Annotated in this window: 56 protein-coding genes and 1 pseudogene (1 of these 57 running past the window's edge); 31 read left to right on the forward strand and 26 right to left on the reverse strand. The window is 57.3% G+C overall.

The genetic code is table 11. The features are described from left to right. Positions 1–211: pseudogene (locus AC2FHX_RS18085) on the reverse strand (hypothetical protein); the annotation flags it as partial. 54 nt (positions 212–265) lie between these two features. Beyond that, complete coding sequence (locus tag AC2FHX_RS18090) at positions 266–979, reverse strand: uroporphyrinogen-III synthase (RefSeq protein WP_142637490.1); 714 nt, start codon at positions 977–979, stop codon at positions 266–268. A gap of 97 nt (positions 980–1,076) precedes the next feature. On the opposite strand from AC2FHX_RS18090, the gene tsaD reads away from it, so the two are divergent. The 4 genes from tsaD to AC2FHX_RS18110 are packed head-to-tail and all read left to right on the forward strand — an operon-like array spanning position 1,077 to position 3,826. After that, the gene (gene tsaD, locus AC2FHX_RS18095) at positions 1,077–2,174 is read left to right on the forward strand and encodes a tRNA (adenosine(37)-N6)-threonylcarbamoyltransferase complex transferase subunit TsaD (protein ID WP_281973368.1); all 1,098 of its coding nucleotides are present in this window, start codon (positions 1,077–1,079) and stop codon (positions 2,172–2,174) included. Continuing rightward, positions 2,171–3,133 carry an NAD(P)H-dependent glycerol-3-phosphate dehydrogenase gene (locus AC2FHX_RS18100; protein WP_496703288.1) on the forward strand — a complete coding sequence of 321 codons (963 nt, stop codon included), beginning with the start codon at positions 2,171–2,173 and terminating at the stop codon, positions 3,131–3,133. Before tsaD ends, AC2FHX_RS18100 begins: the two co-directional genes overlap by 4 nt. A gap of 1 nt (position 3,134) precedes the next feature. After that, positions 3,135–3,404 carry a YciI family protein gene (locus AC2FHX_RS18105; protein ID WP_282027485.1) on the forward strand — a complete coding sequence of 90 codons (270 nt, stop codon included), beginning with the start codon at positions 3,135–3,137 and terminating at the stop codon, positions 3,402–3,404. Next, positions 3,404–3,826 carry an EVE domain-containing protein gene (locus tag AC2FHX_RS18110; RefSeq protein WP_281995804.1) on the forward strand — a complete coding sequence of 141 codons (423 nt, stop codon included), beginning with the start codon at positions 3,404–3,406 and terminating at the stop codon, positions 3,824–3,826. Before AC2FHX_RS18105 ends, AC2FHX_RS18110 begins: the two co-directional genes overlap by 1 nt. 204 nt (positions 3,827–4,030) lie before the next feature. Here AC2FHX_RS18110 and AC2FHX_RS18115 read toward each other — a convergent pair whose 3' ends face one another. The 4 genes from AC2FHX_RS18115 to AC2FHX_RS18130 all read right to left on the reverse strand — a co-directional run bounded on the left by AC2FHX_RS18115 (position 4,031) and on the right by AC2FHX_RS18130 (position 7,215). Then, complete coding sequence (locus tag AC2FHX_RS18115) at positions 4,031–4,372, reverse strand: DUF2853 family protein (protein WP_496703286.1); 342 nt, start codon at positions 4,370–4,372, stop codon at positions 4,031–4,033. 272 nt (positions 4,373–4,644) lie between these two features. Then, on the reverse strand, positions 4,645–5,394 hold the full coding sequence (locus AC2FHX_RS18120) for an extensin-like domain-containing protein (RefSeq protein WP_496703284.1): 750 nt from the start codon (positions 5,392–5,394) through the stop codon (positions 4,645–4,647). A gap of 13 nt (positions 5,395–5,407) precedes the next feature. Beyond that, positions 5,408–6,796, reverse strand: coding sequence for an adenosylhomocysteinase (gene ahcY / locus AC2FHX_RS18125; RefSeq protein ID WP_496703297.1), 1,389 nt, complete (start codon positions 6,794–6,796; stop codon positions 5,408–5,410). A 101-nt stretch (positions 6,797–6,897) separates the two neighbouring features. Further along, a complete protein-coding gene (locus AC2FHX_RS18130) occupies positions 6,898–7,215 on the reverse strand; it encodes a hypothetical protein (protein WP_281995806.1) in 318 nt (105 codons plus the stop codon). A gap of 204 nt (positions 7,216–7,419) precedes the next feature. Here AC2FHX_RS18130 and AC2FHX_RS18135 point away from each other — a divergent pair, with 204 nt between their 5' ends. Next, entirely contained in the window at positions 7,420–8,019 is a 600-nt protein-coding gene (locus AC2FHX_RS18135; protein ID WP_271950659.1) for an HD domain-containing protein, read from the forward strand. Between the two features lie 6 nt (positions 8,020–8,025). On the opposite strand, the gene AC2FHX_RS18140 is transcribed toward AC2FHX_RS18135, so the two are convergent. From AC2FHX_RS18140 to AC2FHX_RS18150, 3 genes are all read right to left on the reverse strand, one after another. Next, positions 8,026–9,102 (reverse strand): CapA family protein, encoded by a 1,077-nt coding sequence (locus AC2FHX_RS18140; RefSeq protein WP_496703282.1) that lies wholly within the window; start codon positions 9,100–9,102, stop codon positions 8,026–8,028. Positions 9,103–9,459: 357 nt separating this feature from the next. Further along, a complete protein-coding gene (locus tag AC2FHX_RS18145) occupies positions 9,460–10,014 on the reverse strand; it encodes an ActR/PrrA/RegA family redox response regulator transcription factor (RefSeq protein ID WP_142637470.1) in 555 nt (184 codons plus the stop codon). 86 nt (positions 10,015–10,100) lie between these two features. After that, the gene (locus tag AC2FHX_RS18150; protein WP_142637468.1) at positions 10,101–10,721 is read right to left on the reverse strand and encodes an SCO family protein; all 621 of its coding nucleotides are present in this window, start codon (positions 10,719–10,721) and stop codon (positions 10,101–10,103) included. A gap of 92 nt (positions 10,722–10,813) precedes the next feature. Here AC2FHX_RS18150 and regB point away from each other — a divergent pair, with 92 nt between their 5' ends. The 8 genes from regB (at position 10,814) to trxA (ending at position 22,633) form a co-directional block, all read left to right on the forward strand. After that, positions 10,814–12,208, forward strand: coding sequence for a sensor histidine kinase RegB (regB, locus tag AC2FHX_RS18155; protein WP_142637465.1), 1,395 nt, complete (start codon positions 10,814–10,816; stop codon positions 12,206–12,208). 63 nt (positions 12,209–12,271) lie between these two features. Further along, positions 12,272–13,777 (forward strand): PAS-domain containing protein, encoded by a 1,506-nt coding sequence (locus AC2FHX_RS18160; RefSeq protein ID WP_496703280.1) that lies wholly within the window; start codon positions 12,272–12,274, stop codon positions 13,775–13,777. Positions 13,778–13,818: 41 nt separating this feature from the next. Next, positions 13,819–14,292, forward strand: a complete 474-nt coding sequence (gene tsaE, locus AC2FHX_RS18165) for a tRNA (adenosine(37)-N6)-threonylcarbamoyltransferase complex ATPase subunit type 1 TsaE (RefSeq protein WP_496703278.1) — start codon at positions 13,819–13,821, stop codon at positions 14,290–14,292. Continuing rightward, positions 14,289–15,293, forward strand: a complete 1,005-nt coding sequence (locus AC2FHX_RS18170; RefSeq protein ID WP_281973377.1) for an aminoglycoside phosphotransferase family protein — start codon at positions 14,289–14,291, stop codon at positions 15,291–15,293. The genes tsaE and AC2FHX_RS18170 overlap by 4 nt, the downstream gene beginning before the upstream one ends. Further along, a complete protein-coding gene (locus AC2FHX_RS18175; RefSeq protein ID WP_496703276.1) occupies positions 15,290–15,976 on the forward strand; it encodes a nucleotidyltransferase family protein in 687 nt (228 codons plus the stop codon). Before AC2FHX_RS18170 ends, AC2FHX_RS18175 begins: the two co-directional genes overlap by 4 nt. Then, complete coding sequence (gene addB / locus AC2FHX_RS18180; RefSeq protein WP_496703295.1) at positions 15,969–18,896, forward strand: double-strand break repair protein AddB; 2,928 nt, start codon at positions 15,969–15,971, stop codon at positions 18,894–18,896. Before AC2FHX_RS18175 ends, addB begins: the two co-directional genes overlap by 8 nt. Beyond that, positions 18,893–22,252 (forward strand): double-strand break repair helicase AddA, encoded by a 3,360-nt coding sequence (gene addA, locus AC2FHX_RS18185; RefSeq protein WP_496703274.1) that lies wholly within the window; start codon positions 18,893–18,895, stop codon positions 22,250–22,252. Before addB ends, addA begins: the two co-directional genes overlap by 4 nt. A 60-nt stretch (positions 22,253–22,312) precedes the next feature. Next, positions 22,313–22,633, forward strand: a complete 321-nt coding sequence (trxA, locus tag AC2FHX_RS18190; protein ID WP_271950641.1) for a thioredoxin — start codon at positions 22,313–22,315, stop codon at positions 22,631–22,633. A 166-nt stretch (positions 22,634–22,799) separates the two neighbouring features. On the opposite strand, the gene AC2FHX_RS18195 is transcribed toward trxA, so the two are convergent. Beyond that, on the reverse strand, positions 22,800–22,994 hold the full coding sequence (locus tag AC2FHX_RS18195; protein WP_142637449.1) for a DUF1127 domain-containing protein: 195 nt from the start codon (positions 22,992–22,994) through the stop codon (positions 22,800–22,802). Positions 22,995–23,192: 198 nt separating this feature from the next. Here AC2FHX_RS18195 and hslV point away from each other — a divergent pair, with 198 nt between their 5' ends. Then, positions 23,193–23,744: an ATP-dependent protease subunit HslV gene (gene hslV, locus AC2FHX_RS18200; protein WP_142637447.1), complete on the forward strand. Its 552-nt coding sequence runs from the start codon at positions 23,193–23,195 to the stop codon at positions 23,742–23,744. A gap of 13 nt (positions 23,745–23,757) precedes the next feature. Here hslV and AC2FHX_RS18205 read toward each other — a convergent pair whose 3' ends face one another. Next, on the reverse strand, positions 23,758–24,999 hold the full coding sequence (locus tag AC2FHX_RS18205) for an MFS transporter (protein ID WP_496703270.1): 1,242 nt from the start codon (positions 24,997–24,999) through the stop codon (positions 23,758–23,760). Between the two features lie 180 nt (positions 25,000–25,179). Between AC2FHX_RS18205 and hslU the strand changes: the two genes are divergently transcribed. From hslU to AC2FHX_RS18220, 3 genes are all read left to right on the forward strand, one after another. Beyond that, positions 25,180–26,487 (forward strand): ATP-dependent protease ATPase subunit HslU, encoded by a 1,308-nt coding sequence (hslU, locus tag AC2FHX_RS18210; protein ID WP_142637444.1) that lies wholly within the window; start codon positions 25,180–25,182, stop codon positions 26,485–26,487. Between the two features lie 97 nt (positions 26,488–26,584). Further along, complete coding sequence (locus AC2FHX_RS18215) at positions 26,585–27,679, forward strand: alpha/beta hydrolase (protein ID WP_496702921.1); 1,095 nt, start codon at positions 26,585–26,587, stop codon at positions 27,677–27,679. Next, complete coding sequence (locus AC2FHX_RS18220; protein ID WP_496703268.1) at positions 27,679–28,896, forward strand: MFS transporter; 1,218 nt, start codon at positions 27,679–27,681, stop codon at positions 28,894–28,896. Before AC2FHX_RS18215 ends, AC2FHX_RS18220 begins: the two co-directional genes overlap by 1 nt. Here the strand turns inward: AC2FHX_RS18220 and AC2FHX_RS18225 are convergent. Genes AC2FHX_RS18225 through AC2FHX_RS18235 form a run of 3 tightly spaced genes read right to left on the reverse strand, consistent with a single transcriptional unit; the run spans position 28,893 to position 31,170 of the window. Further along, positions 28,893–29,480 carry a Smr/MutS family protein gene (locus AC2FHX_RS18225; protein WP_496703266.1) on the reverse strand — a complete coding sequence of 196 codons (588 nt, stop codon included), beginning with the start codon at positions 29,478–29,480 and terminating at the stop codon, positions 28,893–28,895. The genes AC2FHX_RS18220 and AC2FHX_RS18225 overlap by 4 nt on opposite strands. After that, positions 29,480–30,514: a murein transglycosylase A gene (mltA, locus tag AC2FHX_RS18230; RefSeq protein WP_496694370.1), complete on the reverse strand. Its 1,035-nt coding sequence runs from the start codon at positions 30,512–30,514 to the stop codon at positions 29,480–29,482. The genes AC2FHX_RS18225 and mltA overlap by 1 nt, the downstream gene beginning before the upstream one ends. Further along, complete coding sequence (locus AC2FHX_RS18235; protein ID WP_142637434.1) at positions 30,511–31,170, reverse strand: Tim44/TimA family putative adaptor protein; 660 nt, start codon at positions 31,168–31,170, stop codon at positions 30,511–30,513. Before AC2FHX_RS18235 ends, mltA begins: the two co-directional genes overlap by 4 nt. A 108-nt stretch (positions 31,171–31,278) precedes the next feature. Here AC2FHX_RS18235 and AC2FHX_RS18240 point away from each other — a divergent pair, with 108 nt between their 5' ends. Then, on the forward strand, positions 31,279–31,779 hold the full coding sequence (locus AC2FHX_RS18240) for an FxsA family protein (RefSeq protein WP_142637432.1): 501 nt from the start codon (positions 31,279–31,281) through the stop codon (positions 31,777–31,779). Positions 31,780–31,833: 54 nt separating this feature from the next. After that, the gene (gene secB / locus AC2FHX_RS18245; protein WP_142637430.1) at positions 31,834–32,331 is read left to right on the forward strand and encodes a protein-export chaperone SecB; all 498 of its coding nucleotides are present in this window, start codon (positions 31,834–31,836) and stop codon (positions 32,329–32,331) included. 26 nt (positions 32,332–32,357) lie between these two features. On the opposite strand, the gene dnaQ is transcribed toward secB, so the two are convergent. The 4 genes from dnaQ to AC2FHX_RS18265 are packed head-to-tail and all read right to left on the reverse strand — an operon-like array spanning position 32,358 to position 35,092. Further along, positions 32,358–33,080 carry a DNA polymerase III subunit epsilon gene (dnaQ, locus tag AC2FHX_RS18250; protein ID WP_142637428.1) on the reverse strand — a complete coding sequence of 241 codons (723 nt, stop codon included), beginning with the start codon at positions 33,078–33,080 and terminating at the stop codon, positions 32,358–32,360. Beyond that, positions 33,073–33,666 carry a dephospho-CoA kinase gene (coaE, locus tag AC2FHX_RS18255; protein WP_496703263.1) on the reverse strand — a complete coding sequence of 198 codons (594 nt, stop codon included), beginning with the start codon at positions 33,664–33,666 and terminating at the stop codon, positions 33,073–33,075. Before coaE ends, dnaQ begins: the two co-directional genes overlap by 8 nt. Next, complete coding sequence (locus AC2FHX_RS18260) at positions 33,663–34,496, reverse strand: shikimate dehydrogenase (protein WP_496702911.1); 834 nt, start codon at positions 34,494–34,496, stop codon at positions 33,663–33,665. Before AC2FHX_RS18260 ends, coaE begins: the two co-directional genes overlap by 4 nt. Next, positions 34,493–35,092 (reverse strand): Maf family protein, encoded by a 600-nt coding sequence (locus AC2FHX_RS18265; RefSeq protein WP_496703293.1) that lies wholly within the window; start codon positions 35,090–35,092, stop codon positions 34,493–34,495. Before AC2FHX_RS18265 ends, AC2FHX_RS18260 begins: the two co-directional genes overlap by 4 nt. A 404-nt stretch (positions 35,093–35,496) precedes the next feature. On the opposite strand from AC2FHX_RS18265, the gene AC2FHX_RS18270 reads away from it, so the two are divergent. The 7 genes from AC2FHX_RS18270 to AC2FHX_RS18300 all read left to right on the forward strand — a co-directional run bounded on the left by AC2FHX_RS18270 (position 35,497) and on the right by AC2FHX_RS18300 (position 42,864). Then, positions 35,497–35,946, forward strand: a complete 450-nt coding sequence (locus AC2FHX_RS18270; RefSeq protein ID WP_496698687.1) for a CopD family protein — start codon at positions 35,497–35,499, stop codon at positions 35,944–35,946. A gap of 124 nt (positions 35,947–36,070) precedes the next feature. Next, a complete protein-coding gene (rho, locus tag AC2FHX_RS18275) occupies positions 36,071–37,342 on the forward strand; it encodes a transcription termination factor Rho (RefSeq protein WP_142637421.1) in 1,272 nt (423 codons plus the stop codon). Between the two features lie 31 nt (positions 37,343–37,373). Continuing rightward, entirely contained in the window at positions 37,374–38,660 is a 1,287-nt protein-coding gene (mnmE, locus tag AC2FHX_RS18280; protein WP_496703261.1) for a tRNA uridine-5-carboxymethylaminomethyl(34) synthesis GTPase MnmE, read from the forward strand. Positions 38,661–38,672: 12 nt separating this feature from the next. Continuing rightward, positions 38,673–40,541 carry a tRNA uridine-5-carboxymethylaminomethyl(34) synthesis enzyme MnmG gene (mnmG, locus tag AC2FHX_RS18285; RefSeq protein ID WP_496703259.1) on the forward strand — a complete coding sequence of 623 codons (1,869 nt, stop codon included), beginning with the start codon at positions 38,673–38,675 and terminating at the stop codon, positions 40,539–40,541. Continuing rightward, positions 40,538–41,152, forward strand: coding sequence for a 16S rRNA (guanine(527)-N(7))-methyltransferase RsmG (rsmG, locus tag AC2FHX_RS18290; protein ID WP_496703257.1), 615 nt, complete (start codon positions 40,538–40,540; stop codon positions 41,150–41,152). The genes mnmG and rsmG overlap by 4 nt, the downstream gene beginning before the upstream one ends. Further along, the gene (locus AC2FHX_RS18295; RefSeq protein ID WP_142637414.1) at positions 41,145–41,948 is read left to right on the forward strand and encodes a ParA family protein; all 804 of its coding nucleotides are present in this window, start codon (positions 41,145–41,147) and stop codon (positions 41,946–41,948) included. Before rsmG ends, AC2FHX_RS18295 begins: the two co-directional genes overlap by 8 nt. A gap of 19 nt (positions 41,949–41,967) precedes the next feature. Beyond that, positions 41,968–42,864, forward strand: coding sequence for a ParB/RepB/Spo0J family partition protein (locus tag AC2FHX_RS18300; protein WP_142637412.1), 897 nt, complete (start codon positions 41,968–41,970; stop codon positions 42,862–42,864). Here AC2FHX_RS18300 and AC2FHX_RS18305 read toward each other — a convergent pair. Genes AC2FHX_RS18305 through rph form a run of 4 tightly spaced genes read right to left on the reverse strand, consistent with a single transcriptional unit; the run spans position 42,854 to position 45,679 of the window. Continuing rightward, positions 42,854–43,207 (reverse strand): YbaN family protein, encoded by a 354-nt coding sequence (locus tag AC2FHX_RS18305; RefSeq protein ID WP_496703256.1) that lies wholly within the window; start codon positions 43,205–43,207, stop codon positions 42,854–42,856. The two genes, AC2FHX_RS18300 and AC2FHX_RS18305, sit on opposite strands and share 11 nt — an antisense overlap. A gap of 3 nt (positions 43,208–43,210) precedes the next feature. Further along, complete coding sequence (gene hemW / locus AC2FHX_RS18310; RefSeq protein WP_496703254.1) at positions 43,211–44,365, reverse strand: radical SAM family heme chaperone HemW; 1,155 nt, start codon at positions 44,363–44,365, stop codon at positions 43,211–43,213. Next, positions 44,355–44,969 carry an RdgB/HAM1 family non-canonical purine NTP pyrophosphatase gene (gene rdgB, locus AC2FHX_RS18315; RefSeq protein ID WP_496703252.1) on the reverse strand — a complete coding sequence of 205 codons (615 nt, stop codon included), beginning with the start codon at positions 44,967–44,969 and terminating at the stop codon, positions 44,355–44,357. The genes hemW and rdgB overlap by 11 nt, the downstream gene beginning before the upstream one ends. Beyond that, the gene (gene rph, locus AC2FHX_RS18320) at positions 44,966–45,679 is read right to left on the reverse strand and encodes a ribonuclease PH (RefSeq protein WP_496692602.1); all 714 of its coding nucleotides are present in this window, start codon (positions 45,677–45,679) and stop codon (positions 44,966–44,968) included. The genes rdgB and rph overlap by 4 nt, the downstream gene beginning before the upstream one ends. 112 nt (positions 45,680–45,791) lie before the next feature. Between rph and hrcA the strand changes: the two genes are divergently transcribed. Next, complete coding sequence (gene hrcA / locus AC2FHX_RS18325; RefSeq protein WP_496690208.1) at positions 45,792–46,856, forward strand: heat-inducible transcriptional repressor HrcA; 1,065 nt, start codon at positions 45,792–45,794, stop codon at positions 46,854–46,856. A gap of 10 nt (positions 46,857–46,866) precedes the next feature. Next, positions 46,867–47,430, forward strand: coding sequence for a nucleotide exchange factor GrpE (locus tag AC2FHX_RS18330; protein WP_142637400.1), 564 nt, complete (start codon positions 46,867–46,869; stop codon positions 47,428–47,430). Between the two features lie 32 nt (positions 47,431–47,462). Here the strand turns inward: AC2FHX_RS18330 and mutS are convergent, their stop codons facing one another. Next, positions 47,463–50,075 (reverse strand): DNA mismatch repair protein MutS, encoded by a 2,613-nt coding sequence (mutS, locus tag AC2FHX_RS18335; protein ID WP_496702998.1) that lies wholly within the window; start codon positions 50,073–50,075, stop codon positions 47,463–47,465. Between the two features lie 160 nt (positions 50,076–50,235). Between mutS and AC2FHX_RS18340 the strand changes: the two genes are divergently transcribed. Then, positions 50,236–52,491 (forward strand): NADP-dependent malic enzyme, encoded by a 2,256-nt coding sequence (locus AC2FHX_RS18340; RefSeq protein WP_496702895.1) that lies wholly within the window; start codon positions 50,236–50,238, stop codon positions 52,489–52,491. 3 nt (positions 52,492–52,494) lie between these two features. Continuing rightward, on the forward strand, positions 52,495–53,364 hold the full coding sequence (locus tag AC2FHX_RS18345; protein WP_282022151.1) for a ribokinase: 870 nt from the start codon (positions 52,495–52,497) through the stop codon (positions 53,362–53,364). Here the strand turns inward: AC2FHX_RS18345 and msrA are convergent. The 3 genes from msrA to AC2FHX_RS18360 form a co-directional block, all read right to left on the reverse strand. Then, positions 53,361–54,032, reverse strand: coding sequence for a peptide-methionine (S)-S-oxide reductase MsrA (gene msrA / locus AC2FHX_RS18350; protein ID WP_496703249.1), 672 nt, complete (start codon positions 54,030–54,032; stop codon positions 53,361–53,363). The two genes, AC2FHX_RS18345 and msrA, sit on opposite strands and share 4 nt — an antisense overlap. 96 nt (positions 54,033–54,128) lie before the next feature. Then, on the reverse strand, positions 54,129–54,410 hold the full coding sequence (locus tag AC2FHX_RS18355) for an SCP2 sterol-binding domain-containing protein (RefSeq protein ID WP_496703247.1): 282 nt from the start codon (positions 54,408–54,410) through the stop codon (positions 54,129–54,131). Positions 54,411–54,557: 147 nt separating this feature from the next. Next, complete coding sequence (locus tag AC2FHX_RS18360; protein WP_142637390.1) at positions 54,558–55,784, reverse strand: argininosuccinate synthase; 1,227 nt, start codon at positions 55,782–55,784, stop codon at positions 54,558–54,560. 141 nt (positions 55,785–55,925) lie between these two features. Here AC2FHX_RS18360 and AC2FHX_RS18365 point away from each other — a divergent pair, with 141 nt between their 5' ends. Next, positions 55,926–55,949, forward strand: partial view of a hypothetical protein gene (locus AC2FHX_RS18365; protein ID WP_496703245.1) — the 5' portion only. 738 nt of this gene lie beyond the right edge of the window; the window shows 24 of its 762 coding nt (coding positions 1–24); its start codon is at positions 55,926–55,928; its stop codon lies off the right edge, out of view.

Here is a 55,949-nt window from a genome sequence, read left to right on the forward strand (position 1 = left end):
CTTCGGCTTCGGCTTCGGCTTCGGCTTCGGCTTCGGCTTCGGCTTCGGCTTCGGCTTCGGCTTCGGCTTCGGCTTCGGCTTCGAAAGGCGTTTCGTCTACGGGGTCAGCATCGTCAACAGGTGCCTCATCCGGGGTCTGGACAATGTCCTCGACTGCGTCAGCCTTGGGGTCATCTTCCGGCTTTTGATCGGTTTTCTTCTTACCAGCCACCGCAATGTTCCCCTTTTCGAATCCAAAACAACCTGAACAACTAACCAGACTAAGTTAATCTGTGGCCTCGCCGCCCTCAACCCGCATCGCATGTTTCACAAGCTTTTTAACGGCTTTCCGCATTTTCTTCGGTGTCGGCTCTTTGGCAATCTTCAGGCGGACATAATCCAAGGAATAAAGGGGTTCAGCCGTGGCCTCGCTGATTGCAGCCAGCCAAAGTGGTGCCGAACCCACCCAGATGTCGGCAAATTGTCGCGCTGTTCTGGGTGAAAATATGGGGGCAATCACCGGTTCATTGCCCTCAGCAACGGCGCCTGCCCGATCTGTGAGCGGTAACAAGTGCTGTTTATAGACAGGTTGTTCACGCACAGCCAGACCGGATTCGGTCAACCGTTCAGCAATGTTACCCCGGCTGTGCTCCCCCCGAAGATGAAGCAGCGGGCTTTGGGGCCGGTGCTTTAGCAGGTTTGCAATCAGCTCTTCGGCGGTAGCACCCACCATCCGGGCATCCCAGCCAGCGCCTTTGGCCGTTCCGGTGGTAACAGGACCCACACAAAAGGCCGGCATCTTTCGAGATACATCTAAAGACATCGCCGCATTAACGGCGTTGGCCGAAGTAAAGATCAGCCCCTTTGCTTCATCCGCATGCACTTGCACCGCCAAAGGTTTTATTTCCAGGATCGGCGAATGGATAACCTCTACCCGGCTTCTGATGCGGGTTGGCAACTGCGCGACGAACCTTTCAGACGCAGCGCGCGGGCGGGTCATCAACAAATACAACAGTTGGCGCCTTCGGCCTTGGGATTGTTTGCATCCGCGCAGGGTGATACCCCGCTTGGCAACCAAGGTGTAACGGATCAGGCCAATGGTGCAAACACTTACTGTCCTCGGGTTGGAAAGCAGCTGTGATGACACGGCCGCCGCAGTCGTGCGCCAATCCGATGATACAGCCGCCGAGGTGCTGTCCTCGGTTGTCTATGGCCAGACCGAATTGCACAGCGCATTTGGTGGCGTGGTGCCTGAGATTGCCGCCCGCGCCCATGCGGAAAAGCTGGATACCTGTGTGATGCAGGCTTTAGAGGCCGCAGGTTTGGGCCTTGCCGACATGGACGCTATTGCCGTAACCGCCGGTCCCGGCCTGATTGGGGGAGTTATGTCAGGCGTCATGTGCGCCAAAGGGATCAGTGCCGCCACGGGCCTGCCATTGATCGGAGTCAACCATCTGGCCGGTCACGCACTGACGCCACGCCTGACGGACGGGATCGCGTTTCCCTACCTGATGCTGCTGGTCTCGGGCGGGCACTGCCAATATCTGATTGCCCATGGGCCCGAGCAGTTCACCCGTCTCGGCGGCACCATCGACGATGCCCCGGGAGAGGCCTTTGACAAGACAGCCCGCCTGCTGGGCCTACCGCAACCCGGTGGCCCCTCGGTCGAGGTCGAAGCCCGCACGGGCGATCCCAAGCGGTTCCGGTTTCCGCGGCCACTGCTGGACCGTCCGGGCTGCGATTTGTCCTTTTCCGGGCTCAAGACCGCGCTGATGCGAATGCGCGACCAGATCGTGGCTGAAAAAGGTGGCCTGACGCGACAGGACCGCGCCGATCTTTGCGCCGGGTTCCAACAGGCCATCGTGGACACTTTGGCCGAGAAAACCCGCCGCGCAATCGACCTTTACCTATTGGAAGGCCCTGCGGAGGCGGTTGTGTCTGTTGCGGGCGGCGTTGCGGCAAATACGGCCATTCGTACCGCGTTAGAGTCTATCTGCGCCGAAAAAGGTGCCAGATTTACCGCCCCTCCGTTGGCCCTGTGCACCGACAATGCCGCCATGATCGCCTATGCCGGAATTGAACGTTTCCGCACGGGTGCCCGCGATGATCTGACCCTGACCGCGCGTCCGCGTTGGCCTCTGGATCAAACTAGCCCGGCCATGTTGGGCAGCGGCAAAAAAGGAGCCAAAGCATGAGCGTGTCGGTTCTGGGGTCCGGAGCGTTTGGAACAGCTCTGGCGATTTCGCTGGCCGGAAAAGGCCCCGTCACGCTATGGGCTCGGGATCCGGATCAGGCCCAGATGATGCAGAACCATCGCGTAAACAGCGCGCGCCTGCCGAATGCACCTCTGCCCAAAGCGATTACGATTACTTCGGACGCTGATCTGGCGTCAGAAAGCGAAATCATCCTCCTGTCCGTGCCGATGCAGAAATTGCGGAGCGCGCTGTGTGCGCATTCTGCTACCCTCAGAGATAAAACGCTGGTCGCCTGCTGCAAAGGGATAGAGCTGACCTCGGGCCTTGGGCCGGTTTCCGTTATCCGTGAAACCGTCCCAGAGGCGCGCGCTGCGTTGTTGACCGGGCCAAGCTTTGCGGACGACATCGCGCGCGGCCTTCCCACCGCATTGACCCTCGCTTGTACGGATGATGCGATTGGCCGTGACCTGCAGCATGAATTGAGCACCACAAATCTGCGCCTCTATCGCACTGCGGATACTGTTGGCGCCGAGCTCGGCGGGGCCCTGAAAAACGTCATGGCCATCGGATGCGGCGCCTGTATTGGCGAGGGCATGGGCGAAAGCGCCCGGGCCGCTTTGATGACGCGAGGCTTTGCCGAAATGCAGCGCTTTGCGCTGATGCGCGGGGCCCGCCCTGAAACATTGATGGGCCTGTCGGGTATGGGTGATCTGGTACTGACCTGCTGTTCCGAACTGTCCCGGAACTATCGATTTGGCCTGTCGCTCGGGCGTCGGGATGCTTTTGACACAAACACAACCGTCGAAGGTGTTGCCACGGCCAAGGCTTTGGCCAAAATTGCCAAAGCAGAAGATTTGGACATGCCCATTAGCACCATCGTGTCAGAAATAAGTACCGGAGAATGCAGCGTTGGTGAAGCCATGCGCTGGCTGCTGAACCGACCCCTGAAGGAGGAATAACATGCTGATCGCCCTTATCGCCAAGGATAAACCCGACGCGCTGCAAACCCGGCTGGATAACCGTTCCGCCCATCTTGCCTATATCGAAGAAACCGGTGTTGTTGCCCAGGCCGGGCCCCTTCTGGAAGGCGATGCGATGATCGGATCACTTATCATCCTCGAGGTCGAGGATATGACGGCGGCGCAAAACTGGGCCGACAATGATCCCTATGCCAAGGCAGGTCTGTTCCAGTCGGTTGATCTGATCGTCTGGAAAAAGGTGGTCGGCTGATGGCGTATTGGCTGTTCAAATCTGAACCCTCGACCTGGAGTTGGGACCAGCAAGTCGCCAAGGGCGCAGAGGGCGAAGAATGGGATGGGGTGCGCAACTATCAGGCACGCAATTTCATGCGGCAGATGGCCGTGGGCGACCGTGGTTTTTTCTATCATTCGCAAAAAGACAAGGCGATTGTCGGCATTGTTGAGGTTTGCGCCGAAGCCCATCCAGACAGCACCACCGAGGATGAGCGTTGGGAATGTGTGGATATCAAAGCCGTGCGCCCGTTCACCATCCCAGTCACGCTGGATCAGATCAAAGTGGATGAACGTCTGGATGAGATGGTTCTGGTCAAGAATTCCCGCCTGTCCGTACAACCGGTCAGCGATGCCGAATGGCAGGTGATCTGCGATCTGGGGCAGACGAAATCGGATTGATTAAAGGGAAGGTCCTGACAGATGCAGAACCTTCCCTACCCCGCGTGCTCCCGACTCACCACACGCGTATAGAATTTCGGTTCTGACCGTCCTGGTCACAAACTGACACTAGCCCATTTGGCCGGTTTGGCACAAACAACAAGTACCTAAAATTGGAAACGCCCGCCACAGATCGGGCGGGCGCTGATTGGTCGAAACCCGGATTTAGCTATAGACCGACTCTTTGCCGAAATGCTTGGTCAGCATATAGTAAACGACAGCACGATACTTGTTGCGCTCGGACATGCCATAGGTTTCCAGCGCCTTGTTGATCGCTTCCATCAACTCGGGGCCGTCGGAAAGGCCCAGTTTCTTGATCAGGAAGTTGTTTTTGACGGTCTCAAGCTCACCTGACTGAGTGGCTGCCACGGTCGACGCGTCGGCGTCATAAATCGCCGGACCACATCCGATTGTGACCTTGGTCAAGAGGTCCATGTCGGGGTCCATCCCGCATTTGTTTTTCAGATCATCTGCGTATTTGGCGATCAGTTCGTCGCGTTTTCCCATGAATATTTCTCCCGTTGAGCAGCTTTGGCTGCGATTTTCAATGCGCCTATGAACAGGTGTCGGAAGGTTAGTCAGTTGTTCTGTTTACACAAAGGGAAAATTTCAGGTCATTCCCCGTAAGCGAAATTATGGCAGCACAGATAGACTCCGCGTACCACAATGCCTGATTCTGGCCTTCTGTTAAGGGTCAGGTGGTTTGGATTCAGGGCGCAGCGGGAAAATGTTGAAACCAGCGCAGCGTGCCGACATGGCACCTACTAACCGACCGGTGGTTATCTGCAATATCCCCAACCCGGTCCCTGAAGATGGAAGTGGTCCGCATGCAGCCGGTTGTAGTTTGGCCCAAGTACCACCCGAAACCATTCGCATGCACCCCGGCCAATCCGGTGTAGAAAATCTGCTTCGGGTCCGGGTGTTGTCCAGTCCGACAACAGGCTCAGGCTTCGCCCATCTGCCAACTCGACCCCGACAATATCGATGGCATCAGCGGTGGCATGACTGCTCCAACCGCTGTCCTTTCCCTGCGCGGTGCGCATTCGCCGGCAGTTATAGCTGCCCAGGTGGCGCAAGCTGCGCACCCTGCTGCCAAACATCTCGCGCGCGGCGGGTTGGACCACATGGTGTTCCCACATGGCCAATCGCAGAGCCGTGGCACAACGGGTCTCGACGCCATTGACGCTGGCCGTGGTTAAGCCCGAGAGAACCCCGCGCCCGGCTATTCCGCATTTCTCGTCGACAATCAGATCCTCGACCAGGGAAACGCTTACCCCCGCCCCGGCCAATGCGGCCCTGCACTGCGTTTCATCGGCCAATGCTCGTCGCATTTGCACAGGTGTGACCGGCGTGACCCGAGCCGTAATGGTCAGATCTCGCAAAGGGTTCCAGTGGTCCGGAACCGGTGATTGCGGGTGGGACAAAAGCCAGTAGCCACCCCCACCCATCAAAACCACCAAGGCGAGTGCTGAGAAAACGAAAGACGCCGCCAGATGCAATATCCGACGGCGTCCAGAAGGTTTGGTCATGCCTGACCCGCAATCAATAGCGGTAATGTTCAGGCTTATAGGGGCCTTCCGGATTCACACCGATATACAATGCCTGTTCGCTGTCCATCTGCGTCAGCTTCACGCCGATACGGTCCAGATGCAGGCGTGCAACCTTCTCGTCCAGATGTTTAGGCAGGATGTAGACCTTGTTTTCGTACTGATCGCCTTTGGTGAACAGCTCAATCTGGGCCAACACCTGATTGGTGAACGAAGCCGACATCACAAAAGACGGATGACCGGTGGCGTTGCCCAGGTTCAGCAGGCGGCCTTCGGACAACAGGATCAGACGATTGCCCGAGGGCATCTCGATCATGTCCACCTGTTCCTTGATGTTGGTCCATTTGTGGTTCTTCAGGCTGGCCACCTGAATTTCGTTGTCAAAGTGACCAATGTTGCCGACGATGGCCATGTCCTTCATCGCGCGCATATGCTCGATACGGATCACGTCCTTGTTGCCGGTCGTGGTGATGAAGATATCCGCGCTGTCAACTTCGTCTTCCAGCAGCGTAACCTCGAACCCGTCCATCGCGGCCTGCAGGGCGCAGATCGGATCAACTTCGGTCACTTTCACACGGGCACCGGCACCGCGCAGCGACGCGGCCGAGCCTTTGCCCACGTCACCATAGCCACAGACCACGGCAACTTTACCAGCCATCATAGTGTCGGTGGCGCGGCGGATACCGTCGACCAGCGATTCCTTACAGCCATATTTGTTGTCGAACTTCGACTTGGTGACACTGTCGTTGACGTTGATCGCTGGGAACGGCAGTTGGCCTTCCCTGACCAGCTGGTACAGACGGTTCACGCCGGTCGTGGTTTCCTCGGACACGCCTTGGATCTGGTCGCGCATTTTGGTGAACCAACCGGGGGACGCGGCCATACGTTTGGCGATCTGCGCCTTGATGGCCTCTTCCTCTTCCGAGCCCGGTACGGGGATAATGTCTTCGCCCGCTTCGGCGCGGGCGCCCAGCAGGATATACAGCGTCGCATCGCCGCCATCGTCCAGGATCATGTTGGGGCCGTCGGTGAACAGGAAGGATTTGTCCAGATAATCCCAATGCTCTTCCAACGTCTGGCCCTTGATGGCGAACACCGGAATTCCGGCTTCGGCAATCGCCGCCGCCGCGTGGTCCTGGGTTGAGAAGATGTTGCACGACGCCCAACGCACATCCGCGCCCAGCGCCACAAGTGTTTCGATCAGAACGGCTGTCTGGATGGTCATGTGCAGCGACCCGACAATACGCGCGCCCTTCAGGGGCTTTGCGTTACCGTATTCCGCGCGCAGGGCCATCAGGCCCGGCATCTCGGTCTCTGCAATATCCAGTTCTTTGCGGCCAAACCCGGCCAGCGAAATGTCTTTGACGATATAGTCCCCGGCCATCAGGTGCTCCATTCCGGTATAATTCAATCCGGGTTGCCCTAGCATCCCTTTCGGGACGTGGCAACGCAGATGGCCGGAAACGGGGTTTTAAGCCGCCAAAATCAACTTGGTATGCCCTCTACCTTGATTTTGGGGATCGCTTGGAAAAAGTCGGTCCCAACGGCGACAATGCAGCTGATGCCGTTCGGACGTGTCACCAAAACGGTATAGCTACCCGTTTCCTCTGAGGTCCAGACCTCCATCACCGATTGCGAGCCACGGGATTTTTGCAATCCGCCAAAGGCCAGTTCCTCGGAATAATTGTCCTGTAGCGTTGAAATCAGTTGATCACGCAACGCACAGCTTTGCTGGGCAAAGGCAGGCGGTGCAGTGGCGGCCATACCAAAGGCCAGAGCAATTCCTAACAAACGCTTGAACATAGCAAGCTCCTTTCGATACGAGTTACGTCCGAGAGGGGCACACCGGGAGGAGCATGCGCCCCCCTCGGTACAAATGTCGGTATCACCGCGCGCTTGTTCAAAGCACGATTGCTCAAGAAAAAGTTGGCAGCTGGTGATCTTGACAGGTACAGCTTACCACAAAAATGCGAATTTAATGTGTCCCACTTCACAAGGCATGGCAGAATGGCAACACAACCCCGCGCATGGCAAAGAATGCTGTCCGGGCGCAGGCTGGACCTGCTGGACCCAACACCGGTGGATATCGAGATTGAGGATATCGCGCATGGGCTGGCCTTTGTGGCCCGCTGGAACGGGCAGACACATGGCGATTTCGCCTATTCGGTGGCCGAGCATTCGCTGTTGGTCGAAGAGCTTTTTGGTCGTATTGCCCCCAAGGCACCGGTCAAATGGCGGCTGGCGGCCCTGTTACACGATGCGCCGGAATACGTGATCGGAGATATGATCTCTCCGGTCAAATCCGCTGTCGGTCCCGACTATGGCGCACTGGATGACCGGCTGGCTGCGGCGATCCACATCCGGTTTGGCCTGCCTGCTGCGGTGCCTAAAACGGTTAAACGGCAAATCAAAAAGGCCGACAAGATCAGCGCCTGGATGGAAGCCACCCAGATCGCGGGCTTTTCCGAGGCCGAGGCGACAAAATTCTTCGGCCGCCCGGACAGGGTTATTATGGAAGGGCTGCAGATCAAATTGCGGCCACCCGTTGAAGTAAGATGTGCCTATACGCATAGACATTCGGCATTGATGGCCGAGATTGGGCCCTGACCACTTTCAGCTTTCTGATCGCGCCACCTTCTGAAAGACTTTGCCGTCAATCTCATGGGCATGCCAACGCACTGGCGTCGCCTTCAGATTTGTTATTTCGGCCTTGCCCTCAGTCTTTTGTACTTCAATCTGCATAATCGTGCTGCTGGCAATGTCTCTATCGGCGAAACCCCACAGCAGACTTCCTAGGGAATAGGCGATTGGCACCGTCCGATCTCCGGTCTGCGTGCGATACAGCTGAATCGGCTGAGGGACATGGGGGTGGTGGCAGACGATAAGATCAGCTCCGAATTCGGCCAAGTCCTGTGCGGCCTCTTGCTGCGCTCGGCGCGGGAACAGCTCGAACTCATGACCCCAATGAATAATCGCAATAACCAGATCACAGCCAGCCGCTTTTGCGTTCGAAATCTGTGTCTTTAGAAGGGTAGTGTCCGGCGCTTGATGCTTTGAAGTCAGCTTGGCGATATTGATGCTCTGCTTTTGACCTTCAGGAAGCGCGTGGCCGTTGGTACCAAAAGCGCAGGACGCAAATCCGAACTTTATCCCTTTTCGTTCGATCGTTTTGACGGCTGTGGCTTCTGTCAAACTCTCATTCACGCCGATTTGCATGATATTTCTGTCACTTAAGGCGTTTAGAGTCGTCTCAAGCCCCTCAACACCCATGTCGAGAATATGGTTGTTTGCAAGGTTCAAAACATCAATGAACCTCTCGTTATGGCTGGTCAAAGCATCGAACTGTTCTTCCGACGCACATTCGATCGGCGGGCCGGCGTCCCCGATCACTTCGTCAATCAAAGGCTGTGTCGTTACAGGTGACTCGTAGTTGGCGACCAAAATATCATCCTGAAACAAAAGATCTTCGATCTCAGCATATACCTGGTCTTTTGCGACACTGGCCCTGTGAGTTCTTAGAATGTCCCCGGCAAAGCTCAGAGTGACCGAATTTGATGTGTCACTGATGTCAGCGGTTGAAAGTCGTACGGCCGTTTTAGTCATAAAGCCGGACTGATCCAGCTCCGCTTCAGGCTGCTGAATGGGGTTCTTACTTTTATAGACCCAGTACAGGTTGTCCAAAATGTTCATTTCGGAAAGCTCACCCGCAGCGCCCTTTCGTGGTCGCGCCCAAAACCCAAATCTCTCTGCTGCCCAGGTGACAACAGAGACAATGACTTTAAGGGCAGGGTTGGAAATACGGAGGCTTTCGTATGGCGTATTAGGGAGCGGCGACACTTCGATACATCTCAACTATTTGTTCGGAAAATATAATTATTGAACTTAACGACAACACAAACTGGTTAACAGACACTAAATTAAAGTCTTCAGGGGTGGCGGTCCATCAGCCGCGACAAAGCATATGTTTGGTGGCCGCATGTCGAGACTCAATTCGGCTTTTCGGCTTCATGAGTTCTGGTCTGTTATGCGCAAGCTAAACCCACGATCTCATCGCGGGCTGCGCTTCGCCAGGATCCGTTGCAATGTCCGGCGGTGCATGTTCAGGCGTCGTGCGGTTTCACTGACGTTGCGATCACACAGCTCATAAACCCGCTGGATATGCTCCCAGCGCACGCGATCCGCGCTCATTGGGTTTTCCGGCGGCGGAGGCAGTTCGTCGCCCTTGGCCAGCAATGCGTTGGTGATGTCGGTGGCGTCGGCGGGCTTCGACAAATAGTCGGTGGCACCGATCTTGACGGCAGCCACAGCGGTGGCAATCGCGCCGTACCCTGTCAGAACCACAACCCGGCTGTCGGGGCGCTTTTCGCGCAGCACTTCGACCACATCCAGGCCGTTGCCATCCTCCAACCGCAGGTCAACAACCGCATATGCAGGTGGACGTGCTGTGGAAATTGCGCGGCCAGCGGCGACAGAGCCGGCGGTTTCAACCTCGAACCCGCGTTTTTCCATGGCCTTGGCCAGACGTCTCAGAAACGGTTCGTCATCATCCACCAATAACAGCGATTTATCCGGGCCGATGTCGAGGTCAGAGCTGTCCGCCATATTCTATTCTTTCCGCTAATTCACGCCGTTGGCTTAAACATGAGTAATAGCAGCGCCATTGCAAAGGTCAAACAGACCGTTGCGTTCTAGATCTTGTCCAGAAAGCAGCCTACCTTGTCAGCCATCTGCTCGGCTGTGTCATTGCGATCGAAAAATTCGATAAACCCGTCCTGGGGTGTGACCAGATAAGTAAAGGTCGAGTGATCAACCAGATAGTACTCATCACTTTTGTCATGGGCCTTATAATAGGTCTTATAGGCCTTGCTGGCGGCCTTGACCTGCTCGGGCGTGCCGGTCAGGGCGATGGTCTTACCACCAAGGTTAAAGGCGTAATCGGCCATAACTTCGGGTGTGTCGCGATCCGGGTCGATCGAGATAAACAGCGGCGTCACCGATTGCCCGCGTTCGGCCAGAATATCCACCGCTTCGGCATTGCGGGACATGTCAAAGGGGCAAACATCCGGACAGAAGGTATAGCCGAAGTAGACCAGCGTAGGTTCGGTTATCACCTGTTTGTCGGTCACAGTCTCGCCCTTGCCGTTGATCAGTTCGAAGGGCCCGCCAATGGTGGCCGTACCCCCTGCGATCTGGCTGGACCGGCACTGCGCGAATTTGTCGTCCGAGCCTGCGCCGCGCGTCAGCAGCCACATGGCCCCCAGACCTACGGCCAAAACAACTGTTGCAAGGATAGCGTATAGACGGACCATGGCATCTTACCTGACGATAGAGGAGTTGTTGATCGTTCCGGCCGGGACACCTATCAAGATGAACAGCCGATGCAACAGGACATAATGGACCAATGGCAGATTCCAACATCACTTTTTGGCCTGGTCAGGAACGCAGCTGGATTCGCCTGCGGACGCTGATCCTGCTGCGCTGGGTGGCCATTTTTGGCCAGATCACCGCAATCACCGTGGCGCAACAGACCTATGATGTGCAGTTGGATGTGACGCTGTGCTATCTGGCCATCGGCATTTCGGTCATGGGCAACTTGACGGCTATTCTTGTCTTTCCACGCAACAAACGCCTGTCCGAGTTCGAGAACTTTCTGATGGTGTTGTTCGATTTGTTGCAGCTGACCATCCTGCTGTACCTTACCGGAGGCCTCAATAATCCGTTCGCCTTGCTGTTGGTGGGTCCTGTGACTATCTCGGCCAATGTCATGAGCACCCGGTCAACCCTGATCATCGGTACGGTGGCCATCATTCTGACCACGCTGCTAGCCGAATTTCACCTTCCCCTGCACACGGATGGCGGTGTGGATCTTGAGATCCCTGATATCCTTCTGTTCGGAAACTGGGCTGCCATCGTTATCGCGATCGTTTTCCTGGGGGCCTATTCCCACCGCGTAAGCTCTGAGGTGCAGTCGATGTCTCAGGCGCTGTCGGCCACGCATATGGCCCTCGCTCGTGAACAGAAACTGACCGATCTTGGTGGAGTTGTCGCCGCCGCCGCGCACGAACTTGGAACACCTCTGGCAACAATCAAACTGACCAGTGCCGAACTGATTGAAGAGCTGGACGACCGCCCGGACCTGAAAGAAGACGCCGCCTTGATCCGCGAACAGGCCAATCGTTGCCGCGACATTCTGCGCGACATGGGGCGGGCTGGCAAAGACGACCTCCACCTGAGACAGGCCCCCCTGTCCACTGTCATCCATGAGGCCGCCGAGCCACATATCAACCGCGGCAAGCAGGTACACTTTGCCGAAGGTCCGGTTGGGGATGGCGATGTTCAACAACCTTCGATCCTGCGTAAACCTGAGATCATCCACGGAATGCGCAACCTCATCCAGAATGCTGTGGATTTCGCGCGCAGCAACGTCTGGGTCGAAGCGGAATGGACAGCCGAAAGGATTACGATCAACATCATGGATGACGGCCGCGGGTATCCTTCGCAAATGATTGGCCGGATCGGGGATCCGTTCATGCGCCGACGGCGGGCAGAATCGGAAAAGCGGGCCCGGCCGGAATATGAAGGTATGGGCCTGGGCCTGTTCATCGCAAAAACCCTGCTGGAACGCAGCGGTGCGCATTTGGACTTCGCCAATGGCTCTGATCCATATCAGACCTTGTCGGACAATCCCGAACGTATAGGGGCCATCGTCCGGGTATCCTGGCCGCGAAAACTTGTGGATGCACAGACCGGCGACACCCCCGTTCCTTCAGGTGTAAATCAGCATATCCAAGTCTGAGTTAAGACCCCGTTAACCATTTCCACCCATAGCTATACCCGTGAATTCACCGCGGGAGAGCACATGGTCGACTGGATCATATTGGCCGTCATCAGTGTGGTGTCTGCCAGTCTGGCGGTTCAATGGCTTTTGCCCCGTCGTCAGCTGACAAGTGACAATTTCGGCCTGTCCGAGCCGGCCTCGTTGTTCAATGTCGTGTTTCTGTTCGACGGTGACCGCCTGATCAGCCACACAGACATCGCTCTGGATGGGTTTGAGGCTGTGCGCGACTGGTCAGATCTGCGTCGGCTGCTGCAGCGGGATTTTCCGGGCTTTCCTGAAACCCCTGAACGCGTCAGGCACGAAGGGAATCTTGTCATCCCCGCCATTGATTGCTCGGTCGAGCGGGACGTTTTGTGCGAATGGATCGACGGGGTCGTGCGCGTACAGCTGCGGGAAAGCTCTGATTACCCCAGAACCGTATTGCGCGAGAATAGCGATCCGATCCGCCTGGCGATGGAACTGGCGCCCTACCCGGTCTGGCATCTGGATTATCAAAACAAGATCCGCTGGTGCAACGCCGCCTATGTCTCGCTTGTCCGCAAAGTGCGCGGTGGCGATACCGACCTGACTGCACCTCTTTTTCCCGGGCCCGAAAATGGCGCGCGTATCAGCGCCAAGACCCGTGTATTCATTTCGTCCGAAGACAGTGCAAACAAGCTTTGGTTTGACCTGACGATGGTGGACCATCCGGAAGGCAGCCTTTGCTATGCTGTGGACATCAACGCCATCGTCGCCGCCGAGACAGCGCAGCGAAAATTCGTACAGACGATGACCAAAACCTTTGCACAGCTGTCCATCGGCTTGGCCATTTTTGACAGAAATCGCCAACTTGCACTGTTCAACCCCGCCTTGATTGACCTGACCACCCTGCCCCCGGATTTCCTGAGCTGCCGCCCCAATCTGTCCAGTTTCTTTGACCGCCTGCGCGATCAGCACATGATGCCGGAACCCAAGAACTATCGCAGCTGGCGCAATCAGATGAACGATCTGCTAGAGGCCGCAGAAGACGGAAATTACCAGGAAACATGGTCGCTGCCATCCGGCTCGGTCTATTCCGTCAGCGGCCGCCCGCACCCGGATGGTGCGGTGGCCTTTCTGTTCGAAGATATCACGGCCGAGATCACGTTGACCCGCCGCTTTCGGGCGGAAATGGATTTGATGCAATCCATCCTGGATAAGCTGGCCGACGCGGTTGCCGTTTTCGGTGATGACGGTACCTTGGCCTTCACCAATTATGCCTATCAGAAATTATGGGGTGAAGCCGATGGTGCCGGATTTGAACCCGACACGGTTCTGGACGTGACCCGCAACTGGCAGAAACATTGCACGGCCACTCCAATTTTGGGTGAAATCCGGGATTTCGTGGAAATGCGGGACAGCCGGGCTGAGTGGTCAGCCAGAATCCAAATGCGTAACGGAACCGATCTGAACTGCACCATCTGCCCATTGCAAAACGGGGCCACCATCATTCGCTTTGCTACGCACAATGCGTTGCCACAGCACGAGATACAGCAAATCAGCGCCTGAACCGGGTTGCAGCCAATCCAGCGTGGGGCCATTGTGGCGCCATGACGTTACCACCCCTCAGGATCACCCTGAATTCGCCCGAAGATACGACAAATTTTGCCAGTCGGCTGGGCGCGATTCTGCATCCGGGCGACATCCTGCTGCTGCAGGGTGAGATCGGAACCGGTAAGACCCATTTTGCGCGTAGTCTGATCCAATCGCTGATGACCCGGTCCGAGGATGTGCCCTCGCCCACATTCACGCTGGTTCAGGTCTATGACACCCGTAAAGGTGAGATCTGGCACTGCGATCTATACCGGCTGAGCGCGGTGGAGGAAGTCGAAGAGCTTGGGCTGGCCGAAGCGATGGAGCAAGCGATCTGCCTGATTGAGTGGCCCGAGAAACTGGGCCTGCTGACACCCGGTTCTGCCCTGACGATGACATTTGAAACAGACCCGGACATGCTGGATATGCGCCACATCACCCTCACATGGACCGACGAAAAATGGGCTCAAAAACTGGAGGTCAGCGAATGACAAACCGCGCCGTCCTTGCCGAAGCTCTGATTTCACACACGCCGTGGTCCAAGGCCCGCCGAGAGCCTTTGGCGGGGGATGCCTCGAACCGCCGGTACGAGCGCCTGACCGACCCGGTTACGGGCAAGTCCGCTGTTCTGATGGATTCACCACCGGGCCAGGCGGAACCGGTCGAAGCCTTCGTACGGATGGCCCGGCATTTACAATCTATCGGACTAAGCGCCCCACAGATCTACGCCGAAGACACGCAATATGGGTTTCTTCTTCTGGAAGACCTTGGCGATGACCTGTTCGCGCGGGTTCTGGTCAAACATCCCGATATGGAGCGGGAATTATACGAGGCGGCGACAGATGTTCTGATCACGTTGCACGAGGCCCCGACCCTGTCGCTGCAATCTTACGGCCCGGCACTGATGACCGAACTGGCGGCCTTATCCTTCACCAAATACGCCCAAGGGGTTCTTGGCGATTATGACCAGGATGCGCAGGATCGGTTCGAACACCGATTTGCTGATATCCTGCATCAAGAAACATCCGGCACCAAAGTTGTTGTCCAAAGGGATTACCACGCGGAAAACCTGATCTGGCTCCCTGACCGCCAAGGGGTTGAGCGCGTTGGATTGCTGGATTTTCAGACCGCCATGCTGGGCCATCCTGCCTATGATCTGGTGTCTTTGCTCCAGGATGTGCGCCGCAAAGTGACGCCGGGTACGGAAATGCGGATGGTCAGCCACTATATCTCGGCTACGGGCGTCAACGATCATGATTTCCGCAGTGCCTATGCCGTGCTGGGTGCCCAGCGAAATCTGCGGATTCTTGGTGTGTTTACCCGGCTTGCGACCGAGTATGGCAAACCCCATTATGTCGATTTGATCCCGGCTGCGTGGGGCCATCTGATGCGGGATCTGGATCACCCGGCGCTGGTGAATGTTGCCGACCTGCTGCGCGCGGCTCTGCCCGCGCCAACACCCGAAAACCTGAACAGGCTCAGACAGAGATGACCCAGCCCCCCAATGCCGTCATGCTGTTCGCAGCCGGGTTCGGCACCCGCATGGGCACCCTGACCCTGAACCGCCCCAAGCCGCTGATCGAGGTAGCCGGGCGCCCGCTGATCGACCATACGCTGGATCTGGTTGACGCGCTTGGGCCGGTTCGCAAAGTGGCCAACCTGCATTACCTGCCAGATCAGCTTGAGGCGCATCTGGCCCCGAAAGACGTGCTTGTCTCACATGAACAGCCCGACATTCTGGATACTGGTGGCGGACTACGGGCAGCTTTGCCTCTATTAGGGTCTGATTCAGTGTTCACGATGAATTCAGACGCCATTTGGTCCGGCCCGAACCCGCTGACAATGCTGCGGGCCGCCTGGAACCCTGATTTGATGGACGCATTGCTAATGTGCATCCCGACCGCGCAGGCGATTGGTCATGCCGGCACCGGAGACTTTACTGCTGATGAAGCGGGCCGGATTACCCGCGGCCCCGGATTGATCTACGGAGGCGCGCAGATCATGAAGACGGAAGGGCTGGTCGAAATTCCAGACAAGGTGTTTTCGCTGAACCTGCTTTGGGATCGGATGCAAAAGAAAGACCGGCTGTTTGCCCTAACCTATCCCGGCCGCTGGTGCGATGTTGGCCATCCGGAAGGGATCGCCCTTGCTGAAGGTCTGTTGGCGGATGTTTGACCCCTCACCCCTGCCCCGCGTCTTTGCCGTACCTTCGGGTGTGGATTTTCCAAAGGCGCTGGTCCGGGGGTTGAGAAATCGCTGTGCCGCTCTTCCGCCCGAGGCTTTGGCCCGAGTGGAGCTGGTTGTTAACACGCGGCGTATGGCTCGCAGGGTGCGTGAGCTGTTCGACCAGGGCCCTGCCTGTTTGTTGCCGCGCCTATCACTGGTGACTGATCTGGGTGAAAGCGTGAATCTGGCGCAGATACCACCCGCAATCCCGCCCCTGCGACGGCGGCTGGAATTGACGCAGCTGGTCTCGAAGCTGCTGGATCAACAACCGGATCTGGCGGCGCGCTCGTCTTTGTTTGACCTATCAGACAGTCTGGCCGCATTGATAGATGAGATGCAGGGCGAAGGCGTTTCAACCGAAGCGATCCGGCGGCTGGATGTCGGCGACATGTCTGGGCATTGGGCCCGCGCGCAGGCCTTTATCGGGATTGCGGATCAGTTCATCGACTCAGAAGACGACATCCTGGACACACAGGCCCGGCAGCGCCGCGTGGTCGAGAACCTAATCGAACATTGGCGAGTGGATCCACCTCAGCACCCGGTCATTCTTGCCGGCTCGACGGGGTCACGGGGAACGACACTGATGCTGATGCAAGCTGTTGCTTGCCTGCCGCAGGGCGCATTGATCCTGCCGGGCTTTGACTTTGACCAGCCCGATCAGGTCTGGGCTCAGCTGGATGCGGCGTTAACCTCTGAGGATCACCCGCAATACCGGTTCCGGAAACTGATGAACCAGCTTGGGCAGAGCCCGGATCAAATCACAGCCTGGACCCAGGACAATCCACCCTCAACCGCCCGTAACAGACTGATATCGCTTGCGTTACGCCCCGCCCCGATCACGGATGCGTGGATGTCCGAAGGTCCACAACTGACCGATCTGCATGGCGCAACAAAAGACCTGACCCTGGTCGAGGCGCAGTCCCCCCGGGCCGAGGCCCTGGCCATAGCGCTCCGCATGCGAGAGGCGGCTGAAACCGGCCAGACCGCCGCTCTGATCACCCCCGACCGCATGCTGACTCGTCAGGTCAGCGCTGCGCTGGACCGGTGGAACATCCTGCCCGATGACAGTGCTGGCCTGCCGCTGCAGCTGTCCCCACCCGGACGGTTCCTGCGCCATGTCGCGGCCCTGTTCGCGCGTCGATTGGACGGCGAAGCGCTGTTGACCCTGCTGAAACATCCGCTCTGCCATGACGGGGGCGAGCGTGGCTCTCATCTGTTGCACACCCGCGATCTGGAACTGGACCTGCGCCGCCACGGGCCGCCTTTCCCGGATGCCGCCAGCCTGACGGCATTTGCCATCCGCAAAGAGGTGCCCGAAGGCTGGGTCCAGTGGTTGGTGCAGCATTTCTGCGACCAGCAAATCGCTGATGAGTTGCCACTGGCGGATTGGGTTGATCGCCTCTGCGGGTTGGCTCAGGCCATTTCCGCCGGTCACACTGACGATCCCGGCACTTTGTGGGACAAGAACGCCGGTCAAAAGGCGCTGGCGGTTGTGACCGAGCTGCGAAATGAGGCTCAGCATGGCGGCACCATGACCGCCCATGACTTTGCCGATCTGCTGGGTGCTTTGCTGGCCGGAGAAGAGGTCCGCGACCGCGACGCGCCACACCCCCGGATCATGATCTGGGGCACACTCGAGGCCCGGGTGCAGGGCGCGGATTTGCTAATCCTTGGCGGTTTGAACGAGGGCAGCTGGCCCGAGGCGCCCGCGCCTGATCCCTGGCTGAACCGGCAGATGCGCGATAAGGCCGGGCTGTTGCTGCCAGAGCGGCGCATTGGCCTGTCGGCACATGACTTTCAGCAGGCTATCGGCGCGCCCGAGGTCTGGCTGACCCGGTCGACCCGGTCCGACGATGCCGAAACCGTTCCTTCCCGCTGGTTGAATCGGTTAACTAACCTGTTGAGCGGCCTAGCAGAACAGGGTGGCCAAACCGCCCTTGCAGAAATGCGCGGCCGAGGGCGGCAATATCTGGGATGGTCCGAACAACTTGAATACGCTCCAGAAATCAAGGCGGCACCGCGCCCATCTCCGCGCCCTCCGGTCGGGTCGCGCCCGCGCCGCCTGAGCGTCACTGAGATCAAGCGCCTGATCCGTGATCCTTATGCGATCTACGCCAAACATGTGCTGCGGTTGAATCCTCTGGACCCTTTGGTTCAGGCCCCGGATGCGCTGCTGCGCGGGATTGTAATCCATGAGATTTTGGAGCAGTTCGTGAAGGACAGCGTGTTGGACACGGCCTTGCTGACACGCGAAAGCTTCCTGAAACGCGCCGAAAGCCTGCTGGTCCAGCATGTCCCATGGCCCACAGCGCGCAAATTATGGCTCGCGCGGCTGGAACGGATTGCGGATGATTTCCTGCGGGCCGAGACCACCAGGCGCAGCGATGGTGGGCCTGTGGCTTTTGAGGCCGCGATGAAACTGGCGCTCAGTCCGCTGGATTTCACCATAGTCGGGCGCGCCGACCGCATTGACCTGAACAGCCGCGGGGCGCTGCGGCTGGTCGACTATAAAACCGGTGCGCCTCCGACCGAAAGCCAGCAGGCCAAGTTTGACAAACAGTTGCTGATCGAAGCCGCAATGGCCGAGCAGGGCGGGATCGAAGGGTTTAACCCGCTGCCTGTGGCCGAAGCAATTTTTGTCGGCATGGGCGGCACCTATAAAGAGGTGCCCGCGCCTCTGACCAAAGAGCCGGTCGACAAGGTCCTGGCCGAGCTGAAACAGCTGATTTCCTCTTATTTAGAGCCTGACCAGGGCTTCACCTCGCGCCGCATGCTGCACAAGGATACCGATATCGGGGACTATGATCATCTGGCACGTTTCGGTGAGTGGGACCGAACCAGCAACAGCGCCCCCGAGGACCTGAAATGAGCGCCCGCAACGACGCCACCGAACGGCAGGTGCAGGCCGCACGACCCGATACCTCGACCTGGCTGGCGGCAAATGCGGGATCTGGCAAAACGCGGGTTCTGACCGATCGGGTGGCGCGGCTGTTGCTGGACGGGGTGCAGCCGCAACACATCCTCTGCCTGACTTACACCAAGGCTGCAGCCAGCGAGATGCAAAACCGGTTGTTCAAACGCCTCGGTGAGTGGGCCATGCTGGGGGATGCTCCGCTATTGGCGCAGTTGACCGATCTGGGCGTTCAGGGTGCGATTGACCCGGACCGTCTGGCACAGGCCCGCACATTGTTTGCCCGCGCGATCGAAACGCCCGGCGGACTGAAGATTCAGACCATCCACTCTTTCTGCGCCTCGCTGCTGCGCCGTTTCCCGCTTGAGGCCGGAGTGAGCCCGCAATTCACCGAGATGGAGGATCGGGCCGCCGCCTTGCTGCGCGAAGAAATCGTCGAGGATTTTGCCCAAGGGCCTATGGCCAATCTGATCGGCGATGTCGCCCGTTTTGTGACTGACACAGGGTTCGACAAACTGACCGCCGCCATCACGCAAAAGCGCAATCTGTTTGCGCAGGCCGTCGATTGGACGCAGGTTTTGCAGCAATTCAATCTGCCCGCTGGCTTTGACGAAGAGCTCTTGCTGGGTCAGGTGTTTTTGGGGGGCGAGGTCGACCTTATTCGCAGCGTCCGGCCCGCACTAACCGAAAGCGGCGGGAACAACGCCAAGGCAGCCACCAGGCTTGCGGCCTTCACCCGCGCCGAAATCGGCGCGCTGCCGGTGCTTGAAGATGTATTTCTGACCGGAAAGGCGGCCAAGGACCCGTTTACCGCCAAGATTAACGCTTTCCCGACCAAACCCCTGCGCGAAGGTGTTCTGGCGGGTCAGATGCCACAGCTAGAGGCGTTGATGTTGCGCATTGAAGCCGCGCGTGAACAGCGGCTTGCACTGGTTGCGGCCCGCAAAACGCTGGCGCTTCAGCGGTTCGCAATGGCCTTTCTGCCAGAATATGAGCGGCGCAAGCAACTGCGCGGCTGGCTGGACTTTGACGACCTGATCTTGCGCGCCCGAAACGTACTGAACGACCCGGCGGTAGCGTCTTGGGTATTGTACCGGCTGGACGGCGGGATTGACCACATTCTTGTGGATGAGGCCCAGGATACCAGCCCGGACCAATGGGACGTCGTCGAAAAGTTGGCGCAGGAATTCACCAGCGGGGAGGGGGCCCGGTCCGGGATTGAGCGCACTATTTTCGTGGTGGGTGACAAGAAACAATCGATCTATTCCTTCCAGGGGGCCGACCCTCAGGCCTTTGACAGGATGCAGGCCGAATTTGGGCGGAAACTGGAAGAATCAGGCTCTAAACTGTGGGATTCTACGCTGGAGTACTCGTTCCGCTCCTCCAGCGCCATTCTGTCTCTGGTCGATATTCTGTTCGAAAACCATGCCGAGGCCGGGTTTCACAAAGAAAGCCAGCACCGCGCCTTCAAGTCCGATCTGCCAGGGCGCGTCGACCTATGGCCGGTGGTCGAAAAAGTCAAAGACGAGGAAGATACCGAATGGACCGACCCGGTGGACCGCCCTGGAGCGCGCCACCATACCGTTGTTCTGGCCGAGCAGGTTGCACAGTCGATCAGGGATATGATCGAACAGGGGGAAACCATCCCCGAAGATGGCGAGGTACCGGGCAGTTTCGTCCGGCGAAAGGTACAGCCGGGGGATTTTCTGATCCTCGTCCAGCGCCGCTCGGACCTGTTTGCTGAGATCATCCGCGCCTGCAAGGCTGCCGAACTGCCGATTGCAGGGGCTGACCGGTTGAAGGTCGGAGCGGAGCTTGCGGTCAAGGACCTGGCGGCTCTGCTGAGCTTTTTGGCCACGCCCGAGGACAGCTTGTCGCTCGCCACGGTACTGAAATCGCCTCTGTTTGGCTGGTCCGAACAGCGGCTTTTTGATCTGGCACATCGGCGACAAGAGCAATTCCTTTGGGCAGCGCTGCGAAATCGGGCCGAGGAGTTTCCCGAGACGCTAGCCATTCTGAATGACCTACGCAGCCAAATCGACTTTCTGCGCCCATATGACCTGATCGAGCGGATTCTGACCCGTCATCACGGGAGACGCCTGCTGCTGGGTCGGCTGGGCCCCGAGGCCGAAGACGGCATCAACGCGCTGTTGTCACAGGCGTTGGCCTATGAACGCACCGACATTCCAAGCCTGACAGGTTTTTTAGTCTGGATGCAGACGGACGATCTGGAGATCAAACGGCAGATGAGCGGTGTCGGCAACATGATCCGCGTGATGACCGTGCACGGATCGAAAGGGTTGGAAGCCCCCATCGTGATCCTGCCGGATACCGGCAGACGGCAAGCCCCGCGCGATGCCGAGATCATGGTGACGGATGCTAAGCCACTATGGAAAGTACCGGCAGACGCGTCCCCGGCGCTGATCGCGCAGGCGCGAGCCGAGGCGCGCGAACGGGAAGAGAATGAACGGTTGCGCCTGTTATACGTGGCGCTGACCCGTGCAGAGAAGTGGCTAATCGTTGGTGCGGCAGGGGATGTCGGCAAGGACGGAACCAGCTGGTATCAACTGGTGCAGGCGGCTATGGCGCGGGCAGGGGCAACAGCTCTGCCCAACAGTGAGATCCTGCGCTTGTCGCACGGAGATTGGCATGGTCCGGAATCTATCGAACACACAGGCGCCGTTCATGCCCACAGCGAATTGCCACCGACCTTCCTGAATTCCGCCCCCGCCATTGATGCGGCGCCGGAAACCCTCAGCCCGTCTGATCTGGGCGGGGCCAAGGCCTTGCCCGGGGACATGGGCCAGGATGAAGAGGCCGCCAAGCTGCGCGGCACCCGCCTGCACCTGCTGCTGGAGCATTTGCCGCGGGTCCTTCCTGAGAACTGGCCGCAGCTTTGCGCACGGGTTCTTCCCGATATGCGTGAGGCCGAGCGGCAAGGATTGCTGGCCGAGGTGCAAAATGTGTTGACGGCGGATCACCTGAAGGCCGTGTTCGCCCCCGATACCTTGGCCGAAGTCCCGGTAACGGCCGATCTGGGCAGTCGGCGTATCCATGGTGTCATTGATCGGCTGATCGTCACTGAAACGGACGTCCAAGTAATTGATTTTAAATCGAATATGACAGTGCCAGACAATGCAGCATCCTGCCCCGAAGGACTGCTGCGGCAGATGGGTGCCTATGCTGATTCATTGTCGCAGATCTATCCGGACCGCGAAGTCAGAACTGCAATTCTGTGGACCCGAACAGCCCAGCTGATGTGGCTGCCACACGATCTGGTGAAAGCTGCGCTAACCCGTGCGCTGACGCCTTGACCTTGGCATACCCGACACCTAGTTTCAGTGACCAAGCATTCCCCATTCAGGAGACAGAATATGTCGACCGTAGCTGTTACCGACGATACTTTTGACGCCGAAGTCAAGAATTCCGACATCCCCGTAGTTGTCGATTTCTGGGCCGAATGGTGTGGCCCCTGTAAACAGATCGGACCCGCTCTGGAAGAGCTGGCGGCTGAATATGGCGACAAGGTCAAGATCGCCAAAGTCGATGTAGACAGCAACCCGAACTCTGCCGCCGCCATGGGCGTACGTGGCATCCCGGCGCTGTTCATCTTCAAGGATGGTCAGGTCGTTTCGAACCGCGCAGGCGCCGCACCGAAAGCCGCGCTGCAAAGCTGGATCGAAGAAGCGCTCTGATCCGGTTCGGGAAACAACGTTTGAAGGCGCCTTATTCGGGGCGCCTTTTTTCGTATCTGGGGCAAAGCGCTTCCGCCTGAATTGTCTGACTGGAAAAAGCGGCGCAGAAAAAGAAAAAGCCGCCCAGACCCGGGCGGCTTATCTTGAATTCACGAATTCTCGTGGATCAGAGGGTGGTGATATCCGCGCGGCACAGGCCGATATCGTCCAGCTGTTCATCACTGAGAGCCGACAGGGCATTGCGGGTTTTGCGGGATTCATTCCAATCGGCGGCTTTTTCAAAAGCGCCAAAAAACGCGTCCACTACATGCAGGATGGTAGCTGCTCCGAGCGGCGCATGGATATTTGCGGTAGTTGCCATTTGCGCATTCCTTATAAACAGAAACAGCCGACCCGTTGTCGGTTGTGAGCCTCATGTAGGATTTTCAACTGAGTCCCACAATTGCTGGTTTTACAGCCCCGATTTGCGTTTTTTGCATATCTTATAAGCAAGTTGTGAACTGTTGCGCTGCGGATGAGACCGGCCCATATAGAACAGCAGGCGAAAACGGAGGCCCCCATGGCAGACAGCGACTTTCCCGGTTGGCACGGCACAACCATTATTGGCGTCAAAAAAGGCGGGCAGGTGGTCATTGCCGGGGACGGGCAAGTCAGCTTGGGCCAGACCGTGATCAAAGGGACCGCGCGCAAGGTACGCCGCCTGTCACCCGGCGGGTTCGAGGTTGTCGCAGGCTTCGCCGGATCAACCGCCGATGCCTTTACCCTGCTGGAACGTCTGGAAACCAAGCTTGAGGCCACGCCCGGCCAACTGGCGCGCGCCTCGGTCGAGCTGGCCAAGGACTGGCGCACCGACAAATACCTGCAAAAGCTTGAGGCGATGTTGATCGTCACTGATGGCAAGGATCTGCTGGTGATCACCGGGGCAGGGGATGTGCTGGAGCCGGAACACAACGTGGCTGCCATCGGATCGGGTGGTAATTTTGCCCTGGCAGCGGCGCGCGCGATGATGGATGGCGACAAACCGGCGGAACAAGTCGCCCGCGAAGCCATGGCCATCGCCGCCGATATCTGCGTCTATACCAATGGCAATCTCACGGTTGAGACGATCTAAGACGCAAGTTGTCTCAGGCCAACAGCTCTCGGATCTCTTTGCCCTTCCACCGCATATGCATCCCGACCAGCCCCAACAGGGCGGTCAGGATCACGATGTAGTAGGGCAGTCGGATGTCGATACTCATCAACCCGCCGCCGATCAGGGACATGACGCCCCCGGCCAGACAGAAGACGGCCGTGGTCACCCCCATGACCCAGCCTTGATCGGTGTCGCTGACACTGGAGGAAAACAGGCCCAGCAGTGTCGGGTATGAGACGCCAAAGAAGAAATAGAAGAAAAAGACCGGGACATAGCTCAGCACACCGCTGGGGCTGAAGGCGAAACCTAGGCCGCTGATCACCATCACAACCAGTGAGACATAGATGATCTGGTGTTTGCTGAACCGTTCCTGCACAGGTTTGACCAGGAAGGTGCTGGAAAAGGCCAGCGCAACCCCAATGACGACCATGGCCATGCTGCCGCCGATGACCCCGTATCCAAATGCGCTGGTCAAGAAGTTGTCGACAAACACATAGAAGGTCACATTGGCGATCATAAACAGGCCATAGACCGGCATGATTTTCAGAACCATCGGATGTTCGCGCACCGCTATCAGGCTGTCGGTGATATCGCGGGGGCGAAAGACAAAGGGCTCACGCTCGGTCCGGGTATCCTTGAAATACGCGGCGACAAGGAAAATGGCGATCAATACCAGAACAAAGGCGCCGTAGAATGGCGTTTTCAGCGTCGCCGCGCTGCCCAGCAGGGCCGAGTCCGACAGGACCGCGCCAATAATGGGACCGCCAACCAGGCCAAAGCTGACACCTGTCACGATATAGCCCATGTTGCGGTCGCGGTCGGCGGCATCAGTGCTGCCGTCAATCATTGCCGCCTGCGCGATCGGCTGATTGCCAGCTGTAAACCCGGTGATCGACCGGCCGACAATCAACAGCAGCAGGCTGTTGAGATACAGCGCGGCGATGGTCAGCGCATAACCTATCAATGCCCCTCCCAGACACACTAACAGCGCGTTCTTGCGACCAATGGAATCTGAAACCTTAGAGACATAGACCACGCCCAGAAACCAGGACAGAAAGAAACAGCCAATCACCAAGCCGTAGTAGAAATGCCGGGTGCCCATGGCCGTGTTTTCAGGCAGGAACCCCGATTTCGTCTCCATGATCAGTGAGTTGATGATCGGAAAGACCAACCCTTGCCCGATCAGGTCGACAAACACGACAAACAGCAGGGTGATCTTGGCAATCTTGGTCATTTCCGCGCTCCGGGCTCTCAACGCTTTGAAATCACTGTAACAGAGGCCGGGCGCTTTACCTATGGAAAGCATTTGCAAACCGGGTGGGGCATTGCTAACCAACGCTGCCGCTGTTGTTTTCGCCGTTGCGGTGATTACCTAGACCGCAGCCAACTTATGCCGACCGAAAGGACTGCCCCCGTGACCGACCTGACCCCGCGCGAGATTGTCTCGGAACTGGATCGCTTTATCATCGGGCAGAAGGATGCCAAGCGTGCAGTCGCCGTGGCGCTGCGTAATCGCTGGCGGCGCAAGCAACTGGCTGATGACATCCGGGATGAGGTTTATCCCAAGAATATCCTGATGATCGGCCCCACCGGCGTTGGCAAGACTGAGATCAGCCGGCGTCTGGCCAAGTTGGCCCGCGCACCCTTCATCAAGGTCGAGGCCACCAAATTCACCGAGGTTGGATATGTTGGCCGCGATGTGGAACAGATCGTGCGTGATCTGGCCGATGCCGCGATCCTGCAGACCCGTGAATTCATGCGTGAGGACGTCAAAGCCAAGGCCCATCAGGCCGCCGAAGACCGGGTGATTACTGCCATTGCCGGGGAAGACGCACGTGAGGGCACCCGCGAGATGTTCCGCAAAAAGCTCAAATCCGGAGAGCTGGACGACACAGTGATCGAGCTGGAACTGACGGATACCTCAAGCCAGATGCCGATGTTCGATATCCCTGGCCAACCCGGCAGTCAGATGGGGATGATGAATTTGGGCGATATTTTCGGCAAGGCCTTTGGCGGGCGCACCGTCAAGAAACGCCTGACCGTCGCCGAAAGCTATGACATGCTGATCGGAGAAGAGGCCGACAAACTGTTGGATGACGAAACCGTAAACCGCGCGGCGCTGGAATCGGTTGAACAGAACGGCATCGTGTTTCTGGACGAGATCGACAAGGTTTGCGCCCGTTCGGACGCACGCGGCGGTGATGTCAGCCGAGAGGGGGTGCAGCGTGACCTGTTGCCTCTGATCGAAGGCACAACCGTCTCCACCAAGCATGGGCCGGTCAAAACCGACCACATTCTTTTCATTGCCTCAGGCGCGTTTCATATTGCCAAACCATCCGACCTGTTGCCGGAACTGCAGGGGCGCCTGCCGATCCGTGTCGAGCTGCGCGCACTGACCGAAGAGGATTTCGTCCGCATCCTGACCGAGACAGACAACGCGCTGACCCGCCAGTACACTGCCTTGATGGGCACCGAGGATGTCACGGTCAGCTTTACCGAGGACGGCATCGCAGCCCTGGCGAAAATCGCAGCGGATGTGAACCAAAGCGTCGAGAATATCGGTGCACGTCGGCTTTACACCGTGATGGAGCGCGTATTCGAGGAATTGTCTTTCACAGCCCCCGATCAGGCCGGTTTGGAAATCACCGTGAATGCACAGTTCGTTGACGACAATCTGGGTGAGCTGACAAAGTCTACGGACCTCAGCCGTTACGTTCTGTAATATCTCCAGCCGGTTTTTGCCGGTCCGTGTCATTGACCCCGCTGGACCTGGGATCAGAATAGAGTAGCGTGTGCGCAAATTCCTTAGGGGGCGACAGGTGCTGCGCTATATTATTTTTGTCCTGACTGCGGCAACGCTAGCCGCATGTGTCGACCGGACCGTATCTCAAACCGTGCCCTCGGCACTGGAGATTGGCACGCCCAAAACCATTTACGCAGCAACCACCCGCGCGCGCGAAGCGGACGGATCCTATGGGTACCGCCGCAGCGATCAGCTGCAGTTTCTCGAGATGACGGTCTCGATTCCACCCAATCACACACCCGGGACATTGGATTTTTCCTATGCCGACCCGGACCCGGAAAATCAGTTCGTGATGGCTGATGAAGACGAGCTTGCTGGACCCCAGGGCCTTGCCTCGCGACTAAGAGGTGTGGACGAGGTTTCGATCTTTATCCACGGCTATAACACGACCCAGTCGGAAACAGTGTTCCGCGCCGCGCAGTTGGAACATGATCTGGAAATACCGGGTGAAACCATGGTCTATTCCTGGCCAAGCCAGGCAACGGGTTATGGCTATGCCTATGACATCGACAGCATGCTGTTCGCCCGTGATGGTCTGGAACAAACCGTTCGCCAGCTGAAATCAATGGGGGTCGATCGGGTTATCCTTGTGGCGCATTCCATGGGCACCGCCCTGACGATGGAGATGATGCGGCAGGCCGAGCTGCGCGAACCGGGCTGGTCGCATCGGAATATCGAAGGGGTTGTTCTGATCGCACCGGATCTGGATGTCGATCTGTTCCGGTCGCAGATGGACAGCATCAAAACGCTGCCTGACCCGTTCATTGTGATGATCTCACGCAAAGACAGGCTGCTGAGTATATCCGCACGCCTGCGCGGTACCGCCAAAAGCGAACGTCTGGGAAATATCAGCTCGGCCGATGCGCTGTCCGAATATAAGATCAGTATTCTGGATACGACCGCCTTCAACAGCGATGCCGGGTCGTCTCATTTCGTGGCTGCAACCTCTCCGGCGCTTTTGGCGATTATCAATTCCGCCCGCCGGGTCAGCAGTACCTTTGGCAGGCAACGCGGGATTGACGTGATCGCCCCCGCCGAGGTCCGCAACCCGACCGGGGCGACCGAGATTGAGCTGACCGAGACCGGGCAGGCCAAGGTCAGCTCTCCGTAATGTCCTTTCACCTGGGGCATTATCTGAAAGCAAATGCCTCATGGCTTGGCGCCGGAGTTCTGCTGACCTTTCTGTCCTGTTTTGGGCAAACGTTCTTCATCTCGATCTTTTCCGGCGAAATTCGTGCGACGTTCGGGTTGAGCCATGGGGCCTGGGGTGGGATCTATTCGCTGGGTACGACCGCATCCGCCATCATCATGATCTGGGCGGGCGGGCTAACGGATATCTTCCGGGTGCGTGTGCTCGGCCCCGCTGTCCTGGCTGGGCTAGCCGTGGCGGCGCTAGCGATGGCGTTGAACCGCTGGCTGATCCTGCTACCGCTGGTGATCTTCCTGTTGCGCCTGTTCGGGCAGGGGATGAGCACCCATCTTGCCTTGGTCGCGATGGCGCGTTGGTTTACCACAACGCGCGGCAAGGCCTTGTCGATCGCCTCGGTCGGATTTGCGGTTGGCGAAGCGCTTTTGCCGGTAATCTTTGTCACTGCGATGGTGTTTTTGGATTGGCGCCTGCTCTGGATCATCTCGGCAGGTATTTGTGTGGCCGGCATTCCGATTCTGCTGCGCTTGCTTCGGCAAGAGCGCACACCGCAAAGTCTGGCCAGCGAGTACTCAGCAGCAGGTATGCAGGGGCGGCACTGGACACGCACCGACGCTTTGCTGAACCCGTTGTTCTGGTTCATGGCCCCCGCCTTGCTGGGTCCTTCTGCCTTTATCACCGCATTCTTCTTTCATCAGGTCCATCTGGCCGAGGTCAAAGGCTGGCAACATATCGAGTTGGTGGCGCTGTTTCCCGTCTACACAGGTGTTTCCCTGATCTCGATGTTTGTCGCGGGATGGGCACTGGATAAATGGGGAACCGCCCGAATGATGCCCTTCTATCAGGTGCCAATAGCTATCGGCTTCATGTTGGCGGCTGCAAGCACCTCGATTGGGGGTGCGGTTGCTGCATTGGTCTTTCTGGGGCTTACCGTCGGCGCAAACAGCACCTTGCCCAGTGCGTTCTGGGCGGAATTCTATGGAACCCGTCATATTGGCGCGATCAAGGCCATGGCCACTGCGGTCATGGTCCTTGGGTCGGCGATTGGCCCCGGACTGACCGGCGTGTTGATTGATCAGGGGGTTCCTCTGGACACGCAGTTCCTGTGGATCGGAGTATTCTTCCTGCTGGTTTGTCTGCTGACCTGGATTGGCATCAGCCGCGCCGCACGCACGCTTTAGCGACTGCGGCGCAGATAGACGTAATAGGCCCCGTCGCCACCATGGCTGATATGCGCGGGCGTCACCTGCATCACAGCCTGTGCCAAGGGCGGCAGTGACAGCCATTGCGGTACCTGATTGCGCAAGACGCCGCGCGGAGTGGGGATGGGGCCGGGCTCATCCCGGTCCTTGCCTTTGCCGGTCACTACCAGAACCAGACGCTTGCCCGAAGCCTGCGCGGTTAGCACAAAGCGCACCAGCGCCGGATAGGCCGTGTCCATCCGCAAGCCATGCAAGTCCAACTTGCCCTCGGGTCGGAGCTTGCCACGTTTCATCCGGGCAAAAGCCTTGCTGTCCATTTGCACTGGGTTGGCGCGTAACCCTTCGGTAACGGATGGTTTCAACACATGCCGTACACCCCTGCCAGCCGCGTTCTGCCCCACTTCAAACGCCTCGATCCGGGGCTTAAAGATTTTTGTCGGTTTCGGCTTGGGCAATGAGGTGGGGTGCACCGACTGCGGCAGTTCGGGATGCAGGCGATCTGCCTGTTTGGTCACCTTGCGCCACAGATCCATTTCGTCAGGGGTCAATTTGCGGCGCGACATCAGAACTCGTCCGGTAAAAGAGCATATGCGCGCTGAATCGGCAGCAGAACCACCATGCGACCCGGATCTTTCAGGCGCCCCGCTGCGGCCCCTGCGGCATCGCCGGTTCCAAAGAAAATATCAGCCCGTTGTGCGCCCTTGATGGCCGACCCGGTATCCTGAGCGATCATCAGCCTGCGCAAAGGATCCTTGCCGTCCTTTTCGACCCAGACTGGAGCACCCAGCGGTGTGTATGCCGGATCGGCGGCAATGCTGCGCATGGTGGTGACCGAACGGTTCATCGCACCCAGAGGGCCAAATTCCGGTGCAACACGATTCACCTCGCGGAAGAACACATAAGACGGGTTGTGAAACAGCAATTCGGTACCCGCCTCGGGGTTCTTGCGGACCCAGGATTTGATCATCTGCGCACTGACCTGATGCGCACCTAGGGCACCGCGCCGGATCAGTTCGGACCCGATCGAACGATAAGGATGCCCATTGGCGCCCCCATAACCGACCCGCAGCGCCCTCCCATCGGGCAACCGGATACGGCCTGAGCCCTGAATCTGCAGAAAGAACAGCTCGACTGGGTCGTCCACCCAGGCGATTTCAAGACCGCGGCCCTGCATGACATCACCGGTCAGCAGATCGCGACGGGATAACCATTTTTCGGCTCCGCGCGCCTCAGGAGGCATTTTATAGATCGGGTATTTATACCGCTCCGATCTGGTTTTGGACCCGTCCAGTTCGGGTTCAAAATAGCCTGTGAACAGGCCATCCTTCCCGTCTTCGACCAGAACGGGACGGAAGAACAGCTCAAAAAATGACCGGGCCGCATCGGGCTTATAGGTGCGTGCCACGCCGCACAATGCCTGCCAGTCCGGATCATCCAGATCACCGCACGTGTTCAGAAAAACCGAAAGGGCCGCCCCGTGATCATCGGCGGCCCAACCATTCAGGTCATCATAGGACAGTATGGATCGTGTCACCTCGGCACTGGCAGAGGTGGTCATGACAGCCACCAGGAAAAGCGACCGAAACGCTGCAATCATGCGTCCGTGGCAACAAGCAGCCAGTTCGGATCGTCCGAGCCCATAACGCGGGCAAAGGTCCAGCTGTCCTTTTGACGTTTAACCGTGTTTGGGTTGCCCTCGATGATATCGCCACCACGATCCCGCACGGCCGAAGTCAGCTCACCAACAAATTTCATGGTGATTTCGGCCTGGTTGGTATCCTTGTCAAAGCTCACATCTGCCAGTGTGGTTTCGCGCACACCGATAAATTCGGCCTCGATGGTCAGCCCCTGATCCTCGCGCGCGGCAACGACCGAAACAAAGGTTTCAAACACCTCTTCCGACAGGAAGGGCTGGATTTCATCCAGATTGCCCTTTTCGAACCCCATGACGATCATCTCATAAGCGCCGCGAGAGCCCTGAACAAATTCACCCACCGAAAAGCCCGGCTCGATCCGTTTCATAGCGGATAGGGTCTGCGCCTGTTCGCTGTCCTCGGGCACGTGATCGGTAATGTCGTGATCTGGCCCGCCCTCAATCACCTCAAAATCACGGCGCGACTTATTGGCTTCGGACTGTTGTTGAAGCGGGGGTTTCTCAAAACCCTCACGTGTACCCAGTACGCTTTTCAGGCGCAGGATCAGGAAAACGGCAATTCCGGCCAGGACCAGCAACTGGATCATTGGTTCGTTCATTTCATCCTCTTGGTCAGACCGCGACTTTGTATACACGGCCTCTTGCCACTATGTAGGTGACAGTTCGGGACAAGTCTACCGCCCGACCTGCAGTAAAGGATAATGCAAATGTACCTGTTCCTGGCTTTTTTACTTGTTCCGATCATCGAAATCGGCCTGTTCATTCAGGTTGGTGGGCTAATCGGACTATGGCCAACCCTTGCGATCGTGGTTCTAACGGCCGTTCTGGGTACCGCTTTGGTACGGACACAAGGTCGCATGGCGTTGGAAAACCTACAACGATCCTTTGCAGAGCTTGACGACCCGACCGAACCTTTGGCCCATGGCGCGATGATCTTGCTGTCCGGTGTCTTGCTGCTGACACCAGGGTTTTTCACCGATGCCGTTGGATTTGCGCTGTTAATCCCTGGCGTCCGGGTCTCTGTATTCCGCTATCTCCGCTCGAAGGTCACAATCACGCAGTTTCAGATGGGCGGCGGGACGCAGTTCAGGACCGGGCCCCAAGCATCGACCCAGGGCGATGTGGTCGACGGTGAATACACCGAGGTTCGCCCCCGTCAGAACCCGTCAAAGCCATCGAAATGGGTCGAAGGGCCGCACCAGCATTGAGGTGCCTCGCCCAACTTGCTAAGCAGTGGCGAATTTCAGTTTCGGAGTAGACCCATGGCCGAAGACGGCGCCCAAGAAAACACCGCGGCCCAGACCGCACCCCAGATCCAGATGCGCGTTCTGGGACAATTCATTCGCGATATGTCCTTTGAAAACGTGATGGCGCAAAAAGGCGTGTCTGGCGATGTCCAGCCCGAGATCGCGGTTCAGGTCAATCTGGACGCCAAAAAGCGCCCGGCTGAGCATCAATACGAGGTGTCGATCAAGCTGAACCTCAAATCCAAAGCCAAGGGCATGGAAGACATCCTGTTCCTGTGCGAGCTGGATTATTGCGGCCTGTTCCATGTGGAAGGTGTCGCCGAAGACCAGCTGCATCCGTTCCTGATGATCGAATGCCCGCGCATGCTGTTCCCGTTCCTGCGCCGCATCGTCAGCGACATCACGCGCGATGGAGGATACCCGCCGGTTAACCTGGACAATATTGATTTTGTCAGCCTGTACCGGAATGAATTGATGCGTCGCCAGGCCGAGACGCAAAAGACTCAGGCCTAATCAGGCCTCCCCGCGCCGGAGTGACCTCAGGCGCGGGACCAAAGGGCGTTTTCGCCCAGTTTATCAATAAATTTCTCATGCGCCGCGCGCTCGTCTTGGGTGATCCGGGACGGCAAGGCATCTTTGCGCGGCGATGGCCGCCACTCTTCTGCTCCGCCAGCGGAAGACGACACAGAGGTCGAAAGCCCGAAATCTGGCTGACGTCCGCCGATCAGCTCAAGATAGACCTCAGCCAGAATTTCAGAGTCAAGCAACGCCCCGTGCAAGATCCGGTTCGAGTTGTCTATGTTGAACCGCCGGCACAATGCATCCAGCGAGGCGGGCGAGCCCGGAAACCGTTTGCGCGCAATCGCCAGCGTGTCCAGTGCCTGATCCATCGGGATCGGCGGCAGTCCCATCCAGCCCAGCTCGGCATTCAGAAACTTCATGTCGAATGACGCGTTGTGGATCACCAGTTTCGAATCCGCGACAAAATCCCGAAACCCCTGACCAACCTTGGCAAAAACCGGCTTGTCCTTAAGCGTGACCTGACCTTTTTCCACTGGGCGGGGTGGTTCCAGCAGGTCGGGGCCAATGCCGTGCACGCCAAACGCCTCTTCGGGCATGAACCGTTGAGGGTTGATATAGACGTGATAGGTTTCGCCCGTGGCGACGTGATTCCAAAGCTCAACCGCACCGATTTCCACAATCCGGTCGCCGCTCTCAGGATCAAAGCCCGTGGTTTCGGTATCGAGTACAATCTCACGCATCTGCCAGCCCTGCCCGTATCTGCCTGACCACATCCTGCACCTGTGTGCGGGCGTGGTCCAGACTGTCCGTGACGATCACAAAATCAGACCGCGCGCATTTTTCGTCATTCGGCATCTGCTTGGCTTTGATCTGCTCGAATTGCGCCTCGGTCATGGTACCGCGCGCCATCACGCGGCGTTTCTGCTCGTCAGCTGGGACCGAGACACAGGCGACCGCATCCATCGCCGCATCTCCATCGGTTTCAAATAGCAAGGGAATATCGAAAACCAGAATATCTGCGGTGGCTTGTTCCCGGAACGCCGCTCGATCCGCCGCCACCAGCGGGTGAACAATGGCCTCAATCGCTTTCAGCGCCGCTGGGTTTGCCGAAATGAACCGTTTCAATACTTCCCGGCTAACCGCGCCGTCGATAATGGCCTCAGGAAACGCCCTACGCATCGGCTTGATCGCTGTCCCGCCACGCGCGTATAGCCGATGCACGGCGGCATCTGCGTCCCACAACGCACAGCCTTCGTCGACGAACATGCTGGCAGTTGTGCTTTTTCCCATGCCGATAGAACCGGTCAGGCCAAGTGCAAAGCTCATCCCAGTACCGCAGCACGCAAATCAGAAGTGACTTCAGGGCGCACCCCAAACCAGCTTTCAAACCCAGGTACGGCCTGATGCAACAACATGCCAAGGCCATCTACGGGTGTGCATCCCGCCTGTTCTGCTGTTTCCAGCAAGCGTGTCTTAAGTGGCGCATAGACCAGATCGGTGACTATGGCACCGGGCTGTAACCCGTCCAGAGGCACCCGCAGCTCGGGCTGGCCGTGCATCCCAAGCGAACTTGTGTTGACCACAAGTTCCGCATCTTCAACCACGTTGCCCGCTTTCAACCAATCCACCACCGTTATGGTCGTACCAAACTCTTCCTTCAGGCGATCTGCACGTGTGCGCGTCCGATTGGTCAAGAAAATCTCGGGCACACCTGCATCGACCAACGCTTGAAGAACAGCACGCGCGGCGCCTCCGGCACCAAAGACAACCGCGGGACCATCCGCTGGGATCCAATCTGGGGCGCCGCTGCGCAGGTTCTGCATGAACCCGTACCCATCGGTGTTATCCGCATGGATCGAACCGTCGGGCTGAAACACAAGCGTATTAGCAGCCCCGATCTGCCTGGCCCGGTCCGAAGCCGTATCCGCCAGATCCAAGGCCACCTCTTTATGGGGCACTGTGATGTTGGCCCCGACAAATCCGGCTTTGGGCAAGGTTCGTAGAACAGCCTCAAGATCATCCGGTGCGACATCCATGGGGATATAGTGACCGGCCAGGCCATAAGTTTTCAGCCAATGGCCATGCAGTATTGGGGATTTCGAATGGGAAATCGGATGCCCGATCACACCCGCCAGCGGGATCTGCTTGCCACTCATTGATCAATCACCCCTTTGACCGCCAGAAAATTCAACAGCTCCAATAGGGGCATACCCAAAACGTTAAAATAGTCACCGTCAATGGTTGCGAACAGCCGCACGCCTTCTTCCTCAAGCTTATAGGCCCCGACTGCGTGGCGGATGCTGTCCCAGTTGCGCGCAACATAGTCGCGTAGATAGGCGTCCGAACTCATCCTCATCCGCAGGCGCACCTGACCTACATGTCGCCAGATCGGCTCGCCATTCTGATAGATGACGGCTGCGGATAACAGCATATGCCGCTTGCCCCGCATCGCTTTGAGCTGCGCCAGCGCATCCTCGGGCGATTGCGGTTTGGACAAAAGCTGACCTTCGAAATCCAGCACCTGATCACATCCCAGAACCATCGGCCCCGGCACCTTGTCGCTGACCTTGCGGGCTTTCATCTCTGCCAGAGTATCGGCAATATCACGTGGAGATGCCTCTTCGGCCAGCAAAGCCCGTTTGGCGGTCTCTTCGTCCACGCGTGCAGTTTGAACGATAAACCGCACGCCCGCATTCTCTAGCAACTGCGCACGAATGGATGACCCCGAGGCCAATATGATGGGGACAGAAATGTGGAAAACCCCCTGAGCAAATGGTTGATCGTTCAAGGATGGTTTGTATGGTTTTCCTGTTGACACGCAAGCCCGGTGTTTTCGCGAAAAACTTCTATGAGTCGCCCGAACCCTGTCCAGTCTGGACAAGGATAACTTTGAACATCGGGACAAGCGGGATATCCCAGCTTATTCATCAAGTTATCCCCGGAGAATTACGCATTACATATTAATAACATATTGTTTTATTGTGGTTTTTTATGAAATTAACAGAATCACCCAGTTCTCGGGTGAAACTATCCACCTGGGGAAAACAGATGGGTAAATAAGTAATCCACGGAATTTGATCTCCCTACAAAACCATCATCCTTTCTCTTTTCCTATTTTTTTTATAGGGAGAGATCCAAACCACGCCCGGAGCTGGAATGACTGATCTTCTTTTCGCCATCTATCCTTGGGTGAAGTCCCTGCACATCATGGCCGTGATCTCTTGGATGGCTGGTTTGTTCTATCTGCCTAGATTGTACGTCTATCACGTAGAAAAAGCCCAAGGCGTTGACGGGGCGCAGGAGATCTTCTTTGAAATGGAAGAAAAGCTGCTGCGGGTGATCATGCGCCCGGCGATGTACGTGGCCTGGGCCTGCGGCCTGATCATGGTATTCACACCAGGCATAGTCGGCTGGGATTTTGCCTGGCCCTGGGTCAAAGGCGCAGCAGTGATTGCGATGACTTGGTTCCACTACTGGCTGATGGTACGTCGAAAGGACTTCTTAGAGGGCCGAAATACGCTCACTGGGCGGCAGTATCGCATGATGAACGAGGTGCCTACCATTTTGATGGTTATCATCGTTCTGGCGGTCGTTCTGAAGTTCTGAGCAGCTATTTGACTCTTTGTAGGTAAGCGCTTATTTATCGCGTAACACGCCCGTCCGGGCGGCGTATCTTCCGTATTGAAATTCCAGTCCGAGCCGCATCCATGCGGCCAAGGTTCTTATCATCATGTCTAATGAATCCCTCAATCTGGCCGATCTGAAAGCCAAAAGCCCCAAAGACCTTCTGGCGATGGCCGAAGAGCTTGAGATCGAAAACGCCTCGACCATGCGAAAAGGCGAGATGATGTTCCAGATTCTGCGCGAACGCGCAGATGAAGGCTGGACCGTGGGCGGCGATGGCGTACTTGAGGTTCTGCAAGATGGGTTCGGGTTCCTGCGTTCGCCCGAGGCGAACTATTTGCCCGGTCCTGATGATATCTATGTCTCGCCAGAAATGATCCGCCAGCATTCGTTGCGCACCGGTGATACGGTCGAAGGTGATATCAAGGCGCCGGACGAGAACGAACGGTATTTCGCACTGATCAAGGTCACCAAGATCAATTTCGAAGATCCCGAGAAAGCCAGGCATAAAGTTGCTTTCGACAACCTGACACCGCTTTATCCGGATGAGCGCCTGAAGATGGAAGTCGAAGATCCAACCATCAAGGACAAGTCCGCCCGTGTCATCGATCTGGTTTCGCCGATCGGTAAAGGTCAGCGGTCGTTGATTGTGGCACCGCCACGGACTGGTAAGACGGTGATCCTGCAGAATATTGCGAACTCGATCGAAAAGAACCACCCTGAGTGCTATCTGATCGTCCTACTGATCGACGAGCGGCCGGAAGAGGTGACCGACATGCAGCGTTCGGTGAAGGGCGAGGTCGTGTCGTCGACCTTTGATGAACCCGCCACCCGCCACGTTGCCGTATCTGAGATGGTTATCGAAAAAGCCAAGCGTTTGGTCGAACATAAACGAGATGTTGTTATTCTTCTCGACTCGATCACAAGACTTGGTAGGGCATTTAATACCGTGGTTCCATCCTCGGGTAAGGTTTTGACCGGCGGTGTAGATGCAAACGCTCTGCAACGACCTAAGCGGTTCTTTGGTGCGGCACGGAATATCGAAGAAGGCGGCTCGCTGACCATCATCGCCACTGCGCTGATTGATACCGGCAGCCGGATGGACGAAGTCATCTTCGAAGAATTCAAAGGCACCGGTAACTCGGAAATTGTTCTGGATCGTAAGATCGCAGATAAGCGCGTGTTCCCGGCTATCGACATCCTCAAATCCGGTACGCGGAAAGAGGATTTGCTGGTCGATAAGGGTGATCTGGCCAAGACCTTTGTTCTGCGCCGTATCCTGAACCCGATGGGCACTACCGATGCGATCGAGTTCCTGTTGTCCAAGTTGAAACAGACCAAGACAAATGGCGAGTTCTTCGATTCGATGAACACCTGACACAGGTCCTGGACGCAAGCGAGGCGGTCGAATGGATACGATATTCGCCTTGGCCAGCGCGCAAGGCAAGGCAGGGGTGGCGGTCATCCGTCTCTCGGGCCCCTTGGCGCATCCTGCCGCGGCTGCTCTTTCCGGTGCTGCTTTGTCCTCCCGCGGGATGCGGGTGCGCAGCCTGTATGGCAAAGACGGATCGCGCCTGGATGATGGGGTAGTTCTGACCTTCCAGGCCCCGGCCAGCTTTACTGGCGAAGACGTGGCAGAGCTACAGATTCACGGCAGTACAGCGGCGGTCAACGCTGTCATGCGCTGCCTTGCGGACATGGACGGTTTGCGCCTGTCCGATCCCGGGGAATTCACCCGCCGTGCCTTGGAAAACGGCAAAATGGATTTGACACAGGTCGAGGGCCTTGCCGATCTGATCGACGCTGAGACAGAGGCTCAACGCAAGCAGGCACAGATCATTCTGGCCGGAGAGCTTGGGAATTTGGCTGAACGCTGGCGGCGCGATTTGATTCGCGCCGCATCGCTGCTTGAGGCAGTGATTGATTTTGCCGATGAAGAGGTGCCAACCGATGTTACCCCTGAAGTGCGCCAGTTGATCACAGATGTCATTGCAGATCTACAACGTGAAGCTGAAGGGGTTCGTATTGCAGAACGCATTCGAACCGGGTTCGAGGTTGCGATTGTTGGCTTGCCAAATGCCGGAAAGTCGACATTGCTGAATGCTCTGGCCGGTCGCGATGCAGCGATCACGTCGGAATATGCCGGCACAACGCGCGATGTGATTGAAGTTCGAATGGACCTTGAGGGACTTCCCGTTACTTTGTTGGATACAGCGGGCTTGCGGGAAACCGACGATCACGTCGAAAGCCTGGGAATTGAGCGGGCCAAAAAGCGCGCCGAGGCCGCCGATCTGCGCGTATTTCTGACTGATGATCCAAAAGAGCTGGGCGTTCAGATGTTGGAAGGAGATATTCAGGTTCTTCCGAAGTCCGATCTGAGAAACAGTTCTGATGAAGGAATCTCAGGGAAAACCGGGCAGGGTGTGGATCGGTTGATTTCCAACATATCGCGTGTATTGGGTGATCGTACTACTACCCATGGTATCGCCACGCGTGAAAGGCATCGTATAGCGCTGATCACAGCGCGCGACGCACTTAGTGCTGCAATCGTTGTTCTGGAATCAGGTCCCGACCTGTATGATATTGCAGCCGAGGAACTGAGGACCGCGATCCGCGCTTTGGAAGCTCTGGTTGGCAGAATTGGTGTAGAAGACTTGTTGGATGAAATATTCTCAAGCTTCTGCCTGGGAAAGTAAGGAGTGTTTCACGTGAAACATTCGGATTTTGACGTCGTCGTTATCGGAGCGGGCCACGCCGGAACAGAGGCGGCCCATGCAGCCGCCCGGATGGGTGCGACTACCGCCCTTGTGACTCTGTCGGCCACTGATATCGGCGTAATGTCCTGTAACCCCGCTATTGGGGGCCTCGGCAAAGGGCATCTTGTCCGCGAAATTGACGCGTTGGACGGGGTGATGGGGCGCGTCGCAGACCAGGCGGGAATTCAGTTTCGTTTACTGAACCGCCGTAAAGGCCCCGCTGTGCAGGGGCCCAGAACGCAGGCAGACAGGGCTTTGTACCGAGCTGCGATGCAGCGAGAAACCACGGCACAGCCGAACCTCAGCGTCGTAGTCGGCGAGGTGACAGATTTCCTGGTGAATGGACCTGCTGTTACCGGAATTCGATTGGCGGATGAGTCTGAAATACGGGCCGGCGCTGTGATCCTGACGTCTGGGACATTTTTGCGAGGCGTTATTCACATTGGTGACGTATCGCGCCCTGGCGGACGTATGGGGGATCGTCCCTCGGTAAAGCTGGCCGAGCGTTTGGATAGCCTTAACCTGCCGCTAGGACGCTTGAAAACGGGGACACCACCCCGGCTGGATGGTCGGACGATTGATTGGTCAGGTCTCGAACGTCAGGACGGCGATGATGAACCTACGCTGTTCTCATTCCTTTCGATGGGGGTGGTGGCACCGCAGATTTCTTGCGGGATTACGCATACCAATGCCAGAACACATGAGATCATTGAAAAGAATCTTTCCAGATCGGCGATGTATGGGGGACATATTGACGGTATAGGCCCCAGATATTGCCCTTCGATCGAAGATAAGATTGTGCGGTTTGCGGATAAGGAATCTCATCAGATTTTCCTCGAGCCAGAAGGTGTGAATGATCACACAATCTATCCGAATGGAATTTCTACCTCACTGCCACAGGATGTTCAGGTCGATTATGTCAGATCCATTAAGGGGCTGGAAAAGGCAGAGATCCTCCAACCTGGCTACGCCATCGAATATGACTACGTAGATCCTCGCGTTCTGACATCATCACTGTCGTTGCCTGAGGCGCCAGGACTATATCTTGCGGGTCAGATTAACGGCACCACAGGATATGAGGAAGCTGCAGCTCAGGGAATGGTGGCTGGCCTCAATGCTGCCCTTCAGGTATTGGGTCGGGATCCAATCCATTTCACGCGTTCCGACAGCTATATTGGTGTCATGGTCGATGACCTGACCACTCGCGGAGTGGCAGAACCTTATCGGATGTTTACCTCACGGGCAGAGTTTAGATTGTCTTTGCGCGCCGATAATGCCGACCAACGACTGACACCTATTGGCATACGCCTAGGTTGCGTAAGCGAGACACGCCGCAAGCACTTCTCTGAAAGGATGGAGAAGTTGGAGGCTGCAAAAAAGAAGCTCACAGATCATACCTATACTCCGAAAGAAGTGCGAGAAGCTGGTATCGAGGTCAATCAGGATGGCAATCGCCGCGATGGTATGGCGATTTTGGCCTTTCCTGATGTGAGCTTTGAGGACCTTGTTCCCTTGATTCCTGAGTTGCAGGACGTTGATTCAGGCATTCGGCAGCAAGTGGAACGAGATGCGCTGTATGCGAATTATATCGAGCGGCAAAGACGTGATGTCGAAGCGATGAAACGCGATGAAGCCTATGAGATTCCGCGTGATTTTGACTTCTTCGCATTGGATGGGCTGTCGTCAGAGATGAAGCAGAAGTTGTCCAACGCCCGTCCTGAGAATGTAGCGCAGGCAAGCCGGATAGAGGGTGTGACGCCGGCTGCGCTGACTCTGGTGTTGGCCAAGCTTCGCCGCGATCAGAGGGTGCGCAAAGCATGAAGGAAGAGCTGTTTGACGGTCTGAATGTTTCACGTGAAACATATGATCGACTGGCAACATATGTTGCCCTTGTCGAGCGCTGGAACCCGAAAATCAACCTCGTATCGCGCAAAAGCTTGTCCGAAATCTGGACACGGCACATTTTGGATTCCGTTCAGGTTTTTCGATGTGCCGAGAACTTTTCGCATTGGGTTGATATTGGAAGTGGTGGTGGGTTTCCCGGTATGGTCTGTGCAATTATGGCGATCGAAGAAGCGCCAGACGCAAAATTCACCTTTGTTGAAAGCGATCAGCGAAAATCTGCGTTTTTACGCAATGTATCCCGGGAATGTGGCGCAAACTGTAAAGTGGTGGCGAAACGCATTGAAGCGGTGGACCCCCTGAATGCAGATGTTTTGTCTGCCCGCGCCTTGGCAGATCTCGGGGTGTTATTGTCTTTTTGTGACAGACATTTAGGCGATCCTGGCGTCGCTTTGTTGCCGAAAGGTGTAAGCTGGAAAAAAGAGGTACAGGATGCGCAGGAAGAATGGAATTTCACCTGTGATCCGATTACAAGTTTAACAGAACCCCAAGCCGTCATCCTCAAGGTCAAAGGAGTATCACGTGGTTGATCTATCTCGTCCCTCAGGCCCCCGGATCATAGCGGTAGCCAACCAGAAGGGCGGGGTTGGGAAGACGACAACAGCCATAAACTTGGCAGCAGGCCTGGCCGAGGCCGGATGCAGGGTTCTAGTGGTTGATCTGGATCCACAGGGGAATGCTTCAACCGGTTTAGGTGTCGAGGATCGAGATTGGACAACTTATGACCTGATTCTGGATGATGCGCCTTTGGATGCGGTCGTTCAGGACTCGGAGATTGAAGGCATTCTCGTTGTCCCCGCTACGGTAGACCTCAGTTCCGCCGATATCGAACTGATTTCGAACGAAAAACGCAGCTATTTACTGCATGATGCGTTACGCCAGACTGCTATTGATAAGTACGATCTGGATTTCGTCCTGATTGACTGTCCGCCATCGCTGAATCTTCTGACGGTAAACGCGATGGTCGCAGCGCATTCCGTACTGGTGCCATTGCAAAGCGAGTTCTTCGCATTAGAGGGTTTGTCCCAGCTCATGCTGACCATTCGCGAGGTGCGACAGACTGCGAATCCAGACCTCAGAATCGAAGGTGTTGTGCTAACTATGTATGACAACCGCAACAACTTGTCCCGTCAGGTCGAAAAAGACGCACGTGACAATCTGGGCGAGATGGTATTTAAAACCAAAATACCCAGAAATGTGCGGGTCAGTGAGGCTCCGTCATACGCGTTGCCGGTTTTGCAATATGACTCGGGGTCTCTGGGCGCGATGGCCTATCGGCATTTGGCCCGGGAAGTCATGCATAAGAACAATAAAACCGCAGTCTGAGCGGTACTAGGAGGACCCTGTGACAGCCAGAAAATCAAAACCAAGAGGGTTGGGTCGCGGGCTTTCGGCGTTGATGGCAGATGTCACACAAGAGCCCCAGGGACGCGTGCCAACTGATTCACGGCGGCCGGACCTGACGATTCCAATCGAAAAGCTTCACGCAAACCCAAATCAGCCGCGCCGCACCTTTGCCCGGGAACATCTGGATGAGCTTGCCGCTTCGGTCAAAGAGAAGGGGATCATTCAGCCGTTGATCGTCCGCGAGATTGCCGAAGGCGATTATGAAATCGTCGCGGGTGAACGCCGCTGGCGCGCGGCGCAAATGGCGCAGTTGCATGATATCCCCGTTATCGTTCGCGATTTTGATGACACTGAGGTTCTGGAAGTCGCCATTATCGAAAACATTCAGCGCGCGGATTTGAATGCGGTGGAAGAGGCGGCCGGCTATAAGCAGCTGATGGACCGCTTTGGTCATACGCAAGAAAAGCTGGCTGAAGCATTGGGCAAAAGCCGCAGTCATATTGCCAATTTGCTGCGCCTGTTGTCCCTGCCAATGGATGTACAAACCCTTGTAATAGAAGGAAAATTATCGGCTGGCCATGCACGGACGCTGATCACGGCCGAGAATGCCTCGGACCTTGCAAAGCAAATTGTCAAAGATGGGCTGTCGGTGCGGGCAACGGAAGCGCTGGTGAAGAAGCAACAGCAGGGGGATGCGGCCCGACCGGCACCAAGGTCTCGGGATCTGAATGCGGGTAAAGATGCGGATACCCGGGCGCTGGAAAAGGATCTTTCCGCGATTCTGGCGATGAAAGTGGCGATCAATCACAAAGCGGGCTCGGAAACGGGGCAGGTGGTCCTGACCTATGAGAACCTGGATCAACTGGATGATCTTTGTTCCAAGCTCAGCCGCTAGGGCGGGTCCAGATAAAGAACATCACGCCGCCTAGTACAATCGCCTGGATGATCAGGACATGAGACGGCGCAGACATCATGACCGATAATCCAAATACAGCGGTGACCGACAGGGTGGCCGCCCTTTTTGCGGCCGGACGAATCGCGCCTGAACTCTGCCAATCGACGATCATTGGGCCAAACAGTCGGTGCGTTATCAGCCAGCTATGCAGCCGTGAAGACGAGCGGGCAAAGAAGAAGGCGGCGAGTAGCAGAAATGGAACCGTTGGTAGTAGGGGAAGTACCACCCCAACAGCGGCCAGCCCGACGCATAACAATCCAAGCCCTGCCCACAGATATTGCATGGTCTATCCCAAAAGTTCGCGGATCACGGCGTTCAAGACGGCCCGCCCGTCGGTTGTGGCTATCAGTCTACCATCCAGCATTTGAACCATGCCGATATCCTGAAGATGGCCCAAAGGGTCTTGTGGTAAGGGGTGGCCTGATATTTCCGTATATCTATCTATATCTAGCCCGTCGGTAACTCTAAGACCCATCATAAGGTATTCACTTGCCTGATCTTCACGCGACAATGCGGCGCGTTCTTTCTCTCCGCTACCACAGGAAGCCGCATCCAACCACCGCTGCGGATTCAGATAGGTTTCAGTCGCGTATTTCTGGCCATTCTGGGTGATCCGCCCATGGGCGCCGGGGCCAATGCCGACATAGTCACCATAGCGCCAATAGATCAGATTGTGCTGTGATTCCGCGCCGGGGCGGGCGTGGTTCGATACCTCATAGGCGGGCAGACCATGAGCCTCGCAGATTTCTTGCGTGGCCAGATACATATCGGCGGCGCTATCATCCAAGGGCAGGCCGCGTAGCTTGCCCACGGCATAGCGATCACCAAAGGCGGTTCCGCCTTCAATGGTCAGTTGGTACAGCGACAGGTGATCGACCGCCATCGACAGGGCTTCGGTCAACTCTGTGCGCCAGGCATCAAGGGTTTGATGTTGCCGCGCATAGATCAGGTCAAAGCTGACCCGTTCAAAACAATGACGGGCTATGTCATAAGCAGCCCGCGCTTCGGCCACGCTGTGAATGCGGCCCAACCGGCGCAGATCGTCATCATTCAGCGCCTGTACCCCCATCGAGATACGGTTGACGCCTGCTTCTCGGTAGGCAGCGAACCGTCCCGCCTCGACCGAGCCGGGATTGGCTTCAAGTGTGATTTCCATGTCATTGGCGGGGCGCCAAAGGGCGCGGGCGGTATCAATCACTGTGGCGACGGTTTCGGGATCCATCAGAGACGGGGTGCCGCCGCCAAAGAAGATGGTGTTCAGGACACGGTTGGGGGTTTCGGAAGCACTACGGCGCAGCTCGACCAGATATGCATCAAGCCATTGTTTTTGATCAATATTTTTTGAAACATGGCTGTTGAAATCGCAATAGGGGCATTTGGCCTCGCAAAAGGGCCAATGCACATACAGGCCAAAGCCCCCATTGCGCCAATCATCCGCCAAAACAGCCTTTCACGAACATCTCAACCGCGCGACCGCGATGGCTGATCTTGTTCTTTTCCCAGCGATCCATCTCGGCAAAGGTAATGTCATGACCCTCGGGCACAAACATTGGATCATAACCAAAGCCGTCCGCACCGCGAATGGGCCAGACCAGATGGCCGGGGGCGATGCCTTCGAACACCTCGTCATGCCCGTCGGGCCAGGCCAGCACCAGAGTGCATCGGAATTGCGCGGTGCGGGGGTGCGGGGCGTTCTTGGCCTCCAGCTCTTCATGCGCGCGGGTCATCGCCATCAGGAAATCGCGACCATTGCCGGTTTCTGCCCAATCGGCGGTATAGACGCCCGGCGCGCCATTCAGCGCGTCGATGGTGATTCCGGAATCGTCCGACAGCGCAGGCAGGCCGGTCGCGTTGGCCGCGGCATGGGCCTTGATCCGGGCATTGCCGACGAATGTATCCTCGGTCTCTTCCGGTTCAGGCAGGTCCATGTCCGCGGCGCCGATAACAGTGACGCCAAAGGGTTCAAGCAGATGTGCCATCTCCTCAAGCTTGCCTTTGTTATGCGTGGCCACCAGCAACCTGTCGCCGTCGAACTTGCGGGTCATGCGGTGGCGGCCTTTTGCGCAGCAGCCAGTTCACTAACGCCCTGTTCAGCCAGATCCATTAGTTGATCCATCTGAACGCGGCTAAAGACCGAGCCCTCGGCGCTCATTTGAACTTCGATCAATTTGCCGGACCCAGTCATGATAAAGTTGCCGTCCACGCCGGCTTCGCTGTCTTCGGGGTAATCCAGATCCAGCACCGGTTGACCGGCGTAAATACCGCAGGACACGGCCGCAACCGGGTCAACCAGCGGGTCCGAGATCACGTCACCCGTTTTCATCAGCTTGTTGACCGCAAGACGCAGCGCAACCCAACCGCCTGTGATCGAGGCACATCGGGTGCCACCATCGGCCTGGATCACATCGCAGTCGACGGTGATCTGGCGTTCACCCAAGGCAACCCGATCGACACCTGCACGCAGGGCACGGCCGATCAAACGCTGGATTTCCACGGTACGACCACCCTGCTTACCGCTGGCAGCCTCGCGCCGCATCCGTGTATTGGTCGCACGGGGCAGCATGCCGTATTCAGCGGTAACCCAGCCCAGGCCCGAACCCTTGATGAACGGTGGCACGCGATCTTCGATCGTGGCAGTGCACAACACATGGGTATCGCCCATCTTAATCAGGCAGGAACCTTCGGCATGTTTGGTAAATCCCGTTTCGATTGAAACGGCGCGCATTTCGTTTAGATCACGTCCTGAGGGTCGCATGGGAATTCCTTTGTTTGCTGGTTTGGGGATACCGCCCCGCAGCGTCAGGATGCAACCCTGATTGACCTTTCGCCTACCTGCTATTTAATGGCCATCCAGCAGAGGATTGCCGATGAGTGACGCAAGCAAAATTCTGAACGAGATGAATGACCGGTCGCGCGAGGTGTTTCGGCTGATTGTCGAAAGCTATCTGGATAGCGGTGAGCCTGTCGGCAGCCGTACCCTGACGCGCACTTTGTCGGAAAAAGTCAGTGCGGCGACGGTTCGCAATGTGATGCAGGATCTTGAGTTTCTGGGCCTGCTCGACAGCCCTCATGTCAGTGCGGGGCGGATTCCGACGCAACACGGGTTACGGATGTTCGTGGACGGATTGCTGGAGGTCGGTGATCTGGGCGCGGATGACCGGCAGAAGCTGGACGACACACTGGGCGCTAACTCGGGGGATGTCGGCGGGATGCTTGATCGTGTCGGCGCGGCCTTGTCACACGTGACACAAGGGGCCTCGCTGGTTTTGACGCCGAAACACGAAGCGGAAATCAAACATATCGAATTTGTGTCGCTTGGGCATGACAGGGCCCTGGTGGTTTTGGTCTTTTCCGACGGTCAGGTGGAAAACCGGCTGTTCAAGCCGCCACCCGGGCAAACGCCCAGCTCGATGCGGGAAGCGGCGAATTTTCTGAACGCGCTGATCGAGGGCCGCACCATCAGCGAGGTTCGCCGTCAGATGCTGACCCAGATCGATGTGCGGAAACAGGAAATTGACGTGCTGGCCCGTGAAATGGTCGACAGCGGCATGGCCGCATGGGACGGGGATGATGGCGACTCGGCTCGTTTGATCGTCCGAGGGCGGGCGAATCTGCTGGGTGAACGTGGCGAAGCAGATGAGTTGGAGCGCATTCGCACCCTGTTTGACGACCTCGAACGCAAGCGCGACATCGCCGAATTTCTGGAATTGACCGAAGAAGGCGAAGGTGTGCGCATTTTTATCGGGTCTGAGAACAAACTTTTCTCACTTTCGGGTTCCTCTTTGGTGGTGTCTCCATATATGAACGCTGATCGTAAGATAATCGGTGCGGTTGGGGTCATCGGGCCCACACGTCTGAATTATGGACGGATCGTGCCGATCGTGGATTATACGGCGCAACTGGTCGGCAAACTGATATCCGACCGGAGCTAGAGGGTAAGAGATGGCAGAGCCCAAGAACGAAGATTTTCTGGACGATATCGCAACGGCCGAGGCCGAAGAGCTGGCTGATGAATTTGCTGAGATCAGCGAAGAAGCGCTGGAGCTGGATGAGCTGCGCGCCGAGCGCGACGACTACAAAGACAAATTCATGCGTGCATTGGCCGATGCGGAAAACGCGCGCAAGCGCGGCGACAAGGCACGGCGCGATGCTGAACAATATGGCGGCTCGAAACTGGCTCGTGACATGCTGCCGGTCTATGACAATATGAAACGCGCGCTTGAGGCCGCAACCGACGAGCAGAAAGAGGTCGCAGGCGCTTTGCTGGAAGGTGTTGAACTGACCATGCGCGCGCTTAAGGACGTGTTTCAGAAACACGGGATTCAGGTGATCACGCCAGAAGTTGGCGATCGGTTTGACCCCAATGTGCATGAGGCGATGTTCGAGGCCCCTGTGCCCGGAACACGCGCTGGTGACATCATCCAGGTATCTGCAGAAGGCTTTATGCTGTACGACCGGCTCTTGCGCCCCGCGCAGGTGGGTGTGTCGTCCACGCCGGCAAGCTAAGCACCTAAGATATCAATCAATTATTGAGGCGGTCAGGATCTGGCCGCCTCTTTCAATTTATAGATCAGGTCCAATGCCTCGCGCGGGCTTAGCTCATCCGGCAAGATCTCACCCAACATATCCGCAACGGGTGAAGCTTTTGGGGGAGGCGGTGGCGGCGGGGCAGCCGAGAACAGCGGTAGATCGTCGATCAAAGCCTTTTGCTTGCCGCCTTCGCGTTCGGTTTTCTCCAGCTGGTCCAGCACAACGCGGGCACGTTCGACAACGGATGCCGGCAGGCCAGCCAGTTGCGCCACCTGGACACCATAAGATCGATCCGCGGCGCCTTTGTGAACCTCGTGCAAAAAGATCACCTCGCCCTCCCATTCCTTGACCGCAACGGTGGCGTTGTCGACACCTACCAGATTTCCGGCCAGCGCGGTCAGCTCGTGATAATGCGTTGCAAACAGCGCGCGACATCTATTGGCGGCGTGCAGATGTTCGAGCGTGGCCCAGGCGATGGAAAGCCCGTCATAGGTGGCCGTCCCGCGTCCGATTTCATCCAGGATGACCAGCGCATGATCGTCGGCCTGATTGAGGATGGCGGCGGTTTCGACCATTTCAACCATAAAGGTTGACCGCCCCCTGGCCAGATCGTCAGATGCCCCGACACGGCTGAACAGCTGGCTGACCACGCCGATATGGGCTTGTTCGGCGGGAACATAGCTGCCCATTTGGGCAAGCAGGGCGATCAGCGCATTCTGCCGCAGGAAGGTTGATTTACCCGCCATGTTGGGGCCGGTCAGCAACCAGATTGCAGCACCATCTTCCGCGCTGAGATCACAATCATTGGCGATAAACGCGTCACCGCTTTGTTGGCGCAGCGCATGTTCAACAACCGGATGCCGCCCGCCCTGAATATCAAAGGCACGAGAGGCATCGACCTGCGGGCGACACCAGTTCTCGCCCCGTGCCAGATCGGCCAGCGCAGTGGTTAAGTCCAGTTCTGCCAGCCCGCGCGCGGCTTGGTTCAGCTGCGCAGCACGGGTAAGAATCTCATCAGAAAGCCTTTGATAGAGCCGCTTTTCAATCTCCAGAGCATGATTTCCGGCGTTCAGAATACGGGTCTCGATCTCGGAGAGTTCAACGGTGGTGAACCGCACCTGATTGGCCGTGGTCTGGCGGTGGATATAGGTTTCGGAGAACGGCGGGTTCAACATCTTTTCGGCATGGGTTGCCGTGGTTTCAATGAAATAGCCCAGCACGTTGTTATGCTTGATCTTCAGTGAGGTGATGCCGGTGTGCTCGGAGTATTTCTGCTGAAACCCGGCGATGACGGATCGACCTTCGTCGCGCAGGGTGCGCGCCTCATCCAGTTCCGCGTCATAGCCGGGGGCAATGAAGCCGCCATCGCGCGCCATCAGGGGCGGTTCGGCCACAAGCGCATCATCCAGCAGGGTCAGCAGATCATCAAACCCCGTCAGGTTTTGCACTGCAGTGGCCAGCAATACCGGCAGATCTCCGGCATTGCACAGTTCGGCGATGGTTGCGGCCTGCGCCAGCCCGTTGCGGATGGCGGCCAAATCGCGGGGGCCGCCACGATCTAGCGACAGGCGCGACAAGGCGCGGTCCAAATCGGGGGTTTTGCGCAGGGCATCGCGCAGATCTTGGGCGATCAGGCTGTCATCGGCTGTAAAACTTACCGCATCCAACCGCCCGTGGATCACATCCAGATTGCGCGAGGGGCTGGACAGGCGCTGTTCCAACAGCCGCGCGCCGCCCGGCGTCACCGTACGGTCAACCACCGACAAAAGCGATCCGGCGCGCCCACCAGACAGCGACCGGGTCAGCTCCAGATTGCGGCGCGTTGCGGCGTCGATTTGCACCACGCGGTCCTCGGATTCTTTCAGCGGCGTTTGTAGCAGTGGTAATTTGCCTTTTTGCGTGATCTCCAAATAGTCAATCAATGCGCCCATAGCGGACACTTCGGCCCGGCCAAAATTTCCAAACGCGTCCAGCGCGCCCACGTGAAACAAATCGCAGATGCGCTTTTCAGCCGCCGTGCTGTCGAAACTGGCACGGCCAATGGGCGTCAGTGAGATGCCCAGATCGCGGGCAGGTTCGTGCAGGACCTGTTCGGCCCCGTCTGCCACGATCAGTTCCGACGGGGCCAGTCGAGCCAGTTCAGGGCTTAGGCGCACAGAGGTCAAAGGCATCACGTGAAATGCCCCGGTTGAGATATCGGCCCAGGCTAGCGCCGCTTCATCCCTCACCTCGGCATAACAGGCCAGAAAGTTGTGGCGGCGCGCCTCTAGCAGCGCGTCCTCGGTCAGTGTTCCGGGTGTCACCAGCCGGACAACACCGCGCTTTACCACTGATTTAGAGCCTCTCTTCTTGGCCTCAGCCGGGCTTTCCATCTGTTCGCAAACGGCCACGCGAAAGCCTTTTCGGATCAGCGTCAGCAGGTATCCTTCGGCGGCATGGACCGGCACACCGCACATCGGGATGTCGGCGTCGTTGTGCTTGCCGCGTTTGGTCAGGGCGATGTCCAGCGCCTCGGCGGCGTTGACGGCATCCTCGAAAAACATCTCGTAGAAATCGCCCATCCGGTAAAACAGAAGGGCGTCGGCATGGGCCTCTTTGATTTCGAGATATTGCGCCATCATCGGCGTGACTGTGGACAAGGCTGATCCCTTTTGACGGCGTTCGGTCGCGACCTTACAAATCCGCCATCTGGTGCGAAAGGCAAAAGTATTCTCGTTGAGGCGCGCGCGTGCCTGCGCTATGAGGCAGAAGCCCCGTAGTTGCAGAGAAACGACGTATCAAATGCCCAAAGCGAAGATCACCAACGAAGAGGCGCTGGCCTTTCACCTGGACCCAACTCCTGGCAAGTGGGAGGTACAAGCCACCGTTCCCATGACCACGCAGCGCGACCTGTCGCTGGCCTACAGCCCCGGCGTGGCTGTTCCATGTGAAGCAATCGCGGAAAATCCAGAAACGGCCTATGACTATACCAACAAGGGAAATCTGGTCGCCGTGATTTCGAATGGGACGGCGGTTTTGGGTCTTGGTAATCTGGGCGCGCTGGGCTCAAAACCGGTGATGGAGGGCAAGTCAGTCCTGTTCAAGCGTTTCGCTGACGTAAACTCAATCGATATCGAGCTGGACACCGAAGACCCGGATGAGTTCTGCCGCGCCGTGCGTCTGATGGGCCCGACCTTTGGTGGCATCAATCTGGAAGACATCAAGGCGCCCGAGTGTTTCATCATCGAACAGCGCCTGAAGGAAGAAATGGATATCCCCGTCTTCCACGATGATCAGCATGGCACGGCGGTGATCTGTGCGGCGGGCCTGCTGAATGCGCTGCGTATCTCGGGCAAGAAGATCGAAGATGTGAAGATTGTTCTGAACGGTGCCGGGGCTGCTGGGATAGCGTGTATCGAACTGCTCAAGTCCATGGGCGCGCGGCATGAAAACTGCATCGTGTGTGACACCAAAGGCGTGATCTATCAGGGCCGGACCGAGGGCATGAACCAGTGGAAATCGGCCCATGCGATCACCACGGATCTGCGTACGCTGGAAGACGCCATGAAAGGCGCAGACGTCTTTCTGGGCGTGTCGGTCAAAGGGGCTGTGACGCAAGATATGGTCGCCAGCATGGCCGATAACCCGGTGATTTTTGCCATGGCAAACCCCGATCCGGAAATTACGCCGGAAGAGGCCCACGAAGTGCGCGTGGATGCCATCGTCGCCACCGGGCGCAGCGATTATCCGAACCAAGTGAACAACGTGTTGGGCTTTCCCTACCTGTTCCGCGGCGCGCTGGATATCCACGCCCGCGCCATCAATGACGAGATGAAAATTGCCTGTGCCCACGCCCTGGCCAACCTTGCGCGCGAGGATGTCCCGGATGAGGTCGCGATGGCCTATGGTAAGTCGCTGACCTTTGGGCGCGATTATATTATCCCGACACCTTTCGATCCGCGCCTGATTCACCGCATTCCGCCCGCCGTTGCGCGGGCCGGGATGGATACCGGCGCGGCGCGGCGTCCGATCATCGACATGGACGCGTATGAGCTGAGCCTGAAATCCCGCATGGATCCGACCGCCAGCATTCTGCGCGGCCTGAACGCGCGGGCCCGTCAGGCGCAAAGCCGAATGATCTTTGCCGAGGGCGACGATCCGCGTGTGCTGCGGGCTGCGGTGATGTATCAACGCTCGGGCTTTGGTAAAGCGCTGGTCGTAGGCCGCCCGGATGACGTCAAGCAAAAGCTGGAAGAGGCCGGGCTGGGCGATGCTGTGCGTGAGCTGGAGGTCGTGAATGCCGCCAACACTGCGCATCTCGATACCTATTCTGATTTTTTGTACGATCGCCTGCAGCGTAAAGGCTTTGATCGAAAGGATATTCATCGACTTGCCGCGCGCGACCGGCACGTGTTTTCATCGCTGATGCTGGCGCATGGGCATGGCGACGGTTTGGTCTCGGGCGCGACGCGTAAATCGGCGCATGTGCTGGATCGGATCAACCATGTGTTCGATGCAGATGCGGCCCGTGGCGCGGCCGGTGTGACGGCGCTGTTGCACAAGGGGCGGATCGTGCTGATCGGCGACACTCTAGTCCATGAATGGCCGGACGAAAACGATCTGGCCAATATCGCCGAGCGTTCAGCAGCCGTTGCCCGCCATATGGGGCTGGAGCCGCGCGTTGCCTTTGTCAGCTTTTCGACGTTTGGCTACCCGGTGTCGGAGCGGGCCGAAAAGATGCACCGCGCTCCTGCCGTTCTGGATCAGCGTGGCGTAGATTTCGAATACGAAGGTGAAATGACGGTGGACGTGGCGCTGAATGTCGACCAGCAGTCAAACTATCCGTTCCAGCGCCTGACCGGACCGGCGAATATCCTGATTGTCCCAGCACGGCATTCGGCCTCGATCTCGACCAAGTTGATGCAGGAAATGGGTGGGGCCACGGTGATCGGCCCGATCTTGTCGGGCATCGACAAGCCGATTCAGATCTGTTCGACCATATCGACGGCCAATGACATTCTGAACATGGCCATTCTGGCCTCCTGCGATATTGGTTAAGCCATGACAATTTGGAATCTAGGCTCGATCAACGCAGACATGATTTATGATGTGCCACACCTGCCTGGCGCGGGTGAGACGCTTTCGGCCAACCGTTTGGATCGGTTTCTGGGCGGCAAGGGCGCGAATATGTCCGTCGCCGGCGCGCGGGCCGGCGCACGGGTGGCGCATATTGGGGCCATTGGGCCCGACGGGCGCTGGGCGCGTGACAGGCTGACCGAATATGGCGTCGATACCCGGTGGATTGCCGAGGTTTCAGATCCTACCGGGCACGCCATTATCGCCGTAGACGCCGAGGGTGAAAACAACATCATCCTGTTTCGAGGCGCAAATCATGCAATTACGTCAGATCAACTGGGCCAGGCGCTGTCATCGGCGGATCAGGGTGATCTGATTGTGACGCAAAACGAAACCAACTTGCAGGTCGAAGCCGCAAAAATGGGTAGCGAAATGGGGCTGACTGTCTGTTACGCCGCGGCCCCTTTTCAAGCCGATGCAGTGCGGGCGGTTCTTCCGTATCTGGATTTCCTGATCCTAAATGAGGTCGAGGCCGAGCAGCTGCGGCAGGCAACCGGACAAGGCCTGTCCGAGTTGGGGATAGAGCATGTCATTGTGACCCTCGGATCAAAGGGCGCGCGATATCATCATAAGGGGACGACCTCGGATTTTTTGGCTCACAAGGTTCAGGCGGTGGACACAACTGGTGCGGGCGATACGTTCACAGGTTACGTTCTGGCAGGAATGGATCGTGGCATGCCGATGGAGCAGGCCATATTGCAGGCAAACCGGGCTGCCGCGTTGATGGTGACACGGCACGGTACGGCGGATGTCATTCCTGATCTGAAAGAGGTGCGCGAAGCGCGCTTTGATTAAGACCCGGCAAAGGGCGCGTCACTGCCCCACAGCTGTTTGACGCGGGCGTCGCGACCGCAGGCTTTGCGATAGGCCTTATAGGCGTTGCGCTGGCGTTTGGGACCGAACCGCGTAAAGACCAGTTTTTCGCCCTTATAGTAATCCTGATGATAGGCTTCGGCCGGGTAAAACCGGTCCTGTTGCAGGATCGGGGTGACAATCGTTTGACGCAGGACGTTCTGCGCTTTGGATTTTGCAGCCTCGGCCAACGCCTTTTCGCCTGTATTAGAGACGAAAATCGCTGTGCGGTAACTCTCTCCCCGATCGCAGAACTGTCCGCCCGCATCCGTGGGATCAACCGAGCGGAAAAACAGGTTCAGCAGGGTTTCACGGGAAACACGGGCCGGATCAAAGGTGATCTGAACAGCCTCATAATGGCCGGTGCCGCCTTTGGTTACCTCGCCATAGGTCGGGTCCGCCGTTGCGCCCCCGGTATAGCCCGAGACCGCCTGAACCACGCCCGGCACGGATTCGAAATCGGATTCAACGCACCAGAAACACCCCCCGGCCACGGTCAGCGTCTCGGTTCCGGCAGCCGGTGCAGGCGCGGCGCGCAGCATTGCGACGATGAGGATCAGCGCAAACAGAAGCCATGGCTTGACTGCATCAAGATATGTGGTTCGGATCATGGTGGGTCTCCTTCCATGATCAGACTGCCTTGGGAAAACCTCAGGCGCAACGCGCTGACATCTGTTCTCACGCGCTGGTGAGGCGAGTTTATCGCCTCAGCCCAGCAACTGCCCCAGCTTCATCGCCACACCCATATTGCCCGAGATCTTGAGCTTGCCCATGGCAATACCGGTCATCGGGTTCAGCTTGCCGGTCAGCAGCTTGGTCAGGTTCTCTTGTGAGATACGGATGGTGCAATCCGTGTCCTGATCCTGCGTCGTCGCCTGATTGTCGGCCAGAACAATCACACCGGCATCACCGCAATCGAATTTCAACGACCCATCAAAGTTTTTGCCATTCAGACCGTTCTGAATACCTTCTGCGATATCCTGCAACATGCCCCATCCTTTCAGTGTTGTGAATTGGGTAAAGACATATCCTGCGGTGGAGCAAGAGTGACCTGACGGGAGGTGGCAAAAATGGACGTATAAAAAACCCGGCATCCTGAGGGGCTGCCGGGTCTTCAGGTCAAAATCTCAGCTGTCTTACTTTGACAGCCGTTTGTCGCGTGCTGCCAGCAGTTTCAGGCGCAGGGCGTTCAGTTGGATGAATCCCGCAGCGTCTTTCTGATCGTAGGCACCAGCATCCTCTTCGAAGGTCACGTGCGCCTCGGAATACAGCGAGTGTTCCGACCAGCGGCCAACGGTCGATGCCAGACCTTTGTACAGCTTCACGCGCACGGTGCCGGTGACATGATCCTGAGATTTGTCGATCGCGGCCTGCAGCATCTCGCGCTCGGGCGAGTACCAGAAGCCGTTATAGATCAGCTCTGCATATTGAGGCATCAGCTGGTCCTTCAGATGCATCGCGCCCCGATCCATGGTGATGGATTCGATACCGCGATGGGCCTCCAACAGGATTGTGCCGCCCGGTGTTTCATAGATGCCGCGGGATTTCATGCCCACGAACCGGCCTTCAACCAGATCCAGACGGCCAATGCCGTGCTTGCCGCCATATTCGTTCAGCTTGGTCAGGATGGTGGCCGGGCTCATCGCCTCGCCATTGATGCTGACCGCGTCACCTTTTTCGAACCCGATCTCGATGAATTCTGGTTTATTCGGCGCGTCCTCGGGGTGGACCGTGCGCTGATAGACGTAATCGGGCGCCATATCGGCGGGGTCTTCCAGTACCTTGCCCTCGGATGAGGTGTGCAGCAGGTTGGCATCAACCGAGAACGGCGCCTCGCCACGTTTGTCCTTGGCGATCGGAATCTGGTTGGCCTCGGCAAATTCCAGCAGCTTGGTGCGGCTGGACAAGTCCCATTCGCGCCACGGGGCAATCACCTTGATGTCAGGGTTCAGCGCGTAAGCGGCCAGTTCGAACCGCACCTGATCGTTGCCCTTACCGGTCGCGCCATGAGATACGGCATCCGCTCCGGTCGCCTCGGCAATCTCGACCAGACGTTTCGAGATCAACGGGCGCGCAATCGAGGTGCCCAGCAGGTACAGGCCCTCATACTGCGCATTCGCGCGGAACATCGGAAAGACGAAATCGCGGACGAATTCCTCGCGGATGTCCTCAATATAGATGTTTTCGGGCTTGATCCCCAGCAGCTCGGCCTTCTTGCGGGCGGGCTCCAACTCCTCGCCCTGACCCAGATCGGCGGTGAAGGTTACGACCTCACAACCATACTCGGTCTGCAGCCATTTCAGGATGATCGAGGTATCAAGGCCACCGGAATAGGCCAGAACAACTTTCTTGGGCGCGGACATCTGACTTCCCTTTATGCGTAGAACGACTGGCCCCTAGCGGGTTTTGAACGCGGGGGCAAGTTATCTGCGTTGACGCAGGTCGGGATTTGGGGTGAAACAGAAGGAAAGAAAACAAGGATTGGTTGAAGGGATAGATTTCAGATGTTGGGTTGGAAGATTTTTGCA

This window comes from Ruegeria sp. CDSC042, assembly GCF_059610745.1.

What these genes read in the sequence shown, in the direction of transcription:
- msrA (WP_496703249.1), bottom strand. Translation starts at nt 54,032, where the DNA reads ATGATCCGAACCACATATCTTGATGCAGTCAAGCCATGGCTTCTGTTT.
- addB (WP_496703295.1), top strand. Translation starts at nt 15,969, where the DNA reads ATGTTTGACCCCTCACCCCTGCCCCGCGTCTTTGCCGTACCTTCGGGT.
- addA (WP_496703274.1), top strand. Translation starts at nt 18,893, where the DNA reads ATGAGCGCCCGCAACGACGCCACCGAACGGCAGGTGCAGGCCGCACGA.
- AC2FHX_RS18340 (WP_496702895.1), top strand. Translation starts at nt 50,236, where the DNA reads ATGCCCAAAGCGAAGATCACCAACGAAGAGGCGCTGGCCTTTCACCTG.
- AC2FHX_RS18235 (WP_142637434.1), bottom strand. Translation starts at nt 31,170, where the DNA reads ATGAACGAACCAATGATCCAGTTGCTGGTCCTGGCCGGAATTGCCGTT.
- AC2FHX_RS18135 (WP_271950659.1), top strand. Translation starts at nt 7,420, where the DNA reads ATGGCAACACAACCCCGCGCATGGCAAAGAATGCTGTCCGGGCGCAGG.
- AC2FHX_RS18110 (WP_281995804.1), top strand. Translation starts at nt 3,404, where the DNA reads ATGGCGTATTGGCTGTTCAAATCTGAACCCTCGACCTGGAGTTGGGAC.
- AC2FHX_RS18260 (WP_496702911.1), bottom strand. Translation starts at nt 34,496, where the DNA reads ATGAGTGGCAAGCAGATCCCGCTGGCGGGTGTGATCGGGCATCCGATT.
- AC2FHX_RS18120 (WP_496703284.1), bottom strand. Translation starts at nt 5,394, where the DNA reads ATGACCAAACCTTCTGGACGCCGTCGGATATTGCATCTGGCGGCGTCT.
- AC2FHX_RS18305 (WP_496703256.1), bottom strand. Translation starts at nt 43,207, where the DNA reads ATGCAATATCTGTGGGCAGGGCTTGGATTGTTATGCGTCGGGCTGGCC.
- AC2FHX_RS18195 (WP_142637449.1), bottom strand. Translation starts at nt 22,994, where the DNA reads ATGGCAACTACCGCAAATATCCATGCGCCGCTCGGAGCAGCTACCATC.
- rph (WP_496692602.1), bottom strand. Translation starts at nt 45,679, where the DNA reads ATGCGACCCTCAGGACGTGATCTAAACGAAATGCGCGCCGTTTCAATC.
- mutS (WP_496702998.1), bottom strand. Translation starts at nt 50,075, where the DNA reads ATGATGGCGCAATATCTCGAAATCAAAGAGGCCCATGCCGACGCCCTT.
- AC2FHX_RS18270 (WP_496698687.1), top strand. Translation starts at nt 35,497, where the DNA reads ATGACTGATCTTCTTTTCGCCATCTATCCTTGGGTGAAGTCCCTGCAC.
- coaE (WP_496703263.1), bottom strand. Translation starts at nt 33,666, where the DNA reads ATGAGCTTTGCACTTGGCCTGACCGGTTCTATCGGCATGGGAAAAAGC.
- tsaE (WP_496703278.1), top strand. Translation starts at nt 13,819, where the DNA reads ATGACGTTACCACCCCTCAGGATCACCCTGAATTCGCCCGAAGATACG.
- AC2FHX_RS18140 (WP_496703282.1), bottom strand. Translation starts at nt 9,102, where the DNA reads ATGAACATTTTGGACAACCTGTACTGGGTCTATAAAAGTAAGAACCCC.
- AC2FHX_RS18170 (WP_281973377.1), top strand. Translation starts at nt 14,289, where the DNA reads ATGACAAACCGCGCCGTCCTTGCCGAAGCTCTGATTTCACACACGCCG.
- rsmG (WP_496703257.1), top strand. Translation starts at nt 40,538, where the DNA reads ATGAAGGAAGAGCTGTTTGACGGTCTGAATGTTTCACGTGAAACATAT.
- rho (WP_142637421.1), top strand. Translation starts at nt 36,071, where the DNA reads ATGTCTAATGAATCCCTCAATCTGGCCGATCTGAAAGCCAAAAGCCCC.
- rdgB (WP_496703252.1), bottom strand. Translation starts at nt 44,969, where the DNA reads ATGACCCGCAAGTTCGACGGCGACAGGTTGCTGGTGGCCACGCATAAC.
- mltA (WP_496694370.1), bottom strand. Translation starts at nt 30,514, where the DNA reads ATGATTGCAGCGTTTCGGTCGCTTTTCCTGGTGGCTGTCATGACCACC.
- hslV (WP_142637447.1), top strand. Translation starts at nt 23,193, where the DNA reads ATGGCAGACAGCGACTTTCCCGGTTGGCACGGCACAACCATTATTGGC.
- AC2FHX_RS18160 (WP_496703280.1), top strand. Translation starts at nt 12,272, where the DNA reads ATGGTCGACTGGATCATATTGGCCGTCATCAGTGTGGTGTCTGCCAGT.
- secB (WP_142637430.1), top strand. Translation starts at nt 31,834, where the DNA reads ATGGCCGAAGACGGCGCCCAAGAAAACACCGCGGCCCAGACCGCACCC.
- AC2FHX_RS18225 (WP_496703266.1), bottom strand. Translation starts at nt 29,480, where the DNA reads ATGTCGCGCCGCAAATTGACCCCTGACGAAATGGATCTGTGGCGCAAG.
- AC2FHX_RS18100 (WP_496703288.1), top strand. Translation starts at nt 2,171, where the DNA reads ATGAGCGTGTCGGTTCTGGGGTCCGGAGCGTTTGGAACAGCTCTGGCG.
- mnmE (WP_496703261.1), top strand. Translation starts at nt 37,374, where the DNA reads ATGGATACGATATTCGCCTTGGCCAGCGCGCAAGGCAAGGCAGGGGTG.
- AC2FHX_RS18240 (WP_142637432.1), top strand. Translation starts at nt 31,279, where the DNA reads ATGTACCTGTTCCTGGCTTTTTTACTTGTTCCGATCATCGAAATCGGC.
- ahcY (WP_496703297.1), bottom strand. Translation starts at nt 6,796, where the DNA reads ATGGCCGGGGACTATATCGTCAAAGACATTTCGCTGGCCGGGTTTGGC.
- trxA (WP_271950641.1), top strand. Translation starts at nt 22,313, where the DNA reads ATGTCGACCGTAGCTGTTACCGACGATACTTTTGACGCCGAAGTCAAG.
- AC2FHX_RS18150 (WP_142637468.1), bottom strand. Translation starts at nt 10,721, where the DNA reads ATGGTCCGTCTATACGCTATCCTTGCAACAGTTGTTTTGGCCGTAGGT.
- AC2FHX_RS18345 (WP_282022151.1), top strand. Translation starts at nt 52,495, where the DNA reads ATGACAATTTGGAATCTAGGCTCGATCAACGCAGACATGATTTATGAT.
- AC2FHX_RS18330 (WP_142637400.1), top strand. Translation starts at nt 46,867, where the DNA reads ATGGCAGAGCCCAAGAACGAAGATTTTCTGGACGATATCGCAACGGCC.
- AC2FHX_RS18220 (WP_496703268.1), top strand. Translation starts at nt 27,679, where the DNA reads ATGTCCTTTCACCTGGGGCATTATCTGAAAGCAAATGCCTCATGGCTT.
- dnaQ (WP_142637428.1), bottom strand. Translation starts at nt 33,080, where the DNA reads ATGCGTGAGATTGTACTCGATACCGAAACCACGGGCTTTGATCCTGAG.
- hrcA (WP_496690208.1), top strand. Translation starts at nt 45,792, where the DNA reads ATGAGTGACGCAAGCAAAATTCTGAACGAGATGAATGACCGGTCGCGC.
- regB (WP_142637465.1), top strand. Translation starts at nt 10,814, where the DNA reads ATGGCAGATTCCAACATCACTTTTTGGCCTGGTCAGGAACGCAGCTGG.
- AC2FHX_RS18360 (WP_142637390.1), bottom strand. Translation starts at nt 55,784, where the DNA reads ATGTCCGCGCCCAAGAAAGTTGTTCTGGCCTATTCCGGTGGCCTTGAT.
- AC2FHX_RS18175 (WP_496703276.1), top strand. Translation starts at nt 15,290, where the DNA reads ATGACCCAGCCCCCCAATGCCGTCATGCTGTTCGCAGCCGGGTTCGGC.
- AC2FHX_RS18130 (WP_281995806.1), bottom strand. Translation starts at nt 7,215, where the DNA reads ATGTTCAAGCGTTTGTTAGGAATTGCTCTGGCCTTTGGTATGGCCGCC.
- AC2FHX_RS18115 (WP_496703286.1), bottom strand. Translation starts at nt 4,372, where the DNA reads ATGGGAAAACGCGACGAACTGATCGCCAAATACGCAGATGATCTGAAA.
- AC2FHX_RS18145 (WP_142637470.1), bottom strand. Translation starts at nt 10,014, where the DNA reads ATGGCGGACAGCTCTGACCTCGACATCGGCCCGGATAAATCGCTGTTA.
- AC2FHX_RS18090 (WP_142637490.1), bottom strand. Translation starts at nt 979, where the DNA reads ATGACCCGCCCGCGCGCTGCGTCTGAAAGGTTCGTCGCGCAGTTGCCA.
- AC2FHX_RS18355 (WP_496703247.1), bottom strand. Translation starts at nt 54,410, where the DNA reads ATGTTGCAGGATATCGCAGAAGGTATTCAGAACGGTCTGAATGGCAAA.
- tsaD (WP_281973368.1), top strand. Translation starts at nt 1,077, where the DNA reads ATGGTGCAAACACTTACTGTCCTCGGGTTGGAAAGCAGCTGTGATGAC.
- AC2FHX_RS18205 (WP_496703270.1), bottom strand. Translation starts at nt 24,999, where the DNA reads ATGACCAAGATTGCCAAGATCACCCTGCTGTTTGTCGTGTTTGTCGAC.
- AC2FHX_RS18105 (WP_282027485.1), top strand. Translation starts at nt 3,135, where the DNA reads ATGCTGATCGCCCTTATCGCCAAGGATAAACCCGACGCGCTGCAAACC.